The organism is Kitasatospora sp. NPDC002040, from assembly GCF_040296785.1.
Taxonomy (GTDB): Bacteria; Actinomycetota; Actinomycetes; order Streptomycetales; family Streptomycetaceae; genus Kitasatospora.
The window spans coordinates 55,646-110,851 of record NZ_JBEOXV010000014.1; the positions used below are offsets into that span (position 1 = coordinate 55,646).

A 55,206-nucleotide genomic window follows, 5' to 3' on the forward strand; every position below is an offset into this window, starting at 1 on the left:
TCAGGCCGTGGCTGGCCGCCCGGCACGGCCGCCAGCCGGTGCGCTACCCGCACCCCGACCTCATCCCCGCCTTGTCCCCGACGCTCGGGGTGCTCGTGTTCAACGAACAGGTCGCGAAGGTCATCTCGGTGCTGACCCGGACCGATCTGGCGATGGGGGAGGAGGCCCGCCGAGCGCTCAGCCGCCCCGAGCGCCTGCCCGCCCTGGAGACGTGGTTCCGCACCCGCGCCGGCGTGGCCGGCTACGACCAGCAGGTCATCGACACGACGTTTGACCAGCTCAGAGGCATGGGAGCCTACGGATTCCCCGCCTCGCACAGTGCAGCCTTCGCCGTCATCACCCTCCAGAGCGCCTGGCTGAAGGCCCACTTCGGACCCGCTTTCTACGCCGGGATCATGGAAGCCGAGCCCGGCATGTACCCGCTGCGCCTGCTGCTGGCCGACGCCCGCCGCCACGGCGTGCCGGTGCTGCCGGTATGCGTCGAGACCTCCGAGGCCGGCTACCGGGTCGAGACCGGACCGGACGGCCGCGAGGGCCTGCGGATCGCCCTCGCCGCAGTGAAGGGCATCACCGCCGAGGAGATCAGCCGGATCACCGCCGCCCGCCCGTTCACCTCGGTCCCGGACCTGTGGGAGCGGGCCCGCCCTTCGCTGCCCACCGCCCAGAACCTGGCCAGGATCGGCGCCCTGGCCGCCGTGCCCGGCGGCAGCCGACCGCGCCGGGACCTGCTGCTGCTCCTGGACGAGCTCCACCACGGCCGCCGCACGACCGCCGTGCCGGACCAGCTCGCCCTGCCCGCCCCGGCCGAGTCCTCCGCACCGACCGGCCTGCCCGCCATGACCGCCCGTCAGGAACTGGACGCCGAGCTGGAGGTCATCGGCCTGGACGCCAGCAAGCACCTGATGGCCGAGCACCACGCGCTGCTGGCCGAACTCGGCGTCACCCCCTCCACCGCGCTGCGCGACGTCCAAGCGGGGGAGGTGGTGCTGGTCGCCGGGGCGAAAGTGGCGATCCAGACCCCGCCGCAGAAGAACAACCGGCGCACGATCTTCGTCACGCTGGACGACGGAGCGGGCGGCCTCCCGGTCGACCTCGCGTTCTTTTCCGGGCCCGACGCCGAGGCGAGCGCGCACACCCTCTTCCACTCCTGGCTGCTGGTAACGCGAGGACAGCTCCAGCACCGCGGACGCTCCCTCTCGGTGGTCGGGCACCGGGCCTGGGACCTCGCCGAGCTCGCCCGGGTCCGCGCCGAGGGCGGCACGGCGGCCGTCCGCGCCCTCCTCGCCACCCCCGGACCAGCCGCACCCGAGCAGCACCATGACGACGGCCGCGAGAACCCGCGCCCCGGCAGGCCGGGCGGCGCCGGCCGGATGTGGCACGCTTCGCAAGGTGCGGCGGGATGACCGGCACCTCCACCGCCGTGACGGTCCTTCACCTGCGCTGCCACCAGCCGACCTTCGACGTCTACCGGCAGCTCTTCGGGGTCCTCGCCGACATCACCCCCGTCGTCCAAGCCCTCCCGCCCGACAGCGCCATCCTCCAACTCGCAGGCGCGGTCAAGTACTTCGGCCAGAGTCCGGCCGAGCTGGCCGATCTACTGCAGACCCGGATCGCCGCCCGCTTCGGCCTGGTCACCACCGGCGGCCTCGGCAACAGCCGGCTCATGGCCGCCCTCGCCGCCTACACCGCCCGCCCCGGCACCGTCCAGCTCCTGCCCGACGACCCGGCCACCGCCCTGGCCTTCCTCCACACCCAGGACATCCGGCTGCTCCCCGGTGTCGGCCCCGCCCTGGAGAAGAAGGTCCGTCGGTACGGAATCGACACCATCGGCGAACTCGCCGCCATCCCGGTGGCCACCGTGCAACGCATCGCCGGGGCCAGCATCGGCCGTCTGCTCGCCGAGCGGGCCAACGGCACCGACCGCCGCACCGTCACCCCGGCCGGCCCGCCGGCCACCATCAGCTCTAGCCGCCGCTTCGACCGCGACGTCCTCGACCCCGCCGAGATCCGCCGCGCCCTCCTGGACCTCGCCCTCGACCTCGGCACCCGGCTGCGCGCCGCCGGGCAGAGCGCCCGCGCCGTCGAGCTGCAGGTCACCTATGCGGACCGTTCCTCCACTACCAGGTCCAGGACGCTGCCGGAGGCAACCGGCCACAGCCCGGCCCTGCGCGAAGCGCTCTACTCGCTCTTCGGTGTGCTGGGCCTGGAGCGGGCCCGGATCCGCGCGGTCACCGCCCGGGCCGGCGGCTTGGCCACCGTGACAGCTGCCCACGGGGTGCAGCTGACCTTCGACGCCGCCGCCGAGGCCGCGCGCACGCTGGAGCCGGTCCTGGACAAGGCCGCCGCCCGCTACGGCACCGGCGCCGTAGCGCCCGCTGCTCTGGCCGCCGTTCAAGCCACACTGAGCGGTTGCTCAGTGTGTCGTATTACATCCGTCAAGGTGAGACGTAGTCACCCCACCTGAAGGTTGCGATGTAGGTCCGTCGGGCGGCGTTGGCCACCCACTACTGGGCTCACCAGCCCACCACCCTGTCGGCGTGCCGTGGGAGAGCGCCGTCTGAGCTGGCTGCGTCGGGCATCAAGAGGATGGCGTAGGCCGCCTGCAGAAGGATGAAGAGCACGATCGGTGCGGAGCCGGCGACAAGGAGCAGCGCCGGGAGGGCGTTGATCAGTACCGCCACGACCACCTGCACGCTCTTGCCCGTGGCGGCTCGGCGGGACATCAGGAGGAGGACCACGAGCACAGGACCTGCGGTCCAGAGTATGAAGACGCCAGGCAGCTCCAGTGCACCGAAGTGGTCCGGACCGAAGAGCGGGGCCCCCTGGAGCAGCAGGAGCAGCGGCGTGGAGCAGACGGCGAGGTACCGTGTCGCGGCCTGCGCGAACCAGCGCATCTCCCGCCTGAAGGCGGCCGCCCGGTGGAAGTCCGCACCTCGGACGACCAGAACGAGTAGCACCGGAATGCTGATCACGAGAAGAGCGGGACCGATCTCGTGGAGGTGCCGGGCGAGCGGGCCGGGAACCCCGCGCTGCGCAACCGCCCCTTCCTCGCCGTCACCGTGCTGAACGGGCTGCTGGGGCTCCAGTTCTCGATGCTGGAGGTGGGCGTCCCGCTCTGGGTGGTGGAGCACACCGAGGCGCCCCGGGTGCTGGTCGCGGTCTCACTGATCGTCAACACCGTGCTGGTGGTGGCGCTCCAGGTGCGCGCCACCCGGGGCACCGAGGAACCGGCCGCCGCCGCCCGGATCTTCCGCCGGGGCGGCCTGATGATCGCCGCCGCCTGCCTGCTGATCGGCCTGGCCCACGGCCTGCCCGGCTGGCTGGCCGCCGTGCTGCTGGTGGCGGGGGTGGCGTGCCAGACGCTCAGCGAGATCTCCTGCCAGGCGGCCGGCTGGGCGCTCAGCTACGACCTGGCGGGAGAGGGCCACCACGGCTCGTACCAGGGGGTGTTCAACTCCGGCATGGCGGCGGCCCTGATGCTCGGGCCGGTCCTGGTCACCACGGTGGTGATCACCAACGGCCTGGCCGGGTGGATCCTGCTCGGCGCGGTGATGCTGGCCGCCGCCGTCGCGATGCCGCCCACCGTCCGCTGGGCCCAGCGCACCAGGCCGGCCGCCCCGGTCACCACGGTCACCCCGTGACGACCGGGAGCTCCCGGCAGTACGGCCGGTCCGTCGGGCGGAGCTCGGTGAGCGGACCGGCCGCCCGGAGCACCACGTCCAGCACCGCGTCCGGCTCGCAGGCGTAACCGCCACTGGCCCAGGCCGGGTTGGCCTCCACCACGGCCCAGCGGCCGTCCGCGAGCAGGCCGACGTCGACCACCACCGCGCTCGGCAGCCCGGCCGCGCAGGCCGTCAGCACCTCGGCGGCGAACGCGGCCACCTCCCGGTGCAGCGGGTCCCGGTCGAGCGGTGCCACGTCGAGGTCGCCGTCCAGCGCGTACCGGCTGCCGGTCCGCACCCGGCCGTCGAGCACGAACAGTCGGTACTCCCGACGGAACGTCACCACCTCGCTGACCAGCACCGCCGTGTCGTCCGGCAGGGCGTCGGGGCCGGGCAGGCCGGAGCCGTCCGGGTACACCCGGGCCGCGAACAGCTTGTCCGAGGGCGGCTTGCAGAAGGCCGGGCGGCGCAGGCCCCGGGCCTCGGCCAGGGTGAGCAGCTCGATCGAACGGCGGGTCAGCTCGGGCGGCAGCCCGGCCAGCCAGCCGGGCAGCTCCTCCAGTGCGGCCAGGCCCAGCTCCCGCCCGACCGCGTCGGCGAACAGCGGCCCGCCGTACAGGTGCACCAGCGGAGGTGCGTCGGCCGGTGCCCGCCAGGCAGTCGCGGTGCGGGCGGACAGGCCGCGGGAACGGGCGGCGGTGAGCAGTTGCAGCCCGGTCTCGTTGATCCGGGGTGCGAGCAGGAGGAGTCGGTCGGTGGACATGGGCCCCGATGCTGCCGCACCCGCCCGGGCCCGGCCAACCGGATTCCCGGCCGACGGGTGGTGGGGCGGGCCTCTGGCCGGGAGGCGGGTGGGCATGTCAGAGTCCTGTCCGGACGGTCCCACCGGACCGGTCCGACCCACCCTCAGCCGGAAAGCAGGAGCAGCGCGATGACCCGCGAGGTACCTTTCGTCCGCGTCAGCACCGTCGATGCCGTGACCACCCTGGAGCTGGACTCCCCGCACAACCGGAACGCCCTGTCGACCCGGCTGATGGCCGAGTTGACGCGGGGTCTGGCCGAGGCGGCGGCCGACCCCGCCGTGCGGGCGGTGGTGCTCGGGCACACCGGGAAGGTGTTCTGCGCCGGGGCCGACCTCTCCGAGGCGACCGGGGCCGACCCGACCGTGGGCCCGCGCGGGCTGGTCGACCTCCAGCGGGCGATCGTGGACTGCCCGAAGCCGGTGGTCGCGCTGGTGAACGGCCACGTCCGGGCCGGCGGGCTGGGCCTGCTGGGCGCCGCCGACCTGGTGGTGGCCGGGCCGCTCTCCACCTTCGCGTTCACCGAGGTCAGGCTCGGTCTGGCGCCCGCCGTGATCTCGCTGCCGCTGCGCCCCAAGCTGGACCCGCGCGCGGCCTCCCGGTACTACCTCACCGGCGAGACCTTCGACGCCGCCGAGGCGGCCAGGATCGGTCTGGTCACCGAGGCCGCCGACGACCCGTCAGCCGCCGCGAAGCTGCTGCTGGACGCGATCCGGCTGGGCTCGCCGCAGGGCCTGGCCGAGTCGAAGAAGCTGGCCAACGCCGAGGTGGTGGCCAGTTTCGAGCGGGACGCGGACGAGCGGGTGGCCCAGTCCGCCCGGCTGTTCGGCTCGGCCGAGGCCCAGCAGGGCATGCGGGCGTTCCTGGAGCGCCGACCGGCCCCCTGGGCGGAGTAGTACGGTTGCGAGCATGATCGACAAGGGGCTGGACCAGCAGGGTTTCATCGCGCGCGAGGGCTCCCTCGACCGCGTACCAGCGCTGTTCGGCCCCTTGGTCGAGGCGGCTCGGCAGGGCATCGCCGACACCTTCGGCCCGGACCGGCTGCACAGCGCGTACCTGTACGGGAGCATCCCGCGCGGCACCGCCCGCCCCGGCCGCTCCGACCTCGACCTGTTGCTCGCCCTGCACCGTCCGCCGACCCCGGCGGACCGCGCCGACGCGGACGCCCTCGAGGCCGCCCTGGACGCCGCGCACCCGGTGGTCGACGGGGGCGGCATCCTGCTCGCCGACACCGCCACCCTGCTCGGCGAGCTCGAACGGTACGACCTGGGCTGGTTCACGGCCTGCCTGTGCACGCCGCTGCTCGGCCCTGACCTGGCCGAGCGGCTGCCCCGGTACCGGCCGACCTCGCTGCTGGCCCGGGAGACCAACGGCGACCTGGCACTGGCGCTGCCCCGCTGGCGCGCCAGCACCGCCGACCCCCGGGCGCTGAACCGGGGGATCTCCCGACGGCTCGTCAGGACCGCGTTCACCCTGGTGATGCCCCGGTGGGGCGGGTGGACCAGCGACCTGACCGCCTCCGCCGAGATCGCCGGGGGCTACTACCCCGAGCGGGCCGGGCAGCTGCGCACCGCCGCGCGGGTCGCGCTCGACCCGACCGGCGATCCGGAGCTGCGGCGGATGTTCACGGAGGACCTCGGCCCCTGGCTGGCGGCCGAGTACACCGCCGTGCACGGGGTGAAGGCACCCCGGCCCTGACCCTTGGTTTCCTGACCCCTGCCTCCGGCCGGCCCGGGCGGGTGTGACCTTGCTCCCGTCCGGTGTTACCGGCCGGTCGGTACCGCTAGCGTGGGGGACATGCCGAACGCCAGTACCCTGCTCGCCGCCGTCCGCGCCCGAGGCCGCAGGGCCGCCGGTCGGCTGGTGCACCGGGGCTGGGCCTGGGTGCAGCAGGCCGGAGCGGTGTCGAACCAGAACCCGGGGCCGTACCGGTTCCGCGAGTTGGGCGACGGCACCAAGCTGGCCTTCCCGCTCGGCGCGGTCTTCAACGAGCAGTGGATCACCATCGGCCCGTTCTCCATCATCGGCGAGCGGGTCACCATCTCGGCCGGCTTCGTGCCCGGGCTGGACCTGGGGGACGAGCCGATCGTGCGGATCGGCGGCGGCTGCGTGCTCGGCCGGGGGACGCACATCGTCGGCCACCAGTCGATCACGCTCGCGGACGACGTCTGGACCGGGCCGTACGTCTACATCACCGACACCGCGCACTCGTACCACGACACCGGGCTGCCGATCGGCAAGCAGTGGCCGCGCAACGAACCGGTGGAGATCGGCGCGGGCAGCTGGATCGGCACCGGTGCGGTGATCCTCCCCGGCGCCCGGCTGGGGCGGAACGTGGTGGTCGCGGCCGGGTCGGTGGTGCGCGGCGAGGTGCCGGACCACAGCGTGGTCGCGGGCGCCCCGGCGAAGGTGGTGCGCAGCTGGTCCGAACCCGAGGGCTGGCAACCGCCGTTCCGGCACGAGCCGCCGACCGCGCTGCCGGGCGACCTGACCGCCGATCAGCTCCGCGCGCTGATCGGCTGGGACCTGCGGCTGCCGGGCGAGGGCGAGTAGCTCAGACCGGCCGGCGGGCCTCGATCAGGACGCGGGCGGAGTGGGCCACGAACGGCCCCTCGGCCCGGATCAGCGCGTCCAGCTCGCGCAGCCGGTCGCGGTACTGCTCGACGGTGAAGCCGGGGACCATCCAGATCACCTTGCGGAGGAAGTAGACCACCGCGCCGATGTCGAGGAACTCCGTCCGCAGCCGCTCGTGCCGGAGGTCCACGATCTCCAGCCCGGCCGCCTCGGCCTCCCTGCACTCGTCCTCCGGGTGCCGGCCCCGGTGCACCTCGGCGGGCAGCGGGCCGAGGAAGTACTCCACCAGCTCGAACACGCTGGCCGGGCCGACGTGTTGGGCCAGGTAGCTGCCGCCGGGCCGGAGCACCCGGTGGATCTCGGTCCAGTACGGCCGCACCGGGTGACGACTGGTCACCAGGTCGAAGGCGGCGTCCGCGAACGGCAGCGGCGGCTCGTCCGGGGCCGCCACCACCACCGCGCCGAGCGGGTGCAGCAGCGCGGTCGCCTTCGCCACGTTCGGCGGCCAGGACTCGGTCGCGGCCATCACGGGCGGGAACGCCCCGGCCCCGGCGAGGACTTCACCACCGCCGGTCTGGATGTCCAGTGCGGCGGAGACCCCGGCCAGCCGGGCACCCACGGTGCGCTGGTACCCCCAGGAGGGGCGCTGCTCGGTGGCCCGGCCGTCCAGCCAGGAGAAGTCCCAGCCGTCGACGGAGACGGATTCGGCCTCGGCGACGAGGTCCTCGAAGGTGCGCGACATAACGGCATCATCGCGGCAGAACGGTCAGCGGGCAAACAGTTTCCCCGCAGGTCGCGCTCCCCGGTGCGGGCCGTGACCGCACCGGGGAGCAGCGGGCGCTAGAGCCGGCGCCAGAGTGCAGGCACGTTCGGCGGCTCCCAGCCGGTCATGGCGGTGTGGGCCTGGAGGCACTGGTACGAAGCGCCGCCGTAGGTGACTCGGTCACCGGCCCGGTAGGCGGTGCCGGCCGCCCAGGTGCCGCCGGTGGGGGTGGGCGTCGGGGTGGGCGTCGCGGTGGGGCTGGCGGTCGGGCTGGCGGTGGGGGACGGGCTCGGGTTCGGGGTCTGGGGGACGTTCAGGACGAAGTCGAAGCTGCCCTCCTTGCCGGTGCCGATCTGCCGCACGTCCATCAGCAGCCGGGCGTCGAAGATGGTGTCGGTGTTGTTGCGGGGCTCGTTCGGGAAGTAGAGCTGGGTGGTGAGCACCGGCCGGTTGGGGGCCTGGACCTTCACGTGGATGTGCCGGGTGCGCCCCGGGTAGAGGCCGGGCACGATCGTGCTCAGGGTGAACGCGCCCTGGGCGTTGGTGAACTGGTGGCCCCGGAAGGCGAAGCCGGTGTTGTCGTAGGAGCCGTTGGTGTCGGCCTGCCAGAAGTCCAGCAGCACGTTGGCGATCGGCAGGCAGGCCGAGCCGAAGACGTACCCGCTGACGGTGAGCCGGGTGCCCGGGGTGCTCGCCGTCACCAGCGAGGTGCGCAGCGGGGAGTTGGGCTTGAAGTACGGGCCCTCGGTCTGCGGGACGGTGGGCTCGTCGCCGTCGTCGCAGTCCGGGGTGAGCTCGGGGGCCAGGCCGGTGCCCTGCCGGTCGCGGGCGAGCGCGGTGCCGGCGCCGATCAGCAGCGGCGCGGCGCCGGCCGCGGCGACCGCCTTCAGCAGGGTCTTGCGGCTCAACAGGCGCTCGGGAGCCTGGGGTTCGTCCTGTGCGGACATGGGCGTCTCCTGGGGACGGGTGACGGGCATGGCCACCGTGGGGGAATGGCCATGACGGGGTCATGAGGGGCTCATGACAGCGGCTCGCCTGCAGTGACGCGGCGGCCAGCTGTGAACCTACGGGCCGTCCGGGAGCCCGGCGATGGACTCCAGCCGGGGATCGTGGTGATTTCCTCCGGTGCCGTCGCGGAACTCCCCCGGCGTCATGCCGGTCTCCCGCCGGAAGAAGCGGGAGAAGTAGGCCGGGTCACCGAACCCGGCCTCCCGGGCGATCTGGCGCACCGTCAGATCCGTTCTGGCCAGCAGGAGTTTGGCCGTCATGGTCTGCTGCTGCCGGATCAGATGGCCGGGCGTGCGGCCGGTGGCCTGCTTGACCAGGGTGTGCAGATGGCCGGGCGAGACGCCGAGCTGCCGGGCGCAGTCCGCCACCGAGCGGCCCGGTACGGCGATCAACTTCCGGAACGCGGCCGCCAGTTCCTCCGCCCGGCCGGGGGCGGCGGCATCGGCACCGGGGGCCGAGGCGCGCAGCGCCCGGACGATCAGGATGTGCAGGTACGAACGGAGCACCCCCGGGTACCCGGGGGCCAGCGACCGGTACTCCCGGTCCAACTCGCCCAGCAGCTCGGGCAGCTCCCGGTCCGCACCGCCCAGCCGCAGCCAGGGACGGCTCGCCAGCGTGCGCAGCGCGGCGCCGTCCTCGGCGGGGGAGAGCAGGAAGTCCTCGTTGAAGATCAGCACCTGCCCGGTGAGGCCGTCCACCTCGTCCCAGTAGTGCACCTGCCCCGGCGCGATCACGCACAGGTGCGGCGGATCCAGCGGCCAATGCTCCAGATCCAGCACGTGCGTACCGCGCCCGCCGGTCACGTGCACGATCTCGAAGAACGAGTGCCGGTGCGGGAATCCGGCCCGGGACATCTCGCCGATGGTGTCGAACGACCCGATCGCGAACGGCAGCAGGTGCGGCTCGGGCACCATCAGCCGGTGTACGGGAAAGTCGATGCTCACGGCAGCAGTCTGCGACCGCACCCCCGGAAAGGTCCAGACCATGTCGGGCGCGGGCGGACCGCCCGGTGACGGCCGCAGCGCCCGGGCGGGCTCAGGCCTGCTGCTGGATCGTCACCACCGCCGCGACGCCGTCCACCCGGAGCAGGTCCGTGGCCGGGCCGGTCAGCAGGGCGGCGTCGTAGCGGTCCAACCGCACGTCCGCCAGGTCGAGTTCGGCGCTGCCCGCGAGGCAGACCAGCAGCACCACCGCATCCGGCGGGACGGTGACGGTGCGTTGGAAGTCGGCGACCTCGACCACGGCGGCGGCCCGGCCCCGGCGGGTCATCACGTTGAAGTCCACCACCGGGCCGCCGAGCAGCTCGCAGCCGGTCTCGGCGTCACCGGGGAAGGCGAACGGGCGGTACGGCGCGTCCAGCCGGTGCTCGGCCCCGGCCACGGTGAGGGCCATCCCGGCGCCCTCGACCACGGTGATCACCCGGTCGACGCCCTCGAAGCGGGAGAACGGGCCGCCCTGGGCCACGTCCGCCAGGCTGACCCGCCAGTGGAAGTCCGCCAGCCCCGCCCCGGCCGGGTGCCCGGCGACCTCGCGGGTGATGCCGCCGCCGTTCAGCCAGGGGGTGGCGGCCCGCCGGTCGGCGCGGAGTACCTGAACCGTCGTCATCTGCTCGCCTCGCTGGTCGGACCGGCTCCGAGAGCCTGGGATCGGTGGTCCCAGGGTAAGCGCTGCTCTCCCGGCCGGCTCCGAGCGGCGGCAGAGTCGTCCCCGTCGAACAGATCACCCCCGACCCGAGGAGCCCACCATGCCCGTCGTCCCCGTCGCCGACGCCCAGGTCCACTACGACATCGCCGGTAGCGGCCCCGCCCTGGTGCTGGTGCACGGCACCGGCTCCGGCGGCGCCGCCGTCAACTGGGGCTCGACCGTGCCGCACTTCACCGGCGCCCACACCGTGATCACCCCCGACCTGTCCGGCGCCGGCCGCACCACCGACAGCGGCGCCCCGCTGACCGTCGAGGGCCTGGCCGCCCAGGTGATCGCCGTGATCGAGCACGCCGGACGCGGCCCGGTCGACCTGCTCGGCTTCTCGATGGGCGCGCCGGTCGCCGCCGCCGTCGCCGCCCTGCGCCCCGACCTGGTGCAGCGGCTGATCCTGGTGGCGGGCTGGGCGCACACCGGCGGCGACGAGTACCTGCGGAACCTTTTCACGCTCTGGCAGACCCTCGGCGGCCACGACTCCGACGCCTTCGGTCGACACGTGACCATGACCGGCTTCAGCCGCGGCTTCCTGAACGGCATCGGCCGCGAGCAGGTCGAGCTGCTGATCCCCAACCTGCCCGCCACCCCGGGCACGCTGCGCCACGTCGACCTGGACACCCGGATCGACATCCGCGCGCTGCTGCCCCGGATCACCGCCCCGACCCTGGTGATCGGCTGCACCCAGGACGCCACCGTCCCGGTCGAGCACAGCCGGGCCCTGCACGCGGCCCTGGCCGGCAGCAGCTACGCCGAACTCGACGCCGGGCACGTGGCGTTCTTCGAGCGGGAGGCCGAGTTCGTCGGGCTGGTCCGGGACTTCGTCCTGGTCTCCTGACCGCAATTCCCGCGCACCGGGCGGCCCGATCCGGCAGCATGACGGTCCGTTGGGCAGGACCGTCATCGTGGGCAGGGCCAGAAACGGAGACCACCGTGTTCGAGACCGACCGGCTGATCGTGCGGCTGTGGGAGCAGGCCGACCAGGAGCGCGCGTTCGACATCTACTCCCGCTGGGAGGTGGCCCGCTGGCTGGGCAGCACGCCCCGGGCGCTGGAGACGCCGGACGAGGCGGCGGCGCTGGTGGAGCGCTGCCGGGCCCGCTCGGCCGATCCCCGGTACGGGGTGTGGGCGGCGCAGCGGCGGGACACCGGCACGGTGGTGGGCTCCGTCCTGCTGATGCCGCTGCCGGACGGGGACGGCGAGGTGGAGGTCGGCTGGCACCTGCACCCGGACAGCTGGGGCCACGGCTTCGCCACCGAGGCGGCCCGGGGTGCGCTGGCCAAGGGGTTCGGCGACGGGCTGGCGCAGGTCCTCGCCGTGGTCCGGCCGGACAACGAACCGTCGCTGGCGGTCTGCCGACGGCTCGGGATGACCGCCACGGGCCGGACCGACCGCTGGTACGGCACCGAGATGGAGTCCTTCCGGATCGACCGGAGCTGACCGGCGGTCAGCTCACGCGGCGGCGGGCCGGGGCCGGACGGCCAGCGAGAGCAGGGCGGACAGGGCGGCCGCGGCCGCCACCGTGGTGAGGGCGAGCGGGAGCGTGGTGGCGTCGGCCAGGAAGCCGATCACCGGGGGACCGACCAGCATGCCCGCGTAGCCGAGGGTGGAGGCGGTGGCGACGCCGCGCGGGCCGCCCGCCGTGCCCGCGGCGGCGATGGCGAGCGGGAAGATGTTGGCCAGGCCGAGGCCGACCAGGACGAAGCCGAACAGCACCAGCGGCACGGCCGGGGAGAGCGCGGCGACCAGCATCCCGGCGCAGGCGGTCATCCCGCCGAAGAACATCACCCTGGTCTGCCCGGCCCGGACGGAGAGCCAGGTGCCGCCGAGCCGGCCGGCCGTCATCGCGAAGGCGTACGCGGCGTAGCCGGTGGCGGCCAGACCGGCACTCGCGTGCACGTCGTCGGTCAGGTGCAGGGTGGCCCAGTCGGCCAGCGCGCCCTCGCCGTAAGCGTCGCAGAGGGCGACCAGGCCGAGCAGCACCACCAGCAGGCCCGCGTGCCGGGCGGGGCGGCGGGCGGCGGGCCGCTCGGCGGCGGCCGGGGCGGCCGGGGCGGTGGCGGCGGCGGGTGCCCGGAGCAGGGCGGTGCCCGCGACCGCGGTGACCAGCAGGCCGAGCGCGCCGCTCAGGGTGAGCGCCCAGGCCGTGGTCAGGGTGCCCGCGAGCAGGCCGCCGACGGCGGCGCCGAGCAGCCCGCCGAGGCTGTAACCTGCGTGGAAGCTGGACATGACCGGGCGCCGGAGCTCGACCACCAGGTCCACGGCGGCACTGTTCATACTGACGTTGGCGGCGCCGTAGCCCGCGCCGAAGAGCAGCAGGGCGGCGCCCAGGGTGGGCACCGAGGCGGTGTGCGCGGGCAGCAGGACGGCGAGGCTGAGCGCGGCCAGTGAGCAGACGGTGACCGGGCGGCTGCCGTACCTGACGCAGAGCCGGCCGATCACCGGCATGGTGGCCACCGCTCCGGCCGAGAGGCAGAGCAGGGCCAGGCCGAGCGCGCTGTGCGAGGCCCCGACCTGGGCCCGGATGTCGGGGATGCGGACCACCCAGGCGGCGAACAGGAAGCCGTCGACGGCGAAGAAGGCGGTCAGGGCGATCCGGGCGGCGGTCCAGACGGGCGCGGGCCCGGGGACGGCCGGGGTCTTGTGGGCTGCTGAACGGACACTGGTTTTGTTTAGTAGCGGCACAAAAGCAGAATAGGGGAGTGCCGCACACACCTTCAAGTCCGCATCAGCCCGGCGAGGACCGCCGCCGCGCCGAATCCGCGCTCTCGGCCGCACTCCCGCGGCTGACCTCCCCCGACGGCAACGGCGCCCACGCCCGCCGCGCCGCGCCCGACCGGGGACGCACCCTGCTCGGCCCGGCGCTCGCGCTGGTGCACACCGGACAGGCCCCGACCCGGTCCGCGCTCACCAGCGCGCTGGAGGTGACCAGGGCCACAGCCGGCGCGGTCAGTGCCGAGCTGGAGGCGCTGGGGCTGATCACCGTGGACTCCAGCCCGGCCGGGGGCGGCCGCGGCCGCCCCTCGCACCGGCTGGCCGTCAACCCCGCGGGCCCGGTGGTGATCGCGGCCCAGATCCACGCGGACGGACTGAGCGTCGCGCTGGCCGGGCTCGGCGGCCAGCTCGAACCGCCGGTCCACCTGCCGCTGCCCGACGTCACCGGCCCGGTCCGGATGCTGCGCGCCGTGGCCGAGGCCGGGGCCGAACTCGCCCGCGCCAGCGCCCGGGTCTGCCTGGGCACCGCGCTCGCCCTGCCCAACCCGGTCACCGAGCCGGACGGCACCGCGCTGGTGGCGCTGCACTTCGCCTGGCCGAGCGGTACGCCGGTGGCCGACCTGTTCGCCGAGGAGGTCCGCAAGGCCGACCAGGGCCCCCGGGCCTGGTACCCCTTCCCGAGCGCGGTCGCCAACGACGCCAACCTGGCCGCGCTGGCCGAGCACCGGCACGGCGCGGGCCGGGGCGCCCGGCAGGTCCTGCTGGTCACCTCGGGCCACCGGGGCGTCGGCGGGGCACTGGTGATCGACGGCCGGCTGCACACCGGCAGTGCCGGACTCGCGCTGGAGGTCGGCCATCTGACGGTCGATCCGCAGGGCCGGCCGTGCCTGTGCGGCAACCGGGGCTGCCTCAACTCCGAGACCGACCCGGACGCCCTGTTCGCCGCCGCCGGCCGTACCCCCGACTCGGGCCGCCCGCTGCTGGTCCAGGCCCGCGAACTGGCCCGGTCCGCCGCCACCGACCCGGTGGCCCGGGCCGCGGTCGACCACCTGGTGGACCGCCTCGGCCTCGGCCTGGCCGGGATGGTCAACATCCTCAACCCCGACCGGATCGTGCTCAGCGGCCTGCACCGCTACCTGCTCGACGCCGCGCCGGACCGGCTGGCCTCGGTGGTCGCCGAGCGCTGTCTCTGGGGCCGCAGCGGCCGGGTGCCGATCGTGCCCGCCGGGGTGACCCACGGCGGGCTGGCCGGCGCGGCGGAGCTGGCCTGGGCGCCGTACCTGAACGACCCCCAGTCGGTGCTGCTGCCCGGCTGAGTCCTAGGGCCTGTCGTCCTGGTCCCGGGCGTCCTGCGGATACCAGCGCAGCTCGATCACGTTGCCGTCCGGGTCCTGGACGTAGACCGACTGGGCGCTGCCCCGGGCGCCGTACCGGCCGACCGGGCCCTCCAGCACGGTGAGGGCGCCGGAGTCGATCACCTGCTGCCAGTCCAGCGGGTCGACGACCAGGCAGAAGTGGTCGACGTTGGACTCGCCGCGCTCGCGGGCGAGCAGGTCGATGATGCTGTTCGCGTTGATCCGGACCGAGGGGAACGGGACCTTCCCGGCCCGCCACTCCTCGACCCGGACCGGTTCCAGGCCGAGCGGGCCGCAGTAGAACTCCAGGGCGCGCTCGACGTCCCGCACGTTCAGCACCAGGTGATCGAAGTCCTTGACGCGCACGGTGCGGCTCCCCGGATGTGATGACCGTCAGTCAGGTCGAGCCTAGGGCCTGTGCGGCGGGAACGGCGACCAGGACGGGGTAGTCGTTGTACCCGGCCTCGCCGCCGACGTACATCAGGGCGCCGTCCTGCACCTGGTTGACCGGGGCGCCGGTGCGCAGGCGCTCGACCAGGTCGGGGTTGGCCAGGAAGGGGCGACCGAGCGCGATTAGGTCGGCCCCGGCGGCCAGCAGCTGCTCGCCCTTGAGCCGGCCGCCGTCGGCGGGCAGCGGATCGCCCCAGCCCAGCGCCGGGTTGGCGACCAGGGCGGTCGGCCAGAGCTCGCGGATTCGCCGGAACAGCGGCTGCTCCGGGTCGGCGAAGACCAGGTGCAGGTAGGCCGGGGCGAGCTCGGCCAGTGCGGTGACCAGGGGCGGGTAGAGCTGCTCGGTGTCGCTCTCCTCGATGCCGTTGAACCTGGCGCCGGGGGCGATCCGCACCCCCACCCGCTCGGGGCCGATCGCCTCGGCGACCGCCCGGACCACCTCCACCGCGAACCGGATCCGGTGCTCGACCGGGCCGCCGTAGGCGTCGGTGCGGCGGTTGGTGTTCTGCGCCAGGAACTGGTGCAGCAGGTGGCCGTTGCCCGCGTGCACCTCCACCCCGGCGAAGCCCGCCTCCACCGCGTTGCGGGCGGCGGCGGCGAAGTCGGCCACGGTGGACCGGATCTCCTCGACCGTCAGCTCGCGCGGCACCACGGCGGGCTGGTGGCCGGTGGGCGTGAAGACGGTCTCGGGCAGGGCGACGGGCGAGGGCGCGACCGGTGTCAGCCCGCTGGTGTCCGGGTGGCCGACCCGGCCGCCGTGCTGGAGCTGCAGGAACATCCGGCCGCCCGCCGCGTGCACCGCCTCGGTCACCCGGCGCCAGCCGGCCACCTGGTCCCGGCTGTGGATCGCGGTGATGTTCGGGTAGGTCTGCCCCACCCGGTTCGGGGTGGCGGCCTCGGCGATGATCAGGCCGGCCGAGGCGCGCTGCGCGTAGTGGGTGACCATCATCGGCAGCGGTACGCCGTCAGCAGAGGCGCGGTTGCGGGTCATCGGCGCCATCACCAGCCGGTTGGGCAGGTCCAGAGTGCCGAGGCGGGCGGTTTCGAAGAGGCGGGACTCCGCCCGGGTGTTCGTCATGCCGGTACGGTAGGAGTTGACATCAGTGTCAGGTTCAAGTCCTTCGGAGACGATCGGGGTTGAGGCATGCGGATCGGTGAACTGGCGCGCGACACCGGAGTCAGCGAACGGTCGCTGCGCTACTACGAGACCCAGGGGCTGCTCCGGTCCGAACGCACCCCCGGCGGCCAACGCACCTACGGCGACTGGGCGGTGGACCGGGTGATCCGGATCCAGGCCCTCTACGCCGCCGGGCTGAACAGTCGCAAGATCGGCGAACTGCTGCCCTGCATGCGGGACGCGGACGGCGGCCCGAACGAACGGGCCACCCCGCAGCTGGTCGACGAACTCAGCGCCGAACGGGACCGGATCGACCGCATGATCACCGACCTGGTCCGCTCCCGGGACGTCCTCGACGAGGTGATCGGCACCGCCTCGGGGCGCCTGGTCGAGTAGACCGGCCCTGTGCGGAGCGGCCTGCGCCAGGGCGAGGATCATCAGCCCGGGGCGGTTAGATTGTCCGGATGCTCCCGTTCGTCCATCGCGTCACCAAGTACGACCCGGCCGACCGGGACGGGTCCGGCCACTACACCGGCACCGAGGACACCGACTGCGACGACGGCCCGGTGCTGGCCGCGTACCTGGCGGCGGTGCGGGCCTTCGCCGTCGAGGCCGGGGTCGAGCGGTTGGCGATCCGGGAGCCCGGGCTCGGCTCGCCGGACACCCGGCTGCCCGACGGGGTGACGGCGTACCACGACGGTGCGGAGGTGACGCTCGACCAGGCGATCGCGCTGCTCCGGGGGATGCTGCGCGGCGACGAGCTGTTCTGTCGCCTGGAGGCCGAGGGGCACTTCTTCGTGCACGTCGGCTGGGACCAGTACGTCTACGTCGGCAGTGCCGTGCCCTGCCCGGAGGCCGTCCGGCGGACCGCCGGCCTCGGCCTGTTCGCCGAGCGGCTCGACTGCTCCCCCTGCGAGCCGGAGCCGGAACCCGGCGAGCAGTGCCCGGCCGACGACCGGTTCTGGGCCCGGCTGGCGGCGGCGGTGGCGGACGGGCGGGTCGGCCTGCTGGAGGAGGCGTACGTCCAGAACCAGACCCGCTGGCACCGGCTGACCGTCCCCGGGCTGGACGCGGTCCGGGACGGGCTCGCGCCGCGGGCGCAGCTCAGTGCCTGGCCGGGGCCGGGCGAGGACGTGGCGGCGGTGCTCGGCAGCCTGTCGGCGGAGGAGTCGGCGGAGCTGGTCTGGGAGGACCGGGACGGGCGGCTGCACAGCCTCCTGGTCTGGGACGAGGAGGAGCTCGCGGAGCTGCCGGCCATCGCGGAACGGGCCCGGGCCGCGACCGTGCTGTCGCTGAACGCGGACGAGCGGAAGCCGCTGCTGAGCGCCGTACTGCCCGACCCCGACGGGGTGCTGCGGGCCCGCTGGCGGACCGAGCCGGGGACGCTCGACCGGTAGGAGGGCAGGTCAGGCCGGCCGGCGGAGGGTGCGGCGTCGGCGGATCGGGCGGAGCGGGCGGTGTTCGTGGCGGGGGAGGGTGGCCAGCCGGTCGGCCTCGTGCTCGGAGACGCGGTCGGGGGCGCCGGAGCCGTTGTCGGTCACGGTGTAGAGACCGGCGAGTGCGGTGGCGAGGTGGGCAAAGTCGCTCATGTGGGGCTTCCTCTCGGTGAGTTGCGGTGCCCTCAGCCTGACCGGTCGTCATGACGGGGGATTTGCCGCCAGGTCTCGTGCCGGTGCCGAGCGGGAGCGGGCGGGTTAAACCCTGGTGACCTGGACGGCCCGGGTGTTTCCGGGAATAGGCGGCCGGGCGGCGGCGTTGCGGCCGGACATGATCAACAACGCGCCCGAGGTGCTCCGGTACGCCGCCTTCACCACCGACCCGGCCGGTGGCAACCCTGCGGGGGTGGTGCTCGACGCCACCGGGCTGGACGCCGCCGCCCAGCTCGCGATCGCGGCTGGGCTCGGCTACTCCGAGACCGCCTTCCTCACCCCGGGCCCGACCGAACGCAGCTTCGCGGTGCGCTACTTCAGCCCGCTGGCGGAGGTCCCGTTCTGCGGGCACGCCACCGTGGCCACCGCCGTCGCGCTGGCGGACCGGATCGGCCCCGGTGAGCTGCTGTTCCAGACCGGGGCCGGCCCCGTCCCGGTCTCCGTCACCGCCGGGCCGGACGCGCTGGAGGCGACCCTCACCAGCGTCGAACCGCACGTGCTGCCGATTCCGCAGGCGGACGTGGCGGAGGCGCTCACCCTGCTCGGCTGGGCCGCCGCCGACCTGGACCCGTCCCTGCCGGCCCGGATCGCGTACGCCGGGGCCCGGCACCTGGTGCTCGCCGCCGCCACCCGCGAGCGGCTGGCCGACCTCGCCTACGACTTCGACGGCCTGGCCCGCTTCATGACGGACCGTGACCTGACCACCCTCCAGCTGGTCTGGCGCGAGTCCGTCGGCGTCTTCCACGTCCGCAACCCCTTCCCGGTCGGCGGCGTGGTCGAGGACCCGGCCACCGGCGCGGCGGCCGCCGCCTTCGGCGCCTACCTCCGCACCCTCGGCGAGACCACCCCCGACGCCGTGCTGACCCTGCACCAGGGCCACGACCTCGGCCGCCCGGGCCGCCTGCGGGTCGAGCTCCGCGCGGGCGACGCCCGCGTCCGGGTCACCGGCGCGGCCGTGGCGATCCCCGCCGACGTCGCCTGAGGTCCGTACCGGTACCGGTATGCCCCCTAGGCCCCGGGTTGCCGGTGCGCGCGGTCGAGGACCGGCCGGAGCAGGTCGAGGACGTGGGTCCAGCCGTAGCCGTCCGCTGCGCTCGCCCCGGGGACGTGGTCGCCGATCAGCACACCCATCGAGCGGAGCCGGGCCAGGCTCTCGGGGTAGGCCGGGTGGGCGGCCTGGGCGGAGTTGAGGCACGGCTGGACGGCGGTGGGGATGCCGAGCCCGTACGCCTCGCAGAGGATGCCGAGGGCGAGCGTGTCCGAGATGCCGGCGGCCCACTTGTTGATGGTGTTGAAGGTGGCCGGTGCGACCGCGATCGCATCGGCGGGCGGTAGCGGATTCGGGGTGCCGGGCGTGCGCCAGGCGGAGCGGATCGGGTAGCCGGTGGCGGCCTCGACCGCCTCCCGGTCGATGAAGCCGAGCGCCTGCGGGGTGGCCACCACGCCGACCTGCCAGCCCTCGTGCTGGGCGGCGGTGATGAGTCGGCCCACGTCGCCCGCGACCCCCGAGGCGCAGACGACGACGTAGAGGAAGGGCGCGCGCGGACCGGTCAAAGCTGGGCTCCCCGGAGAGTCGCCGTCCGGTGACCGGAGCAGCGTGATGGACATCCGCCGTGCAAAATACCTCGGGCAGCTCCGAACTGCTGTGCCTGATCGAGGAGCGACCGGCCCCCTTCCGCGCCCGACGGCTCCTGACGGCACGTCACCGGCCCGGCCGCACCCGTCAGGCGGCGCGGCGGTAGTCGGTCAGGGGTTCGGCGGTGCGGGCCAGGCGGCGTTCGACCGCTGCGGCGGCGTTCAGGAGCGGCAGTCGGGCCAGCGCGTTGCGCAGGACCCGGCCGCCCTCGGTCCTCGGGACCATGAGCCGGACGTTCGGGCCGATCTGCTGCCTGCGGGTGACCAGCGAGCGGTGGGCGGCCTCGTACCGGGCGAAGGCGGTCCGGTGGTCGCCGCCGGCTGCGGCCAGTTCCCCGGCCAGTCGGTAGGCGCCGACCAGGGCCAGTTCGGCACCCGCGCCCGAGGCCGGGGAGGCGCACCAGGCCGCGTCGCCGACCAGGGCGGTGCGTCCGTTCGACCAGGAGTCCATTCGGACCTGGCCGAGGGCGTCGAAGTAGAAGTCGGGGTCGGCCAGCGCCGCTGTCAGCAGGCCGCGGCCGGGCCGCCACGGCTGGTCGGCGAACGCCTCGGCGACCAGCCGCTTGTGCGCTGCGACATCGCGGCGGTCGTAACCCAGCGGCCCGGAGCGGAAGATGAAGTACGCCTTGGCCTCGGCGTGGTTGCCGGACCGGTACAAGCCGGCCATCCGGCCCGGTGTGTTGAACATCGTCACCCAGCGGTCCTCGCCCAGCCGGGCGTCGGCGTCGGCGAAGGCGAAGTAGTGGCCCAGGTGCCGGAGGTACCGCTCCTCGGGGCCGAAGGCGAGCCGCCGCAGGTCGGAGTGCACTCCGTCGGCGCCGACCACCAGGTCGAACCGGCGGTCGGCGGCGTGCGCGAAGCCGACCGTCACGCCGTGGTCGTCCTGCTCCAGGGTCCGGACCGAGTCCCCGAACCGGATCTCCACCTGGTCGGCCGACTCGCGCAGCAGCGCGACCAGGTCGCCCCGCATGATCTCGACCGAGGCGGCGTCGCGGGTGGCGATCCGGGCGACGGCGCGGTCGGCGGCGTCGACGAACTTGATGCCGTTCACGTCGGTGGCCAGGTCGCGGATGCGCTCCAGCAGGCCCATCCGGTCGGCCACGGTGATCGCGTCGCCGCGCAGGTCCACCCCGTTGCCGCCGGCGCGCAGGCCGGGGGCGCGCTCGACCACGGTGGGCCGTGCGCCGTGCCGGGCCAGCCAGTGGGCCAGGGCGAGTCCGGCGATTCCGGCTCCGGTGATCAGGATCCGCTCGTTCATGGGGGCTCTTCCCGTTAGAGTGAAGTGAAACGTGCGTTCCAGTTGAGTATGTGGAAGGGGCATTCCAGTTGTCAACGTCCCCGGGGCCCCAGGGCCCGCCGAAACGCCGCGCCGATGCCGTGCGCAACCGGGAGCTCGCCCTGGCCGCCGCCGTGGCGCTGATGTCCGAGCGTGGCGCGTCCCTGACCGTCGAGACCATCGCCAGGCGCGCCGGGCTGGGGGCGGCCACCGTCGTACGCGCCTTCGGCGGCAAGGACGCCCTGCTGGACGCCGCGGTCGCCCAACTGCTGGAGCCCGTCGTGCAACGGGCCCGCGATCTGCTCGCCGAAACCGCGCCCTACCTGGCGCTGCGGACGTTCCTGGGTGAACTGATCGCCTTTCAGGCCGCCCACCACGCCGTCAACGAGCAGCTCACCGGCCTCGACCTGCCCGCCACCACCGCACTGCGGGCCGGCCTGGTCGGCGCCGTGGAGGAGATGATCGGCGGCGCGCGCCGCGACGGCGAGGTCCGCGCGGACCTCGACCCCGCGGTCATCTCCGCCCTCATCGGCGCCACCGCCCTGGCCGTCGCCCGGGCCGAGCCGTCCTCGCCCGACCTCGTCCACGCCTACCTCACCGTCCTGTTGGACGGCCTCAGGCCGCATCTGGCGGCCTGAAAGTGTGATGATCGCGGCATGGACACAGGGGAGGGCTGGGCCGCGACGCGGTCCTGGGTGGAGCGGGGGCTGTCCGGGTCGGAGCGGATCGACGAGGTGGTCCGGCTGCGCGGGGGCTGGACCTCGGACATGCGCCGGCTGGGAGTCTCCGGGCCGGGAGGCGAGCGCGGGCTGGTGCTGCGGTCGTTCGTCAAGGCGTTCTTCGTCGAGCACGCCGAGGGGCTGCTGACCCGCGAGGCGGACGTGCTGCGGCTGCTCGAAGGCACGGATGTGCCCGCCGCCCGGCTGGTGGCGGTCGATGCCGGGGCGGAGCACTGCGACCACCCGTCGCTGCTGATGACCCTGCTGCCGGGAGCGATCCGGCTGGCCGACCAGGGGGGCGGACCTGCTGGCCCGTCAGCTGCTGCGGATCCACCGGGTGCAAGTGGATGCGGAGACCCGGCCGCGGGCCTACCAGGCCTGGACCGGCCCGGAGCGGGTGGACGTTCCGGCGGCCACCGGGCGCCCGGAGCTGTGGGAGCGCGCCGTGGACGTCATCCGGCGCGATCCGCCGGACCATCAACCCTGCTTCCTGCACCGGGACTTCCACCCCGGCAACGTCCTGTTCGAGGGGGCGGACGACGACGGCCTGCGGATCAGCGGCGTGGTCGACTGGGTGGAGACCTCCTGGGGGCCGGCCGACCTGGACGTGGCGCACTGCTCCACCGCCCTGGCGCTGCTGCACGGGGTCGAGGCGGGCATGGGCTTCGCCGACCGCTACGTCCGGGCGGGCGGCTCGCTGGCCGGGGAGCCCGGCGCCCACCTGTACTGGCGCCTGCTGGACGCCCTGGCCTTCGCCCCGGACGCCGAGAAGGTCGCCGCCCCCTGGCGGGAGTCGGGCCGAACCGACCTGACCCCCGGTGTGCTGGCCGGCCGCCTGGAGGACTACCTCCAGGCCCTGCTGACCCGCTACCCGGCCCGGTAGGCGCGGAGGAAGGCGGCCACGCCGCCGGAGACCAGGTGGTCGGTGGTCTCCGGTGGGAGGGGGAGGACGCCGTAGTGGGAGAGCTGGACGATGGCGTGCGAGGTCAGCGCCATGAAGTGGGAGCCGGCCAGGGCCGGGTCGCCGTGCAGGTCGAGCAGGCCGGCCCGGGCCAGGCCTGACATGGCGTCGGCGAGGGCGCGGCGGACCGGCTCCGGGCCGGCCGCCTGCCAGGCCGCCAGGACCTCGCCCGGTACGTGGTCGGCCTCGGCGTGGATGTGCCGGACCAGGGCGAAGTGGTCCGGGAACTCGGCCATCTGACTCACGAAGGCGTGCGCGAGGGCGGTGAGGTCGCGCTCCAGATCGGCGGGGCGGGGCGGCCGCTCGGGGTCCAACAGGGCGGTGATGCGGCCGATCTGGGCGTCCCGGACCTCGGCCGAGGTCCAGTCGACCACGGTGCGGAAGAGCTGCGCCTTGCCGTCCGGGAAGTGGTTGTAGAGGGTGCGGGTCGAGACGCCGGCCGCGGCGGCGAGTGCGTCCACCGAGGCGCGGGCGTAGCCCTCGCGGCCGAAGACGGTGCAGGAGGCCCCCGCGATGGCGATCTGCTTCGCCAGTCTGCGGGGCGGGACCTCGCGCCGGGCCTGTTCCAGCCTGGCCTCGTTGGTGTCGGACACACGCACCTCCCAAGAATTACAACGACCGTTGCACTTTCGACAACGTTCGTTGTAGTTTACCGGAGGGGAGGCCGCAGCGGGCGGTCGCCCCGTCGAGGAGGGGGCACCACCATGAGCACCGAACTCACCCACCAGGACGCACCGTTGCGCGTCGCGGTCATCGTCGCCAGCGTCCGCGAGGGCCGTCGGGGGCCCGCCGTCGCCGACTGGTTCCTCCGCACCGCCGGCAGCCACGGCGGCCTGGAGCTGGACCTGATCGACCTTGCGGACGTCTCGCTGCCGCTGGAGATGCCCGGCTGGGGCAGCGCACCGAGCCCGGCCGCCGCCGCCGCACTGGCGGACGTCTCGCCCCGGCTGGCCGCCGCCGACGCCTTCGTGGTGGTCACCCCCGAGTACAACCACAGCTTCCCGGCCGCGCTGAAGAACCTGATCGACTGGCACGGCGCCGAGTGGCGGGCCAAGCCGGTCGGCTTCGTCTCGTACGGCGGCCTCGGCGGCGGGCTGCGCGCCGTGGAGCAGCTGCGGCAGGTCTTCGCCGAGACGCACACCGTGAGCGTCCGCGACTCGGTCAGCCTGCACGGGCCGTGGTCGGGGCTGACCGAGGAGGGCGAGCCGCGCGACGTCGCCGTCAGCGAGGGCGCGGCCAAGGGCATGATCGGCCAACTGCAGTGGTGGGGCCGGGCGCTGCGGACCGCCCGGGCGACCGCACCCTACGCGGGCTGAGCGGCGGGGGAGGGGACGGGGCGATAAGCGGAAGCTGGGGGTGGCAGAAAAGTTACTTATCGTAGTTACTTGTTACACTCGGTACTGCTCACGGGAGTTGACCCACCGATACCGAGGAGACCGGCACCATGGCCAGCGAGATCACGGACGTCGACCGCACCGACCCGGTGTACCGTGCCTGGCTCAAGGAGGCGGTCCGCAAGGTCCAGGCCGACGCGAACCGGTCCGCCGACACCCACCTGCTGCGGTTCCCGCTCCCGGAGGAGTGGGGGATCGACCTCTACCTGAAGGACGAGTCGACCCACCCGACCGGGAGCCTGAAGCACCGGCTGGCCCGCTCGCTGTTCCTGTACGCGCTGTGCAACGGCTGGATCCGGCCCGGCAAGCCGGTGATCGAGGCGTCGAGCGGGTCGACGGCGGTGTCGGAGGCGTACTTCGCCAAGCTGATCGGGGTGCCGTTCGTCGCGGTGATGGCCAAGACGACCAGTCAGGCCAAGATCGACCTGATCGAGTTCCACGGCGGCGAGTGCCACCTGGTCGACAACGCCTGCGAGGTCTACGAGGCTTCGGCGCAGCTGGCCGAGTCGTCCGGCGGGCACTACATGGACCAGTTCACCTACGCGGAGCGGGCCACCGACTGGCGCGGGAACAACAACATCGCCGAGTCGATCTTCGCCCAGCTGCGCCTGGAGCCGCACCCGGAGCCGGCCTGGATCGTCGCCACCGCCGGGACGGGCGGTACCTCCGCCACCATCGCCCGGTACGTGCACTACCTGCAGCACGACACCCGGATCTGCGTGGCCGACCCGGAGAACTCCTGCTTCTTCCAGGGCTGGGTCGACCACGACCCGGACGCCACCTGCGACCGGGGCTCGCGGATCGAGGGCATCGGGCGGCCCCGGATGGAGCCGAGCTTCGTCCCGGGCGCGATCGACCGGATGATGAAGGTGCCGGACGCCGCGTCGATCGCCGCGATGCGGGTGCTGGAGCAGGTGCTCGGCAAGAAGGCCGGGGCCTCGACCGGGACGGGGCTGTGGAGCGCGCTGCGGATCGTCGCCGAGATGCGCGCCGCCGGGGAGCGGGGCAGCGTGGTCACGCTGATCTGCGACCCGGGCGACCGCTACCTGGACAAGTACTACTCCGACGAGTGGCTGGCGGGCGAGGGCATCGAGATCGCCCCGTTCCAGCAGGAGTTGGAGCGCTTCCTCCGCGGTGAGGGCGGGCTGGACCGGTAAAACGGCTGGCGGCGGGCCCGGCGGGAGTGATAGTCAGTGCGGCATGAATGATCTTCAGACCGAACGCCTGGTCCTGCACCCCTTCACCCCGGCGGAGGCAGGCCGGGTGGCCGCCGGCGAGCCCGGCCCCGAGGACGTCTGGGCGCCCGGCTACCCCGCCGAGGGGGAGCGGACCGGCGCCCGGATGTTCCTGAAGGGCTGTCAGGACGGCAACGACCCGCACCCGTTCGGCAACTTCGAGATCCGCCGCCGCTCGGACGGCGCCGCGATCGGCGGCATCGGCTTCCACGGCGGCCCGGACGACGACGGCGGGGTCGAGGTCGGCTACGGCCTGGCCGAGGCCGTCCGCGGCCAGGGGTACGCCACCGAGGCGGTGCTCGGCGTGCTGGCGCACGCCCGGGCCGCCGGTGCCCGGCTGTTCCGGGCCGAGACCAGTACCGACAACCCGGCCTCCCAGGGCGTGCTCCGCAAGGCGGGCCTGACCCTGGTCCGGCAGGACGGCGAGGCGCTGTTCTACGAGCTTCCGCTGTAGTTCCGGCGGGCCGGTCAGTCCGCGATCAGCAGGGCGCGCAGGTGCTCGCGCGCGCCGGCGGCGTCCTGGGCCGCGATGCCCGGGTCGGTGACCCAGGTGTCGACGGCGTCCAGCGGCGCGATGGTGGAGAGGCCGATCACGCCCCACTTGGTGTGGTCGGCGACCACCACGGTGCGGCGGGCCGACTCGATCAGGGTGCGGTTGGTCTCGGCCTCGGCCAGGTTGGGCGTGCTGAGACCGGCCTCGGCGGAGAGGCCGTGGGCGCCGAGGAAGAGCAGGTCGAACCGGAGCGAGCGGATCGAGCGGTCGGCGACCGGGCCGACCAGGGCGTCGGACGGAGTGCGGACGCCGCCGGTGAGCACCACGGTGGTCCCCGCGCCGTTGCCCTGGCGGCGGGCCCGCTCGAACACCTCGGAGACCGGCACCGAGTTGGTCACCACGGTCAACTGCTCGATCTCCAGCAGCTGCTGGGCCAGCGCGTAGGTGGTGGTGCCGCCGGAGAGGGCGATCGCGCTGCCGGGGGTGACCAGCGCGGCCGCGGCCCGGGCGATCTGCTCCTTGGCGGAGGGTTCGAGCGAGGACTTGGCCTCGAAGCCGGGCTCGTGGGCCAGCGCTGCCCCGGCCGCGACCGCGCCGCCGTGCACCTTCTCCACCGCCCCGGCCCGGGCCAGCGCGTCCAGGTCCCGACGGATCGTCATGTCGGAGACGTTCAGCCGCTGGGTCAGCTCGTTGACCCGGACACCGCCGCGCCGCCGGACCTCGTCGAGGATGAGCGCCCGGCGCTGCTCCGCCAGCAGGTTGCTGGTGTCGGACATCTGGTCGGCCCTTCGTTCACTGGATTCCCTCCGCCATCCTGTCAGATGGTCATACCGGAACGGGGCAGGGTGACGGGGAGATCGTCCGGAACCAGCAGTTGGAGCTCCTCGGTGGACGGGTCCGCCAGTTGGGCCACCCGCATCGCGTGCCGCTCCACCATGGTCTCGAAGACCTGCCGGGCGGTCCGGCCGTTGCCGAAGCCGGGGCCGCGCTCCAACCCGGCGAAGTGCTCCAGCAGCGCGCCCTCGGTCGGCTCGGCCAGGGCGTACTCGTGCTCGGCGCACTGCGAGCGGGCGATCTCCAGCAGCTCGGCGGCCGAGTAGTCCGGGAAGGTGACGGTGCGGGAGAAGCGCGAGGAGACCCCGGGGTTGGCGCCCAGGAAGCGCTCCATCTCGGCGGTGTACCCGGCGACGATCACCACCACCTCGTCCCGGTGGTCCTCCATCAGCTTGACCAGGGTGTCGATTGCCTCCCGGCCGAAGTCCCTGGCACCGTCCTCGGGCGCCAGCGCGTACGCCTCGTCGATGAAGAGCACCCCGCCCCTGGCCTTGTCGAAGGCGGCCTGAGTGCGGATCGCGGTGGAGCCGATGTGCTCGCCGACCAGGTCGACCCGGGCCACCTCGACCAGGTGGCCCTGCTGGAGCACGCCGAGCGAGGCGAGGATCTCGCCGTAGAGCCGGGCCACCGTGGTCTTGCCGGTGCCGGGGGAGCCGGTGAAGACCAGGTGGCGGCGGAGCGAGGGCGCCTTCAGGCCGGCCTCCTTGCGGCGGCGGCCGACCGAGATCAGGTCGATCAGGGTGCGCACCTCCTGCTTCACGGTGGCCAGGCCGATCAGCGACTCCAGCTCGGCCAGTGCCTCGTCGGCCGGGCGCCAGTCCGGGATCGGGGCGATCGGGGTCGCCACCGGGGCTGCGGCGGTGGTGAGTTGGGCCGTCCGGGGGGCGGGCAGCTCGGCCGCGGCCGGGGCCACGTCGTCGGAGATGCAGCCGTCGGTGACCGGGCCGGGCTCGGAGAACTCGAAGCCCGCCTGCTCGTTCTGCTCGGCCCGGCACCGGGTCAGCGCCGTCCGGCAGCCGTCCAGTACGTAGAAGCCGAAGCCCTTGCCGTGCGAGACCCGGCAGTCGGTGAAACTGCCCCGGCCCTGGGCGAAGACGTAGACGGCGGCCTCGGCGGCGCCGCGCACCGTGCAGTCGGCCAGCTCCGGGTCGGCACCCTTGGTGACGATCACCCCGGTGCTCACCTCGGAGATCTCGCAGCCGGTCAGCCGCCCGCCGCTGCCGTGGTCGCGGAACCAGAGCCCGGTGCCGGCCTCCTGGATCCGGCAGTCGGCCAGCGCCACGGTCGCGCCGCCGCTGACCGAGACGGCCGAGCTGCCGATCCGGCTGAACGAGCAGTCGGTGGCGGTCACCCGGGAGCCCTGGTCCAGCACCGAGAGGGCGTCCCGCAGGTCGTGCAGCGAGCAGTCGGTGAGGGTGAGTTCGGCCCCGGCGCAGACCCAGACGGCGGGGAAGTCGCTGCTGCTGGTGTGGATCTCGCTGGCCACCGCCTCGGCCCGGGTGCCCGGCTCCCAGACCGAGAGCGCGCCCCGGCCGAAGTCCTGCAGGATGCTCTTCTCCAGGCTGAGCCGCGAACCCCGGCGCAGGTCGGCGGCGTTCTCCGGCAGGTCGTGCACCCGGCAGCCGGTCAGGGTCAGCTCGGCACCGGTGTCCAGGGTGAGGCCGTTGCCGGTGACCCGGTGGATCTCGCAGTCGGTCAGCCGCCCGGCCGCCTGGGACTCGGCCTGCACGCCGCTGCCGCGGATCTCGTAGATCTCACAGCCGGTCAGCTCGGCCGTGCTGCCCTGGTCGGTCAGCAGCACCCCGGCGCCGCCTGCGTGGTGCACCCGGCAGTTGGTCAGCCGGGCGCTCGCGCCGTCCAGCACGGCCAGCCCGGCCTGGGCGGAGGAGGCCAGCTCGGTGTCCTCGGCGAGCAGGGCGGCGCCCGAGCGCAGCCGGATGCCCAGGCCGCTCGGGTTGAGCACGGTGCAGCCGCGCAGCACGGCCCCGGCCCGGTCGGTCGCCTCGACGCCGACCGCGGCCCGGGTCTCCACCCGGCAGCCGGTCAGCTCGGCGGCCGCCTCCGGGCCGGTGATCAGCACGGCGGGGACGGAGCTGTCGCCGCCCTCGATCACCAGGCCGTGCACGGCGGCGGCGGCCGTGACGGTCAGCGGGACCCCGCTCGGCGGGTCGATCCGGACGCTGCCGGGACCGTCGGCGGGCCGCAGCACGACCGCCTTGTCGAGCAGGACGTTCTCCCGGAACGTGCCGGCCCGCAGGGTCAGGGTGTCCCCCGGCTCGGCGGCGGCCAGCGCCTCGGCCAGGGTCTCGTACTCGCCCGCCCGGCGGCGCCAGCGCGAGGCGCTGTCCTGCGTGACCCTGACCCTGTGCTCACCCATGACGACCCGCCATCCCCACCTCGGTCAACTGTCAACGGCCTGCCTGCCCGGGCGCCGCTCGGTGGCCACACCCGGTACAACGAGCGAGCAGGTTTTCGGTTCCGACGCGCCTGTGCCCCGGGGGCACCGGTCAGGCGTGCTCCAGGACGGTCAGCTCGTCGCCCAGGTGCAGGGTGCCGAGCGGGCCGGTGAAGCCTTCGGGGCGTTCGGGGATCAGGTTCTGCCCGAAGATCAGCTTCTGGCCGATCCGGTGGTGCCGGCCGAGGGCGCGCAGCGGTTCGGGGCCCCGGCGGACGCCGGTCTCCTGGTCAGTGGTGGTGACCACGCAGCGGCCGCAGGGCTTGACCACCCGGAAGGTGAGCTCGCCGATCCTGACCCGGCGCCAGTCGTCCTCGGCCCAGGCGTCGGTGCCGTCGACCACCAGGTTGGGGCGGAACCGCTCCATCGGGAGGGCGGCCGCCTTCCGCTCGTCGTCCGGGTGGTCCTCGGCGATCCGGGCGTTCAGCTCGGCCAGCGAGCCGGTGGTGGCAAGCAGCAGCGGGTAGCCGTCCGCCATCGTCACGGTGTCGCCCGGGCCCGCGTGCGCGGGGTCGACGGCGCGGCTCAGCGGGTCGTCCAGGTGCACCAGCCGGACGCCCGGGAAGCGGCCCGCGAACCAGGCGTTGGCCTCGGCGGAGACCAGGGCGGTGGTGAAGAAGGAGCCGAAGACCTCGGCCTTGACCTCGGGGTCGCCGGCGGCGGTGGACGGTGCGGCCACCTCGATCCGGTCGCCGTCGGGCGCGGTGACGGTCAGCGAGCCGTCCGGGGCGGGCAGCACCCGGATCTGGCCGAGCGCGGGCTCCTCCCGCTGGGTGACCGCCCGCCCGGTCTCGTCGACCAGCATCCAGCGCCGGTCGCCGGTCAGGCCCCAGGGCTCCACCTGCGCGCTCGCCGGGCTCAGCCGGTAGGCGGACTTGATGGGGTAGATGTGCAGACCTGTCAGCTGTGCCATGGGCCCATCCTGCCAGTTGCCGCGGGCGCTCCGTACGCGGGCCGCCGGTTGGGGCCGGGTACGCGCGAGGGCCGCCCGGACCGTGGTGCGAAGTGGTCCGGGCGGCCCTCGGGACGACCGTGGTGCCCTGCTCCGTCCGGCTCCCCCCTGGGGCCGGGCAGGTGGTGCGCGGCTGGGGTCAGTAGGCGTTCCCCTGGAAGCCGGGCTGCGGGTACTGGCCCTGCTCGGCGTACTGGGGGCGCTGCTGCTGGACCGGGCGGACCGGAGCCACCGGTGCGGCCGGGCGGAGCTGGTTGCCGCCGAAGCTCTGGTCCTGGAAGCCCTGGGCCGCCTGGCCGTTGAAGGCCTGCGGGGCACCCTGCTGGCCGCCCTGGGCACCGAAGTTCGGGGCCGTGGCGTAACCCTGCGCACCGAAGGCCTGACCGGCCTGCTGGTACTGCTGGAAACCGGGGCCGGGTGCGGCCGGGCGCTGCGGCGGCAGGTACGGCTGCTGCTGCCCGCCGTAGCCGGGGACCGGCGGCTGCGGGGCGGCGGCGTACAGGCCGGCCGGCTGGGCCGGGATGTACTGGGTGGCGGGGCCGCTGCTGCTCGGGCCCGGGCCCAGCGCGAGCCGGGCCGGCGGCAGTGCGGGCAGGTTGCTCACGGGGTTGTCGAACCCCGGATTCCCGTACCCGGAACCGTAGTTGGTGCCGTAGCCGTATCCGGCGGAGACCGGGGGGAGCGCGGCGGGCACATTGATGGGGGCGATCTGCGGGACACCGCGTTCTGCGACCAGGCTGTCGTAGATGGGCGTGCCGGAGCTGAAGGACGGAGAGGGGTAGCCGACTCCGTCGTAGGAGCGGGGCGAGGTCATGGGGCATACCGTAAGCCCACAATGTGCCTGCTGAGGAGAGTGGGAGGCGTAGGAGTTCCAGTGTTTACGTACTCTTCGCCAGAACAAGTCGGTCGAAAGTGTGATGATCGGACATTTTGCCGTCGCTTTCCGGCCACGGCCACGGCACGGCGCGGGCCTGACGGAGGGTCGAACAGTCGGCGAACGGTCCGTGTCCGGGCGAGGCCGTGAACCCCGGGACGGGCCGAGGGCGCGTGTCGGACGCCGTGAGCCCCCGCGGCGGGTCGCCCGGCAGGTGGCGGGGCACGGCACGGCCCGGCAGTACGGGACTGCCGGGCCGGGGGCTGCCGGTGCGGGTCAGCGGGAGGCGAGCGCCTGGGCCGGGAAGCCGGGCCGGCCGGCCAGCTCCGAGGTGCAGTGCGAGCAGCGCACGGCGGCGGCCGGAATCGAGCTCAGGCAGTCCGGGCAGTCGGTCTTGGCGACCGGGACGTCCTTGATCGGCTCGAACCGGGCCTGCAGCCGCCCGACCGGGACCACCACGGCGAAGTAGATCACCGCGCTGATCAGCACGAAGCTGATCAGCGCGTTCAGGAACGCACCGTAGGGGAAGCTGGTGCCGCCGATGTCGAAGGCGCGCTTGCTGTAGTCGCCGACGGCACCGGTCGCGACACCGAGCAGCGGGGTGAGGAAGGCCGTGACGAAGCCGGTGACGACCGCGGTGAAGGCCGCGCCGATCACGATACCGACCGCGAGGTCGACGACGTTTCCGCGCAGCAGGAAGCTGCGGAATCCCTTGAACACCGGGAACTCCAAACCGTACAGAGGCCGGAGGACCGGCCGGGGGAGGGTGGGGCCAGCAGGCCCAGCGGGTCATTCTGCCCACCCAACCCCCGTGTGGTCCAAGCGAGTTCACCCTATCCGCCTAATCGCCGCACCCCCGTGCGAGGCCCGAAAGGGCTTGCCGCCCGGCAGCCGGAGCGCCGGGCGGCAAGCCGCCCGGTTCAGAGCCCGGCGGCGAGCAGGCGCTCCGCATACGGCTGGATCCGGGCCACCGCGTCGGCGGTCCGCCGCACGGTCGCGGCGTCCATCTGGGTCCACAGCGGGACGGTCAGCACGGCGGCGGCCAGCCGGTCGGTGACCGGCAGCGCCTCGGCCTGGCCGAGGTGGGCGTACGCCTGCTGGCGCTGCACCGGCGGGTGGAAGTAGCGCCGGGTGTCGATGCCCTCCGCCTTGAGCGCGCGGGCCAGCTGGTCCGCCGTCAGACCGAAGGCCTCGGCGTCCAGGATCAGGGTGAGGTCCTTGAAGGTCGAGACGTCGCCCTCCTCCGGCAGCGCCAGCCGCAGGCCGGGCACCCCGGCCGTGGCCCGGGCGAACTCGGCCACCAGCGCGCCCCGGTGGGCCACCCGCTCGGGCAGCCCGGCCAGCCAGGTCAGCCCGACCGCCGCGTGCAGCTCGCTCATCCGGGCGTTCAGCCCGGGGAAGAGCGTGTTGTAGTCCCCGGGGTTGCCGTAGTCCCGGCCGTGCCGGATGGTCTGCGCGAGCGCCGCGTCCCGGGTGGCCACCAGACCGCCCTCGCCCGCCACCGCGACCTTGGTCGGGCTCATGCTGAACACCTCGGCCAGGCCGAAGTTGCCCACCGGCACGCCCTTGCGGCTGGAGCCGAAGCCGTGCGCGGAGTCGTAGACCAGCGGCAGCCCGGCCGCGTCCGCGATCCGCTGCAGCTCCTCGGTCTGGCAGGGGGTGCCGTAGACGTGGGTGGCCATCAGCGCGGCCGGGTTGTCGGCGGCCTTCAGCCGGGCCTCGGCGTCGGCCGGGTCGAGCGTGATGTCCACCTCCCGGGCCTCGGCGAACAGCGGCGAGCCGCCCGCCCAGTGCGCGGCGTGCGCGGTGGCGGAGAAGGTGAAGCCGGGCATCAGCACCGGGCGGCCCCCGCCCACCCCGGCGGCCTGCAGCACCAGCATCAGCCCGGCGGTGCAGTTGGAGACCGCCACCACGTGCGGTACGTCCAGCAGTTCGGCGGCCCGCTGCTCCAGCTCGGCCACCGTCCGCCCGTTGGTCAGCTGGCCGCTGTCCAGCACGGCGCCGAGCCGCTCCAGCAGGCCGGCCCGGTCCGGTACCTGGACCCGGGTCAGCGGCAGGCCGTCGGGGAAGGCGGGCGTGCCGCCGAGGAAGGCGGGTGCGGCGGTGTCGTGGAACGGTGTGTCGCCGAACGACGTGTCAGTGGTCGTCATGGTCGGGTCGATCCCCCCTGGGACGAGGTGGTGGCTGGGACTGGCCGTCCGGACCGCCCACGCGGGCCGGACGGAGAACGGGGACGGCCTCCTGCGAACCCCACTGCCCGGGCTGCACCCGCCACACCGGCGGGCGCGACCGCCGGCGGACGGCCGAGCGGCCGCCGTCCGGAGTGCTGCCCTCGGGGCGGGGCACGGCCAGCAGCACCAGCACCAGCGGCAGCACCTGGACCCGTTCGCGGGACAGGATGCCGAGGTTGTTGATGGTCGAGAAGGCCCAGCAGAACAGCAGCGTGTACACCAGCGCGAAGGCGATGAACGAGCGCCGCAGGAACAGCCGGGGGAGCTGGCGCATCCTCGGCCAGCCCCGGATGAACATCACCAGCAGGGCGAAGCACTCCACCGACTGGAACAGGCTCTGGATGTTGGACGCCTCGAACGGGAACGGCCGGAACAGCACGCTGACCACCGCCATCGGCAGCCCGGCCGGATTGAGGCTGAAGGCGGGCGCCGCGTCCTCGGCCGGGGCCTGGTTGATCACCGAATTGCCCTGCGAGGTACGGCGGGAGGTCTCCGAGAGCACCTGGTTGACCGAGTCGCCCCCGCCGCCGGTGGTGCCGAAGAAGGTGTTGACCTGTTGCAGCATCAGCATCACCATCGCGCCCAGCACCACCACGGTCACCACCATCCGCAGCGGCCCCAGCGCACTCACCTGCTTGGGCCGCTTGCGCAGCACGTACGCCACCGTGAGCCCGGCCCCGGCCAGCACGGTGACGTGCGGGCGCACCATCGCGGTGCCCAGCGAGCCGATCGCGATGAAGACGAACGCGCCGAACCGGCGGTCCAGCAGCCGGGCCACCCCGTAGGTGGTCAGGCCCAGACAGAACATCATCCAGGCGTCCTTGCCGATGCTGGACGGCCAGAACAGCAGCGAGGGCAGGAAGAAGACCAGCTTGGCGTAGCGCCGGGTGTCCGCCTCCGGGAAGGCGATCTGGAGCGCCCGCCAGAACAGCAGCAGCCCCCAGAAGCCGAGCCAGGAGAACACCAGGAAGCCGCCGACCAGGGACGGGCCGGTGATCGTGTAGATCACACCGGTGATGATGATGACGAAGCCGGTGCCGGCCACCTTCATGCCCAGGTCGTAGTGGATCCCGGCGGAGAGGTCGGCGTTGGTCAGGAAGAGCGCCAGCTCGCCGCCCTTCTGGTGGTACATCTTGGCGTCCGCTGCGCCGCCGTAGAGCACGAAGGCCATCAGGTAGCGCGGGAAGGCGCAGAGCAGTTTGAGCGCCATCGCCAGCATCAGCAGCTTGAAGATGTCCCGCTCGGGGTTGGCGGCCGCCACCCGGGCCAGGATCGGGGTGCCGATCGCCATCAGGGCCGGCAGCACCAGCAGCGCGCCCCAGGTGTCGTAGCTGGTGTGCACCATGGCCAGTACGAAGACGGTGACGTAGCCCAGCACCAGGGTGCCGGCCACCGCGGACGGCCAGGGCACCGTCCGCAGGACCTGTCGGACCATCAGAAGACCTCCAGGTCACCGAGGGTGAACCGGTAGGCCCCGGGTTCGGGGGGCGGGGAGCCGTCCGGGGTCCGCGCCGCCAGCCGCAGGCCGGTGCGCGGGGCCCGGAGGTAGCCGACCCGCAGCGCCGCCCCGGCCGCCTCGGTGCCCGGTGCCAGATGGGTGGCCACGTGGTCGCCGCCGGCCCGGGCCGCCGCCCGGAGCAGCCGGGCCGCCGACCCGCCGTCCCCGGGGCGGACGATCACGTCGGCGAGGGTGAACTCCACCAGCGGCCCGCGCCGCCGGGGCCGGCCGAACGCCACCCCGGACAGCTCGTTGCCCCGGTGACAGGTGATCACCCGGTAGTCCAGGCCCGGCGCGTCGCCGTACCGCCAGCGCAGGAACTCCTCGGTCCGCAGCACCGCGAGCCGGTGGTCCGGCGCGTCCGCGGCCGCCCGCTCGGCCAGCAGCCCGGCCAGCGGCTCGGTGCCGAACCAGTCGGCGGCGGTGGGTAGTTCGCACCGCACCGGCCCGGCCGCGGCCCGGCGCCGGGTGAGCGCGGCCCGGGCGCCCCGGGCGAACGAGAGCGGCCGGGCCACCCGGAGCGTGACCGGGATCTGCCCCAGGTCCCGCCAGCCCATCCTGAGATAGCCGGGCAGGCTGTTGCCGTTCGGCGTGTTGAAGACCAACTCGGCCTCGGGGGAGACCTGTTCGAGCAGCTGGGTGGTGAGCCGGCGGAAGATGCCCCGGCCCTGGAAGTCCGGATGGGTGGCGGTGTCCACCGGCCGGACGGCCCGCACCACCTGCCCGTCCCGCTGCCACTCCCAGCGCAGGAACAGCCGGACGCCGACGATCCGCCCCGCCGGGGTGACCGCCACCAGCCCGGGGCTGGAGCCGAACGGGTTGCGGCGGTGCTTCCAGTCGAAGAACTCGGCGCTGCGGGTGCCGGTCGGGCCGCCCGCCAGCGAGGCGGTCAGCAGGTCCAGCACCGCGGGGCGGTCGGCCGGGACCAGCGGACGGCAGAGCAGCTCGGCCGCTTCGGCCCGCACTTGCTCGGGGCTCGCGCTCACGATGGTGTCTTCCTGTCGGAGGGGCGGGGCGGGCGGGGCCGGTCGGGCGGGACCGGTCAGCTCCGCAGCACCTGCTCGTACACCTGCTCGACGGACCGCTGGGCCCCGGCCACGTCGAACCGCTCGGACCGCAGCCGGGCCGCCGCACCGAGCCGCTCGCGCAGCTCCGGGTCCGCGGCCAGCCGCTCGAAGGCGGCCGCCAGCGCGGCCGGGTCGCCCGGCTCGACCAGGAAGCCCTGCCCGCCGTCGTCCAGCACCTCGGGCATGCCGCCGACCCTGGTCACCACCGAGGGGAGGCCGCTGGTCATCGCCTCCATCAGCGCCACCGGCAGCCCCTCCTGACGGGAGCTCAGGGTGAACACGTCGAAGCCCGGCAGCAGTTCGGGCACGTCGGAGCGGGAGCCCGCGAACACCACGCCCTCGCCCGCCGCCGCCCGCAGCTCCGGCTCCAGCGGACCGGAGCCGATCAGCACCAGCCGGGCCCCCGGGTGCTCGCGCCGGAGCAGCCCGAACGCGGTCAGCAGGGTGGCCTGGTCCTTCTTCGGGGTGAAGTTGGCGACCGTCCCGATCACCAGCGCGTCCGGCGGCAGGGCGAGTTCGGCCCGCGCCCGGGCCCGGGCCGCCGGGCCGGCGGCCGCACCGCCGAGGTCCGGGCCGTGGTGCACCACGTGCACGAAGTCGCCGACCCGGCGGCGGGCCGCCGGGATCGCCGCGGCCACCGCGTGCGAGACCGCGATCACGGCCCGGTTCCGCCGGTAGGTCAGCGAGTTGGCCCACCGGGTGGCGGTCCGGTAGCGCTCCCAGACGTTGTGCTCGGTGTGCACCAGCACCGGTCGGGACCGGCCCAGCGTGAGCAGCCGGGCCGCCGCGGCCGGGACCGGCATGTGCGAGTGCACCAGGTCGTACCGCCGCCGGGCCAGCAGCCGGGCCAGCCGCCACGGCCAGAGCCGCCCGGGCGCCCGGCCCAGGCAGTGCACCTTGATGCCCGCCGCCTCCAGCGCCGGGACCAGCGCGTCCTTCCACGGCAGCACGTACGCGACCTCGATCTCGTACCGCTCCCGGTCGGCGTGGCGGGCGCAGTTGACCAGCAACTGCTCGGCGCCGCCCCGGCCCAGACCCTTGGTCAGCCAGAGCACCTTCACCCGGCCGGCGGTCACCGGAGCTCGCCCTCGTGGCCGCCGGCCGCCGACTCGGCGGCCGGGCCCTGGCCGCGTCGGGCCCAGGTCGGGGAGGCCCGGTGCACCGGCTCCTCGGCGGGCAGCTGCCGGAGCGCGGGCCCGGCGGGCTGGGACGGAACGGCACCCGGCCGGTCGGCCCCGGCGTGCAGGTTGTCCCGGTTCCGGCGGCCGGACGTGCCGAGCGTGCCGAGCAGTGCGACCCCGGCCACCGGCACACCGGTGCGGGAGAGCAACTCGCTGACCCGGTCCGCCTGTTCGGGCGTCACATTGCCGGCCCGGACGGTGACCAGCACCGCGTCCGCGTGCCGGACCAGGTCGTAGGCGTCATTGGCGTGCAGCAGCGGGGAGCTGTCGATCAGCACCACGTCGGCGTGCCGCCTGGCCCGCCGCAGCACCTCGCCCGCGCGCAGCACCAGTGCGGCCGGGTAGGCGGTGGCGTTGCCGCCGGTGATCAGGTGGACGCCGTCCACGTTGGTCCGCCGGATCAGGTCGTCCAGCTCGGGCAGCTGCTCACCGCTGAGCAGCTCGGCCATCCCCGGGCCGCCGCCCACCCCGAAGTGCTCGTGCGCCTGCGGGTGGCGGAAGTCGCAGTCCAGCACCAGGACTTCGCGGCCGGTCTCGGCCAGCGCGGCGGCCAGGTTGGCCACCGTGGTGGTGCGCCCGTCGCCGCTGCGGCCGGACATCACCAGGATCACCGGCGCGGGCTGCGCCAGCCGCCGGGAGACCAGCTCGGCCGGGTTGAGGTTGCCCTCGGCCAGCTGTGCGGCCAGCGAGGGCGGGCCGGTCAGCAGCAGGGTGGAGCGGAGCGAGCGGAACGCCTCGGCTCCCGGGTCGGAGGGCCGGGCCACCACCAGCGGGTCGCGCAGCCGGCGGTGGCGCCGGGACAGCTGCGGGATCTCGCCGATCACCGGGAGGTTGAACGCCTCCTCGGTGCCGTTGCGGGTCCGCACCCGGGTGTCCATCCGACTGAGCATCAACGCGGCCACCACACCGAGCGCGAGGCCGAGCACCACCGCGAGGGCCAGCCGGACCCCGCGGTTCGGCGAGCTGAGCAGGTTGCCGCTGACCTCCTTGGCGTCGATCGAGCCCCACTGCTGGATGGCGTCGGTCTGGCTGACGTTCTGCAGGTCGCTGATCGCGGTCAGGGTCTTGGTGAGCGAGGCCAGTGCGGCGGTCAACTGCGGCTGCAGCTTTGGCTGGTCGGCCGGCCTGGCGGCGGAGTACTGCTGCTGGAACTTGTTGACCTGCTCCTGCTGGGTGGCCGCCTGGGCCTCCAGCCGCTTGATCGACTCGCTCGCGCTCTTCGCCGACTCCTGGCTGTAGCCGTTGATGATCGCCTCGGCGAAGGCGGCGGCGGTCTCGGCGCAGTTGTGCTGGGTCGGGCCGATCACGGAGACGGTGAGCATCTGGGTGCTGGCGGCGGCCACCGTCCGCCGGGCCGCCAGCGCGGCCACGTCGGTGACGCCGAGCTTCTTGGCGGCGGCGGTGGTGACGTCCGAACCGCCGGCGTACGAGAGCACCTGGTCGGCCCGGACGGCCTCGCCCGAACCCGCCACCGGCGTGATCGCCACCTTGCACTGCCACTTGCCGTTGTCGACGGTGTCGCCGGTCGGCGTGAGCAGCAGACCGATCAGCAGGGCCGCGACGGTACAGCCGGCCAGCAGCCGCCAGTAGCGGCGCAGGACCAGGAAGTGGTTAGCCGGTTCCACCGGTTGGTTCCCCTCGCGTTCGTGGTGCATGCGCTGTGCGGACCGGTCGGGCCGGGTGCAGGATCAGCTCCGCACGGTGTGGTGACGGCTCGCAGCGGCGCGACGCCCCCCGACGTCCCCCGGCCGCTCCGCAACCCCCCGCGCCTGATGCTTGCGGCACCTGACGTGCGGCGCAAGCGCTTTGGCCAATCTCATGCCCGGCGCAGTGATCTTTCGTAGAACTCGACCATCCGGCCGGTGACGTGATGGAGGGTGAAACTGGTCAGGAACCTGGCCCGGGCGGCCTTCACCCGCAGCTCGGCGGCCGACCGGTCGCCGAGCGTCTCCAGCAGGGCGGCGGCCAGCTCGGCCGGCCGCTCCGGCGGCACCAGCCGGGCGTAGTCCTCCGAGCCGACCGTCTCGCGCAGTGCCGCCACATCGGCGCAGACCAGCGGGACGCCGACGCCCATCGCCTCCATCGCCGCGCTGCCCAGGCCCTCCCAGCGGGACGGGACGGCGAACGCGTCCGAGGCCGCCATCAGGTCGAACACATCCGAACGCGGGCCGAGGAAGCGGACGTTGCCCGCCCGGTCGGCCAGCTTCTGCAGCCCCGGGGTCTCCGCGCCCGGGCTGCCCGCGAGCAGCAGCACCGCGTCCGGCAGCCCGGCCCGGACGGCGGGCCACGCCTCCAGCAGCACGTCCAGACCCTTCTGGTACTGCTGCCGGGCGGCGGCCAGCACCACGGGGGTGTCGTCGGCCAGCTCCAGCCCGGCCCGGACGGCGGCCCGCCGCTCGGGCGTCACCGAGCCGAGCAGCTCCGGGTCGCGGCCGCGGGGCACCACGTCGATCCGGTCCGGCGAGACGTGCAGCCGCTGGGCCATCACCTCGGCCACGTGCCGGGTCAGCGCGTGGAACCGGCGGGTGCCCTGGGCGGTCGCCGCGTCCACCGCCTGGGCGGCCCGCACCTTCCACGGGTTGAGGCCGCGGGCGTGCAGGTGCTCCGGCCCGTACGCCGAGTTCACCAGGCTGGAGACCACCGGCGTGCCGCTGGCCAGCGCGGCGGCCCGGCCGAGCACGTCCGACTCGTACAGCGTGGTGTGCACCAGGTCGGGGCGGCGCTTGCGGATCAGCCGGCGCAGCGCCGCGAGCTCGCCGGCCCGGTTCGCCGCGTGGACGCCGAAGACGTTCGCGCCCGCCGCCGTCAGCTCCGGCTGGAAGCCGCCGGGGGAGATGCGCAGGTACGCCACGTCCAGCCGGACGCCCGAGCGGACCAGCTGTGGGGCCATCGCGACCAGGCCCTGTTCGGCACCGCCGATCCGGCTCACGCTGTCGATCACATAGAGCACGTGCACAGCGGCAACCCCCAGCGAGACCCCCGGCGCCGACCCCCCGGTCGCAGCGGCGCCCTGACTGACGATCAGCATCCCAGGCCGGAAGGGGGCTCCGCCAGGGAATGGGCAGATACCGAGGGGAGCGCCTCGGTGCGAGACGGGTCCGGCCCCGGCGTTGCCGATCCCGCTGCGAAGAGGCGGACCGGTGTGCAAGGTTGACCGCATGGCTGACGGACCCCGTGTGCTGCACCTGATCACCGACCCCCGGGGCCGGGGCGCGCAGAATCTCGCGCGTGACCTGCACGCCGAACTGTTGCGCCGGGGCGCGCCCTCCGTGCTCCGTGCGCTGCAGCCGCACGCCGACGCACCCCCGGACCACGACGCCCCGGTCCTCGGCCCGTCCCGGCACCACCCCGCCACCCTCCGGGCGCTGCGGGCGGCGGCGCGCGGGGCGGACGTGGTGGTGGCGCACGGTTCCAGCACGCTCCAGGCGTGCGCCGTCGGCCTGCTGGGCACCGGCGTGCCCTTCGTGTACGTCAACATCGGCGACCCCAGGCACTGGACGGCGAGCCTCTCCCGCCGCCTGCGGGTGGGTGCCTTCCTGCACCGGGCCGCCGCCGTCTCGGCGATCTCGGACGGGGCCAGGGAGGTGCTGCTGCAGCGCTTCCGGCTGCCGGCCGGGAAGGTCCGCACCATCCCGAACGGCCGGGCCGCCGACCGCTACCGGCCCGCCGCTGACCCGGCCGAGCGGCAGGCCGCCCGGGAGCGGCTCGGCCTGCCCCGGCAGGGCCTGGTGGTGGCCTGGATCGGCGCGCTCGCCCCGGAGAAGCGGCTCGACCTGGCGCTGGCCGCGCTCGACCGGCTGCCCGACGTCCAGCTCGCCGTCGCGGGCGACGGCCCGCTCCGGGACAGCTACCCGCCCACCGACCGGGCGCACTTCCTCGGCCGGCTGGCCGACCCGGGCGACCTGTACCGGGCCGCCGACGCGCTGCTGCTGAGCAGCGACAGCGAGGGCGTGCCCGGCGTGCTGATCGAGGCCGCGCTGGCCGGACTCCCCACCGTCGCCACCGACGTGGGCTGGGTCGGCGACGTGGTGCTGGACGGCCGCACCGGTGCACTGGTCCGGCCCGGCGACCCGGCCGCGCTGGCCGAGGCGCTCGGCCGGGTGCTGGCGGGCGACCGGGCCGCCCTCGGGGCCGCCGCCCGGGCGCACGCGCTGGACCGGTTCGACCTGGGCGTGGTCACCGACTCCTGGCAGCAGCTGCTGCGGCAGGTCACCGGGGGCCGCTGACGGCCGGTCAGGACCCTGGCCCCGCCGTCGGGGCGCGCGCATACTGTGCCCCTCGGCCTGCCGTCATCGGCGGCCACGGGGGAGGTGCGGAAGTGCTCTGGACGATTCTCGCGGGGTTCGGCGCGGTGGCCGTGTTCTGGCTGGCGGCCGGTCTCCGGGTGGTGCAGCAGTACGAGCGCGGGGTGGTGTTCCGGCTCGGCCGGGTGACGACGGAGCCCCGGCAGCCCGGGCCGTTGCTGCTGGTCCCGTTCGTGGACCGGCTCAGCAAGGTCAACATGCAGGTGGTCACCATGCCGGTGCCGGCCCAGGAGGGCATCACCAAGGACAACGTCTCGGTCCGGGTGGACGCGGTGGTGTACTTCCGGGTGATCGACCCGGTCCGGGCCACCGTCGACGTGCAGAACTACAACTTCGCGATGTCCCAGGTGGCGCAGACCTCGCTCCGCTCGATCATCGGCAAGAGCGAGCTGGACGACCTGCTCTCGGGCCGGGAGAACCTGCACCGGGGCCTGGAACTGCTGCTGGAGAGCCCGGCGGTGGGCTGGGGCGTGCACATCGACCGGGTGGAGATCAAGGACGTCGCCCTGCCCGACTCGATGAAGCGCTCGATGGCCCGGCAGGCCGAGGCGGACCGGGAGCGGCGGGCCCGGATCATCACCGCGGACGGCGAGTTCCAGGCCTCCGCCAAGCTGGCCGAGGCGGCCCGGCAGATGGCCGACACCCCGGCCGCGATGCAGCTGCGCCTGCTGCAGACCGTGGTGGAGGTGGCGGCGGAGAAGAACTCCACCCTGGTGCTGCCCTTCCCGGTCGAGCTGCTCCGGTTCTTCGACAGCGCCGCCCAGCAGGCCGACCGGCAGGCCCGGGCCCAGGCCGAGGTCGAGGTCGAACCGGTCGACGGGGCCGTCCCGGCGCAGCCGGAGCCGCAGCCGGAGAGCTGAGCCCTTGGGCCGTCCGGGGGAAGATCCGGCCCGGACGGCCCGTCAGCTGGCCCCGCGGGCGGCGCTGCTGGCAGCATCACCGCCCGTGAAGCCGCTCCTGCGTACCGCCGTACTGGCCGCCGTCGCCAGTGGACTGCTCGTCACCCCGGCCGCCGCCGCACCCGAGGTCCCGCACGACGGGGGGCTGGTGGGCCGGATCGACCACCCGGGCCCGGTCCGGGCGGTGAAGCAGGAGGCGGTCGAGTTCTTCTGGTACGACTGCGGCCACTCCCAGGAGCTGGAGCTCCCGCTGGAGCGCTGGGCGGAGAAGCACCGGGCCGACGTGACGCTCCGTCGGGTCCCCGCCGTCTGGGTCGGCAGCCCGGAGGAGCAGGTCCAGCGCGGCCACGCCCGGCTGTTCTACACGCTGGAGCAGCTCGGCCAGGTGGACCGGCTCCAGCTCGCGGTGTTCCGCGCGGTGCGCGAGCGGGAGACCGACGTCACCACCGAGGAGACCGCCACCGCCTGGGCGCTGACGGCCGGTCTGGACCCGGACGCGTTCCGGGCGGCGTACCGGTCCCACGCGGTCGAGCAGGCCACCGAGGCGGCCGGCGGCCTGATGACCCGGTACCGGGTCGACGAGCTGCCGACCGTGCTGGTGCAGGGCGAGCGGGTCCGGCCCAGCCGGGACGGCGGCGTCGCGGGGATGCCCGCCGCACTGGACCGCCTGGTCGACTGACCCGGCGGCAGGGCTGAGCAGCCCGAGTTCTTCACCGAACCAGCCCCTTGCTCCCACACTCTGTGCCAGAGTGGTCGCCGCGGCCGAACTGCCTGAGCAGCGGCCCGGATTCGAGGCTCGTACCTCGGACGTCACCGAAACACTCGGCACCGGAGAAGGCGGGGTTCCGTGGGGGGACAACGCGCGCAGGTCTTGGATCAGCGCGACAACCAGACCGAGGCGCGGCGGGCGGGGGCCGACGGTCCGCCTCCAGAACTCATCTTCAAACGCAGGCTCCGGCCCACCCAGGTGGCCCGGGAGCTGCTCGGCGCACGCGAGTTGGTGCGTGCGCTGGCCGAGCGCGACCTGCGGGCCAGGTACAAGCAGGCGGTGCTCGGCTTCGCCTGGGCGGTGCTCACGCCGCTCGCGCTGTGCGCCATCTTCACCCTGGTGTTCCAGCGCGCGGTCAAGATCGACACCGGCGGGGTGGCCTACCCGCTGTTCGCCTACGTCGGCCTGATCGTGTGGCAGTTCTTCAGCAACACGATGAACCAGGGCGCGCTCAGCCTGGCCAACAACCTCAGCCTGCTGAACAAGGTCTACTGCCCGCGCGAGGTCTTCCCGCTGGCCACCATGCTGGTCGCCAGTGTGGACATGCTGATCGGCATCGGCGTGCTGGGCCTGCTCTTCCTGGCCTTCTGGACGGCCCCGGCGGTCACCTTCTTCTGGGTGTTCCCGCTGCTGCTGATCCAGCTCGCCTTCACCTACGGCGTCGCCCTGGTGCTCTCGGTCGCGGTGGTCTACCTCCGCGACGTCCGGCACCTGCTGCCGATCATCACCCAGATGGGCGTCTTCGCCACCCCGGTCGCCTACCCGCTCTCGCAGATCCCGCTGGGGCTGCAGGAGGTCTACGTCGGGTTCAACCCGCTGGGCGCCGTGATCGAGGGCTACCGCCGGGCCCTGCTGTACGGCCAGGCCCCCGACCTCACCCTGACCGGGATCGCGGCCGCCAGTTCGGTGGTCTTCCTGGTCGGCGGCTACCTGCTGTTCAAGAAGCTGGAGACGGGGATCGCCGATGTCGCTTGAGCATCCGCTGGGCACGATCAGGACCGAGCAGGTCTGGAAGCGGTTCAAGGCCGACCAGCAGCGGATGCTGCTGCGGGACAAGGTCGAGCAGGTCACCCGCCGGCTGCGCGGCGGCCGGGGCGAGGACTGGCGCTGGGCGCTGCGGGACATCAACCTGCACATCGAGCCCGGCGACTCGGTCGGCCTGATCGGCTCCAACGGCTCCGGCAAGTCCACCCTGCTCAAGATGCTGACCCGGGTGATGTACCCCTACGGCGGGGTGATCGACGTGCGCGGCCGGATCGGCGCGCTGATTGAGATCCGGGCCGGTATCCACCCCGACCTGACGGGCCGGGAGAACATCTACCTGTTCGGCGCGCTGCTCGGCCTCAAGCGCCGCGAGGTGGCGTCCAGGTTCGACGCGATCGTGGAGTTCGCCCGGCTCGGCGGGGCGATCGACCGTCAGGTCAAGTACTACTCCTCGGGCATGCAGATGCGGCTCGGCTTCGCGGTGGCCGCCTACCTGGAGCCGCACGTGCTGCTGGTGGACGAGGTGCTGGCGGTCGGCGACGCGGTCTTCCAGCAGCGCTGCCTGGACCGGATGCGCGAGGTGGCCGAGCAGGGCACCACGATCGTCTTCGTCTCGCACGACCTGCCCGCGGTCGAGTCGATCTGCCGCCGGGGCGTCTGGCTGGAGCAGGGCTCGATCCGGGTGGACGCGGGCATCAAGGAGGCGATGTCCGGCTACCGCGACTCGATCGAGGCGCAGTCCGAGGCCGGCGGCCGGGTCGGCGAGCCGATCCAGCTGCTCAAGCACGAGATCCTCGGCGAGGGCCGGGAGAGCCTCACCACCGACGAGCCGATGACGGTCGAGCTCACCCTCGGCGGCGACTACCGGGGCGACGCCACCCTGCACCTGGGCGTCAGCGAGGGCACCTCCAGCCCGATCTTCCAGATCAGCCACGAGGTCAGGCTGAACGGCGAGGACCACCAGGTCGCCTGCATGATCCCCAACCTGCCGCTGCCGCGCGGCCGCTACACCCTCTGGGCCGGTGTCTACAGCATCGGCAGGACCGACGGCGGGACGCTGATGAGCTGGCACTCGGTCGGCCAGTTCGACGTCTTCGGGCCGATGCTCGACACCCCGCCCCGGGCCGTGGTGCTGGCCGCACCGGTCTTCGTACCGCACCGCTGGGAGGAGTGAACCGGTGAGCGGCCTCAGAGTCCTGGTCCACCTCAACAACCTGGCGCTGGGCGGCGCCCAGCTCAACGCGGTGGACATCGCCCGCACCCTGCGCGACCGGGGCCACCACCCGGTGCTGTTCGCGCAGGGGGTGGACGGGCCGGCCCCGCTGGTCGAACTCGCGGCCGGCCACGGCCTGGAGCTGGTGGTCGAGGGCGGTCCCGACACCCCGGCCCGGGTGGTCCGGCAGCGGCTCAACCGGGTGGCCGACCAGCACGGCAGCCAGGTCCTGCACGCCTGGGAGGTCCGGGCCGCCCGGAACTCCTTCTTCGGCCCGGGCCGGCTCGGCCGGATCCCGGTGGTCACCACCTTCTACGGCATCAGGATGCTGCGCGGGCTGCCCCGGCACCAGCCGCTGGTGCTCGGGCTCGGCGCGCTGATGGGGGACGGACGGGCCTTCGGCCACCGCGACGTCCGGCTGATCGAGCCGCCGGTGAACACCGTGACGGACGCTCCCGGCGTGGTCGACGGCTGTGTGTTCCGCCGTGAACACGGAATCGGCGAGCAGGAGTTGCTGCTCGCCATCGTCACCCGGATGGTGCCCGACCTGGAGAAGGACGCGGGCGCGCTGCTCACCGTCGAGGCGGTCCGCCGCCTGGCCGACCCCCGGGTCAGGCTGGCCGTGGTCGGCGCCGGGCCGAGCCTGGAGCGGGTCCGGGCCGCCGCCGCCGGGGTCAACGCCGAGCTCGGGCGCCGGGCCGTGCTGGTGCCGGGTCAGCTGGCCGACCCCAGGCCCGCCTACCAGGCGGCCGACGTGGTGCTCGGGATGGGCGGCTCCGCACTGCGCGGGCTGGCCTTCGGCAAGCCGGTGGTGGTGCACGGTGCCGACGGGTACACGGCGCTGCACGAGCCGGGTCCGCTGGTGGAGCCGCACGCCTCGCGCTGCATGTACGGCCTCGGGGACGGCGTCCGCTCGCCCGAGTCGCTGGCCGGCCAGCTCCGTCCGCTGCTCGACGACCCGGCCCGCCGGGCCGCGCTCGGCTCCTGGGGCCGGGACTGGGTGGTCGGCCGGTTCTCGCTGGAGAGCGTCACCACCGCGTTCGAGGAGCTCTACCGCGAGGTGGTCACCGCCCCGCCGGGCCGGGCCGGCTGGCTCCGCGACCTGGAGCAGATGACCAGGTTCGAGTTCAGCAAGCCGACCGCGGCCAGGCTGTTCGGCCGCTGACCGACCGGGCCCCGGCAGACCACCCTCGGGTGCGAGGACTGCCGGGGCCCTGGCATGCCGTCAGACGGCCCGGCGCAGCACCAGGGTGAGGAACCCCAGTGTGCCCCGGTAGCCGCCGAGCCAGCCGTCGCGGTGCTCGGCGGCGGTCGCGGCGGCCTCGGCACTGTCCGGGTGGTCCGGGTGGTCGAGCGCCCACTCGGCGAGCGAGCCGGTCCAGGCCCACTCGTACGCGTCCCACTCCGCCCGGGTGCTGCTGTGGCCGAGCACCGGTACCCAGCCCGCGTCGGTGATCCGCCGGACGGTGCCGGCCAGGTCGGCCCAGTCGTCCGGCGCGGCGCCGAGGCCGGCCAGCGCGGCCCGGTCCGGCTCGCGCTCCCAGTAGCAGTCGCCGAGCAGCACCCGTCCGCCCGGGGCCAGGTGCCGCCCGGCGGCGGCCAGCGTGGGCAGCAGCCCGCCGAAGGCGTGGGTGGAGCCGATCGAGAGCACCACGTCGAACGGCTCGCGGGAGCCGAAGTCCGCGGCGTCCTGGTGGTGCAGGCCGATCCGCCGGGCGACCCCGAGCGCCTCCGCCCGCTGCCGGGCCAGGGTCAGGCCGCTGTCGTCCAGGTCGACGCCGACCGCGTGCAGCTCCGGGTTCGCGGCCAGGGCCCGGAGCAGCCAGGTCCCCTCGCCGCAGCCGAGGTCGAGCATCCGCCCGGCCCCGCCCCGGGTGGCCCGTTCCAGCAGCCTGGCGACGTTCTGGTCGGAGACCGGCGCGGCGACCGGGTGGTCGGCATGGGTGATGCGGGCTCTGAGATGACGGTCCATCAGGTCAGTCTGGCGCAGGACCCGGGCCCGGCTCCAGTGCCTTCCCGTACGTCCGGCCCTTCCAGGCGGAGCCCCGGCCGCGCCAGTGCTGCACCGCCGAGTCCACCGTCATCAGCAGGTACAGCAGCGCCGTGAACGGCAGCAGCAGCGCGGCCGGCGCCGGCTGCCGGTAGTAGCGGAGCATCGGCGTGAAGGTCCCGGCCATCAGCGCCCAGGCGGCCCCGCCCGCGGCCGCCGCCCCCCAGGAGCCGGCCACCGCCCCGGCCACCAGCGCGACCGGCGGCACCAGGTAGACCAGCGCCAGCCCGAGCACCGTGCCGAGCAGCAGCAGCGGGGAGTGCCGCAGCTGCGCGTACGCGCTGCGCGAGACCATCCGCCACAGCTGCCCCAGCTCCGGGTACGGCCGGACGCTGCCCACCTGCTCGGCCAGCCCGAGCCAGGTCCGGCCGCCGGTGCGCTTGACCGCCCGGGCCAGGTTCACGTCGTCGATCACCGCGCCCCGGATCGCGGCGATGCCGCCCGCGCGTTCCAGTGCCGTCCGCCGCACCAGTGAGCAGCCGCCCGCCGCGGCGGCCGTCCGCGACCCCGGCCGGTTGCTCCACCGGAACGGGTACAGCTGGGCGAAGAAGTACACGAAGGCCGGCACGATCAGCCGCTCCCAGCGGGTCTCCACCCGGAGCCGGGCCATCTGCGAGACCAGGTCCAGCCGGTGGCCCTCGGCCGCCGCCACCAGGGCGGCCAGCGAATCGGGACCGTGCGCGATGTCGGCGTCGGTCAGCAGCAGGTACTCGGCCCGGCCCGCCCGTTCGACGCCGTGCCGCAGCGCCCAGAGCTTGCCGGTCCACCCGGGCGGCAGCGGCGGGGGAGTGGTCACGGTCAGCGCCAGACCGGCGCCACCGCCGGCCTGGCCGAGCCGGCGGGCCAAGTCGCCGGTCCCGTCCGTGCTGTGATCGTCCACCAGCACCACCCGGGCCCGGCCCGGGTACCGCTGCGCCAGCAGGCTCGGCAGGCTGACCGGCAGCACCTCGGCCTCGTCCCGGGCCGGCACCAGCACCACCACCTCCGGCCACCGGGCCACCGGCCGGGCGGCGGGCAGCCGCTGGTCGGTCCGCCAGAAGAAGCCCTGAGCCAGCGTCAGCCAGAGCCAGGCGAGCAGGGACACCACCGGCACCCACAGCAGTACGGTCACCTCCCGCAGTCTGCCACCGCCGGGCCGCTCCGACCGGGTGCGTTGAAGTAGAGTCGGGAACCGTGAAGATCGCACTGGTGGACTCCGGACTGGGACTGCTCGCGGCCGCTGCGGCGCTGCGCCGCAGCCGTCCGGACGCGGACCTGGTGCTCTCCTCCGACCCCGACGGGATGCCCTGGGGGCCGCGTACCTCCGAGGACATCGCCGCGCACGCGCTGGCCTGCGCCCTGGCCGCCGCCGAGCTGGAGCCCGACGCGCTGGTGATCGCCTGCAACACCGCCTCGGTGCACGCGCTGGACGTGGTCCGGGCCGCGCTGGAGCCCGGCCTGCCGGTGATCGGCACCGTGCCGGCGATCAAGCCGGCCTCGGCGGGCGGCGCCCGGGTGGCGATCTGGGCCACCCCGGCGACCACCGGCAGCCCCTACCAGCACGCCCTGATCCGGGAGTTCGGCGGCAGCGCGACCATCACCGAGGTGGCCTGCCCGGGGCTGGCCGACGCGGTGGAGCGGGCCGACCCGGACGCGATCGCCGCCGCCGTGGCCGACGCCGCCGCCCGCACCCCCGCCGGCATCGAGGAGATCGTGCTCGGCTGCACCCACTACGAGCTGCTGGAGGAGCAGATCCGCAGCGCGGTGGCCACCCCCGGAAGCCCGCCGCCGGTCTGCCACGGCTCGGCCGGGGCGGTCGCCGCCCAGGCCCTGCGCCGGGTCGGCACCGGCCGCCCCGAGGGCGGCGGCACCCTCACCGTCCTGCACAGCGGCCGGGTCAGCAGCCTGCCGCCCGCCGTCCTGCACTACCCCGAGGGCCGGCTGCTGCTGGGGGCCCGGGCCGCCGCGCGCTGAGCCTCACCAGTGCCCGGGCCGCTGCAGCCCGGACGGCAGCCGGGTGCCCGCGTCACCGCGGGCCGCGTTCAGCTGGGACTGGGTCAGGAAGAGCGCCCCGGTGAGGTCGGCGCCGCCCAGCCGGGCGTCGCGGAAGTCCACCCCGATCAGGTCGGCGTGGCGCAGGTCCGCCCCGGTCAGGTCGGCCGCGATCAGGTACGCCCCGCGCAGGTTGGCGCCGCGCAGGTCCGCCCCGGCCAGCCGGGCGCCCATCAGGTCGGCGCCCCGGTGGTTCCGCTTCCTGCCCGGCACCCCGGCCCGGACCAGTTCGCTGGTGCGCAGCAGCAGCTCGTTGATCTCCTGACGGACCGTCGGGACGTCCGCCGCGGCCAGCTCCGCCGCACTGCCCCGGGTCAGCGCGTCGACCCGCTCCAGCGCGGCCCGCAGCGGCCCGTGCACCGACTTGGCGGCCCGCAGGGTGAGCGCCTCGCTCAGGTACCGGAGCAGTTCGTGCAGCTGCCGCATCACCGGGAACACCTCGAACATCGCCCCGGCGGTCTCCGGCGCCTCCCGCCAGCTGTGCCCCCCGAAGGTGACCTGGGAGACCTTCTGCCCGGCCCCGAAGCACTCGAACACCGTGCAGCCGGAGAAACCCTGCTCCCGCAGCCCGGTGTGGATGCCGCAGCGGAAGTCGGTCCGGAGGTTCTTGCACGGGGTGCCCGCCGCCTTGGTCACCGCGAAGTCCGCGGAGCGCGCGAACGGCAGCGCGACACAGCAGAGCCCGAAGCAGTTCGCACAGTCGGACAGCAGATCGAGGTTCTCGGACACCGGGTACGTACTCCCACCGCTGGACGGGCGCCGCGCTTCGCCGGGCGCCCTGGACAGAACCCCCATTCTCCCCGAACCCCGAGGTGGACCGGCCCGTGCCGGAGATCGTTCGAGTGCGTTCGAACAACTGCTGGCCAGCGGGGACGGGTTACGTGTATACCAAGAGCACCGGTGACCGGTCGTCCATCGGTCCAAGCCCTGAACCGAAAGGCCCCCGGAGCCGATGTCCCCCCGCCTCTCCGTCGTCGTCCCGATCTACAACGTCGAGCGCTACCTGCAGGAATGCCTCGAATCGATAGCCGCCCAGACCTTCGGTGACTTCGAGTGCGTGCTCGTCGACGACGGCTCCACCGACGGCAGCGCGGCCATCGCCGACGCCTTCGCCGACCAGGACCCGCGCTTCCGCGTGGTCCGGCAGGAGAACAAGGGCCTCGGCGCCGCCCGCAACACCGGCCACCGGCACGTCGCCCCGGACGCCGAGTACCTCACCTTCGTGGACAGCGACGACACCCTCCCCGTCGGCGCGTACGAGCTGATGGTCCGGAGCCTGGACGAGACCGGCTCGGACTTCGCCGCGGGCAACGCGCTGCGGCTGCGGGTGGCCGGCCTGTTCCCCTCGCACGGCCACCGCAAGCCGTTCGCCGAGACCAGGCTGAAGACCCACGTCACCGAGATACCCAGCCTGGTCACCGACCGGACCGCCTGGAACAAGGTCTACCGCCGCTCCTTCTTCGACGCGGCGGGCGTGCTCTACCCCGAGGGCATCCTGTACGAGGACGCCCCGGTCAGCGTGCCGCTGCACTACCTGGCGAAGAGCGTCGACGTGTTCTCCGAGCCGATCTACCACTGGCGGGTCCGGGAGAACGGCGACCTGTCGATCACCCAGGTGAAGACCGACCCCCGGGGTGTGATCGACCGGGTCCGCTCGATCGAGCTGGTGCGCGAGTGGCTGCTGGCCCGTACCGAGCCCGAGTACCGCGAGTACCTGCGCTCCTACGACCACAACACCCTGGTCGAGGAGCTCCCGATGTTCTTCTGGTCGGTGCCGGACGGCGACCGGGCCTACCGGGCGGCGTACCAGCAGCACGTCAGCCGCCTGCTCCGGGCGATCGGCGTCGAGCGCCTGGAGGCGCTGCCCGCCCCGCTGCGCCTCAAGTACCGGCTGACCCTGGCCGGCCGGATGGACCGCTTCGTCGCCGTCCAGCGCCTGCACCGCAAGGTCCGCACCCTGCGCGCCCGCCTCGCCGCCTGACCCGGGGAGAGGCGGCCCCGGGCCGGGCGGCGGTGGTGACCGGCTGAAACACCGTCACTCGGTCTGGGCCGGGCCCTTGCGCCAGCGCTGCACGGCCGGCTCCAGGCCGGACAGGATGGTGTCGAAGCGGCGGGTGCCGGTGGTGCAGTCGACCTGGAGCCGGCTGATCCGGAGCGGGTGGACCGGCAGCCGCGGGCCGAGGCGGTGGTCGGAGAGGAAGCCGAGCCGGTAGCCGAGCTGGCGCAGCAGGGTGTCGGCGCGCGGGTCGTAGCCGCCGTTGGGGTAGGCGAAGGCGGTCGGCGGATCGCCGAGCCACTGGGTGAGGGCCTGGTGCGCCCCGGTGATCTCGGCCTGCACGGTCGAGTCGTCGCACTGGGCCAGGCAGGGGTGGCCGAGGGTGTGGTTGCCGATCGCGACCCCGCCGTCCTGGAGCGCGCGCAGGTCCTCGGGCGAGAGCTGGTCCTGGCCCGGCGGCCGGCGGCGGGCGCTGACCCGCAGCTCGTGCAGGCTGCGGCGGCGGTCCGGGTCGGGCAGGGCCTTGAGCCGGGCCAGCAGCTGGTCGGGGCGGACGTGGCTGCGCAGCGAGCGCGCCTGGCCGCCGTGCCGGGCCAGGAACGCCGCCTCGTGCCACCAGAACGGCCGGTCGGTGCCGATGAGTTCGGAGATCACGAAGGCGGCGGCCGGGATCTTCCGGGCCGTCAGTTCGGGCAGGGCATGGGTGAGCACCGAGCGGTCGGCGTCGTCGAAGGTGATCAGCACCGAGCGCGGCGGCAGCGGCCGCCCCTCGGCGATCGCGTGCTCGACGTCGTGCACCGAGACCGGGGTGGCGAGCCGCCGCAGCCGGTCGAGCTGGGCGCCGAAGGACCGCGGGTCGGTCACCCCGTGGTAGGCGAGCACGGCCAGCCGCTGGGCCGCCCGGGCCCGGAACAGCGGTTGGGCGGGCGAGAACCGCAGCCAGCTGCTGCGGTCGGACTCCGCGGGCTCGGCCGCGGGATCGGTAGCGGATGCGGTGGCGGTGCTGTTCGCCGGCAGGCTGCTGACGGTGCTGGTCATCATGGTGGCGTCGGACTGCGGCACTGGGCCCCCCTCGGTCGCCGGTGCGGCGTGGCGGTACCACCGGAGTGCCCTGACCGGCCTCCGGCTCCCGGGGCACGGCGGCGCCGCCCTCCGGTCGGCCGACCGCGGTAGGGACTCCCAACCCGTTCCGCGGACGGCCTGGATCACTGCTCTCAAGGTGTACTGATTCTGCTGGGCCGCACTGACAGCGGGCGGTGTGTGGGCACCGGCCCGATCGGCAGCAGGGCTCGATCCGGATCGCTCAATGTAGTGGAGACCACCGAGCGGGGCGGATGGTTGTACGGCGTTTCGGCGAGATTTCGCGGGGGCGCGCGGAGCTCCCGAGGGGGCGCGGTAGGGTGCGCCCGGCTCGGGCCCGCCACCGCCCCGCGGCGGACGGGCGCCGGGTATACCGTGGGTGCCATGGGTGAGACGCAACGTGATCATGGCAGCGGGCGGGCGGCGCGGCTCTGGGCCGAGGCGGCCCTGCACCGGCACCAGCTGCTGCTGGCGGCCGTGGGCACGGCCTGCATCGCGGCCGGCATCGTCACCGCCGTCGTGGTCCCGGAGAGCGACGGTCCGGCCTGGGCGATGGCCGTGGCCGGCTGCCTGGCCACCGGCGTGCTGCTGCTCGGCCGGATCGTGCTCGCCCTGCTTCGCCCGGACGGCCGCGCCGCGCACTGACGTGCGAGCCCCGCCCGGCATTCTCATGGAGGGCCCGCGCGGGCGTGTTCCGGGCAAGACGGCCGGTCAGATCCGGTCCGGGACGGCTACCGGCTGATCGGACCGGCCGATTTTCGGCCTATCTGCGCGCTTCTTTCACAACTTCCGGGCATCAGCCCCACACATCCCCCTAGTGTTGGTCCCGCTCGGCAGGCAACTGCCGCCGTGCGCATGGCCACTTGCGGTGCCGGGGAGGGTGCCGCAGAGGGGGGAACGATGGCGGGCAGTGCCGTGTCCGGAGACATCCGGGGCAGGGTCAAGCAGCAGTTGGCGCGGCTGGCGGGGGGTGTTCCCGGCGAAGGCGCCACGGTACTGATCTACCACCGGATCGGCGGCGGCTCCGCCGACGAACTCGACGTCACCACCGCCGACTTCACCGCCCAGGCGGACCTGCTCGCCGAGCTGCCGCCCGGCCGGGTGGTCGGCCTCGACGAGGCCACCGACCGGCTGGAGGCCGGCCGCCGCACCCCGAGCACCGTGCTCACCTTCGACGACGGCTTCGCCGACGTGTACGAGAACGCCTGGCCGCTGCTCAAGGAGCGCGGGCTGCCGTTCACGGTCTACCTGGCCAGTGGCCAGGTCGGCGGCGAGATGCGCTGGGAGGGCTCCACCGCCAAGGAGTCCGGCGCCCCGGGCCTGAGCTGGGAGCAGCTCCGCGAGATGGCCGCCTCCGGCCTCTGCACGGTGGCCAACCACACCCGCACCCACGCCCGCCCGGCCCTGCTCAGCACCGCCGAGCTGGACGCCTGCAACGACGACGTCGAGGAGCACCTGGGCACCCGCCCGCAGCACTTCGCGTACACCTGGGGCGTCCCCGTCCCGCACATGGACGCCGCACTGCGGGCCCGGTTCCGCACCTCCGCCACCGGGCAGGTCGGGCGGAACGACCCCGGCTTCGACCCGGTCCGGTTCTGCCGGGTGCCGGTCCGCCGGACCGACCCGATCGACTTCTTCCGGGCCAAGCTCTACGGCCGGCTGCTGCCCGAGCGGGCCTACGCCCGGATCGTGGCCACCGCGAAGGCGGTCGGCGCCCGTGCCTGAGACGCCGGCCCCCCGGCTGCGCGGTCCCGAGGGCCGTCCGCTCCGGGTCGCCCACCTGACCACCGTCGACATGAGCCTGCAGCTGCTGCTCGCCACCGAGCTCAAGGTCGACCTGGAGGCCGGCTTCGAGACCTACGGCATCAGCGCCCCGGGTCCGTACCTGCCCCAGCTCGACGCGATCGGCGTCCGGCACGAGCCGCTGGCCTCGCTCACCCGGGCCTGGCAGCCCGGCGCCGACCTGGCCGCCGCGCGCGAACTGCTCGCCGTGCTGCGCCGGATCAGGCCGGACGTGCTGCACACCCACAACCCCAAGACCGGCGTGCTCGGCCGCATCCTCGGCCGGCTGGCCGGGGTCCCGGTCGTGGTCAACACCTGCCACGGCCTGTGGGCCCAGGCCCACGACCCGTTCGCCAAGCGGCTGCTGGTGCTCGGGGCGGAGGCCGTCGCGGCCAGGTTCTCGCACGCCGAGCTGTACCAGAACGGCGAGGACCGCCGGGCGCTGGCCCGCTTCGTGCCGGCCCGCCGCTCCCGGGTGGTGGGCAACGGCGTCGACCTGTCCCGGTTCGGGCCCGACCCGGCCGCCCGGGCCCGGATCCGGGCCGAACTCGGAGTGTCCGACGACGAGTTGCTGGTGGCCGGAGTCGGCCGCCGGGTGGCCGAGAAGGGCATCGTCGAGTACGCGGCAGCGGCCCGGGCGCTGGCCGGCAAGGCCAGGTTCGTCTGGATCGGCCCGCAGGACGCCGACAAGCCCGACGCGCTGGCCGAGGAGGAGGCCGGGGTCGAGTTCCTCGGCAGCCGCTCCGACATGCCGGAGCTGTACGCGGCCCTCGACGTCTTCGTTCTTCCCTCCTACCGGGAGGGATTCTCCCGCTCCGCCATGGAGGCCGCCGCCAGCGGCCTGCCGATGGTGCTCAGTGACATCCGGGGCTGCCGCGAGATCGGCACCCACGGCGAGCACCTGCTGCTCGCACCACCCGGCGACGCCGGGACCCTCACCACCGCGCTCGGCCGGCTCCTCACCGAGCCCGCCCTGCGTGAGCAGCTGGGCGCGGCGGCCCGTCGCCGCGCCCTGGCCGAGTTCGACCAGCGCGGTGTCGCCGCGGTCTCCCTGGAGACCTACGCCGCCGTGGCCCGGGCCAAGCGGTTGGCCTGGTCGGTCGGCTGAGCTAACCTCACACCACACCCGCTGGGGGAGAAATGAAACGAGGGGGGGACCTCGTGGTCACCCTGCTGGCCGGAAGCATCGCGCTTCCGATCGGCCTGGTGATCGCGGCCCTGATCCGCTGCACCATGGGCGGACCGGTGATCTTCCGTCAGACCCGGACCGGCCGCGCCGGTGCGGAGTTCGAAATCCTCAAGTTCCGCACCATGCGGGACAAACGTTTCGCCGACGAACCCGACGCGCCCCGGATCACCCGGCTCGGCGCACTGCTCCGCAAGACCAGCCTGGACGAGCTGCCGCAGCTGTGGAACGTGGTGCGCGGCGAGATGGGCGTGATCGGGCCCCGGCCCACGCTGCCCGAGCAGGTCGTGCACTACTCCCCGCGCCAGCGCGGCCGGCT

56 protein-coding genes and 1 pseudogene (2 of these 57 only partly in view) are annotated in these 55,206 nt (G+C 74.1%); 29 read left to right on the plus strand and 28 right to left on the minus strand.

Annotated elements, in window-relative coordinates; all coding sequences use genetic code 11:
* Together dnaE and ABT118_RS25400 are read left to right on the plus strand one after the other, a co-directional pair.
* Nucleotides 1–1,403, plus strand: the 3' end of a protein-coding gene (dnaE, locus tag ABT118_RS25395) for a DNA polymerase III subunit alpha (RefSeq protein WP_350673118.1). It extends 2,011 nt beyond the left edge of the window; 1,403 of the gene's 3,414 nt are visible here — the last part of the coding sequence; its start codon lies beyond the left edge, outside the window; it ends in the stop codon at nt 1,401–1,403.
* On the plus strand, nt 1,400–2,464 hold the full coding sequence (locus tag ABT118_RS25400; RefSeq protein ID WP_350673119.1) for a DNA polymerase Y family protein: 1,065 nt from the start codon (nt 1,400–1,402) through the stop codon (nt 2,462–2,464). Before dnaE ends, ABT118_RS25400 begins: the two co-directional genes overlap by 4 nt.
* Before the next feature lie 49 nt (nt 2,465–2,513).
* Here ABT118_RS25400 and ABT118_RS25405 read toward each other — a convergent pair whose 3' ends face one another.
* Nucleotides 2,514–2,972, minus strand: coding sequence for a hypothetical protein (locus ABT118_RS25405; RefSeq protein WP_350673121.1), 459 nt, complete (start codon nt 2,970–2,972; stop codon nt 2,514–2,516).
* Between the two features lie 21 nt (nt 2,973–2,993).
* Between ABT118_RS25405 and ABT118_RS25410 the strand changes: the two genes are divergently transcribed.
* The gene (locus ABT118_RS25410; protein WP_350673123.1) at nt 2,994–3,641 is read left to right on the plus strand and encodes an MFS transporter; all 648 of its coding nucleotides are present in this window, start codon (nt 2,994–2,996) and stop codon (nt 3,639–3,641) included.
* Here ABT118_RS25410 and ABT118_RS25415 read toward each other — a convergent pair.
* Nucleotides 3,631–4,425 (minus strand): ATP-grasp domain-containing protein, encoded by a 795-nt coding sequence (locus tag ABT118_RS25415; RefSeq protein ID WP_350673124.1) that lies wholly within the window; start codon nt 4,423–4,425, stop codon nt 3,631–3,633. The genes ABT118_RS25410 and ABT118_RS25415 overlap by 11 nt on opposite strands.
* Before the next feature lie 168 nt (nt 4,426–4,593).
* Between ABT118_RS25415 and ABT118_RS25420 the strand changes: the two genes are divergently transcribed.
* The 3 genes from ABT118_RS25420 (at nt 4,594) to ABT118_RS25430 (ending at nt 7,015) form a co-directional block, all read left to right on the plus strand.
* Nucleotides 4,594–5,358 carry an enoyl-CoA hydratase family protein gene (locus ABT118_RS25420; RefSeq protein ID WP_350673126.1) on the plus strand — a complete coding sequence of 255 codons (765 nt, stop codon included), beginning with the start codon at nt 4,594–4,596 and terminating at the stop codon, nt 5,356–5,358.
* A gap of 13 nt (nt 5,359–5,371) precedes the next feature.
* On the plus strand, nt 5,372–6,160 hold the full coding sequence (locus ABT118_RS25425; RefSeq protein ID WP_350673128.1) for a nucleotidyltransferase domain-containing protein: 789 nt from the start codon (nt 5,372–5,374) through the stop codon (nt 6,158–6,160).
* A gap of 99 nt (nt 6,161–6,259) precedes the next feature.
* The gene (locus ABT118_RS25430) at nt 6,260–7,015 is read left to right on the plus strand and encodes an acyltransferase (protein ID WP_350673130.1); all 756 of its coding nucleotides are present in this window, start codon (nt 6,260–6,262) and stop codon (nt 7,013–7,015) included.
* A gap of 1 nt (nt 7,016) precedes the next feature.
* Here ABT118_RS25430 and ABT118_RS25435 read toward each other — a convergent pair whose 3' ends face one another.
* The 4 genes from ABT118_RS25435 to ABT118_RS25450 form a co-directional block, all read right to left on the minus strand.
* Nucleotides 7,017–7,778 (minus strand): class I SAM-dependent methyltransferase, encoded by a 762-nt coding sequence (locus tag ABT118_RS25435; RefSeq protein ID WP_350673131.1) that lies wholly within the window; start codon nt 7,776–7,778, stop codon nt 7,017–7,019.
* A gap of 98 nt (nt 7,779–7,876) precedes the next feature.
* Nucleotides 7,877–8,746, minus strand: a complete 870-nt coding sequence (locus tag ABT118_RS25440; RefSeq protein WP_350673135.1) for a dioxygenase family protein — start codon at nt 8,744–8,746, stop codon at nt 7,877–7,879.
* 117 nt (nt 8,747–8,863) lie between these two features.
* Nucleotides 8,864–9,793, minus strand: coding sequence for a helix-turn-helix transcriptional regulator (locus tag ABT118_RS25445; RefSeq protein WP_502884665.1), 930 nt, complete (start codon nt 9,791–9,793; stop codon nt 8,864–8,866).
* Between the two features lie 49 nt (nt 9,794–9,842).
* Nucleotides 9,843–10,412, minus strand: coding sequence for a HutD/Ves family protein (locus tag ABT118_RS25450; protein WP_350673141.1), 570 nt, complete (start codon nt 10,410–10,412; stop codon nt 9,843–9,845).
* 139 nt (nt 10,413–10,551) lie between these two features.
* On the opposite strand from ABT118_RS25450, the gene ABT118_RS25455 reads away from it, so the two are divergent.
* Complete coding sequence (locus ABT118_RS25455) at nt 10,552–11,340, plus strand: alpha/beta fold hydrolase (RefSeq protein WP_350673143.1); 789 nt, start codon at nt 10,552–10,554, stop codon at nt 11,338–11,340.
* Between the two features lie 95 nt (nt 11,341–11,435).
* The gene (locus ABT118_RS25460; RefSeq protein ID WP_350673145.1) at nt 11,436–11,942 is read left to right on the plus strand and encodes a GNAT family N-acetyltransferase; all 507 of its coding nucleotides are present in this window, start codon (nt 11,436–11,438) and stop codon (nt 11,940–11,942) included.
* A gap of 12 nt (nt 11,943–11,954) precedes the next feature.
* Here ABT118_RS25460 and ABT118_RS25465 read toward each other — a convergent pair whose 3' ends face one another.
* Entirely contained in the window at nt 11,955–13,187 is a 1,233-nt protein-coding gene (locus ABT118_RS25465; RefSeq protein ID WP_350673148.1) for an MFS transporter, read from the minus strand.
* A gap of 101 nt (nt 13,188–13,288) precedes the next feature.
* Between ABT118_RS25465 and ABT118_RS25470 the strand changes: the two genes are divergently transcribed.
* Nucleotides 13,289–14,533, plus strand: a complete 1,245-nt coding sequence (locus ABT118_RS25470) for an ROK family protein (protein ID WP_350673414.1) — start codon at nt 13,289–13,291, stop codon at nt 14,531–14,533.
* Nucleotides 14,534–14,536: 3 nt separating this feature from the next.
* On the opposite strand, the gene ABT118_RS25475 is transcribed toward ABT118_RS25470, so the two are convergent.
* Nucleotides 14,537–14,938 carry a VOC family protein gene (locus ABT118_RS25475; RefSeq protein ID WP_350673150.1) on the minus strand — a complete coding sequence of 134 codons (402 nt, stop codon included), beginning with the start codon at nt 14,936–14,938 and terminating at the stop codon, nt 14,537–14,539.
* Between the two features lie 31 nt (nt 14,939–14,969).
* Nucleotides 14,970–16,100, minus strand: coding sequence for an alkene reductase (locus tag ABT118_RS25480; RefSeq protein ID WP_350673153.1), 1,131 nt, complete (start codon nt 16,098–16,100; stop codon nt 14,970–14,972).
* Nucleotides 16,101–16,166: 66 nt separating this feature from the next.
* Between ABT118_RS25480 and ABT118_RS25485 the strand changes: the two genes are divergently transcribed.
* Together ABT118_RS25485 and ABT118_RS25490 are read left to right on the plus strand one after the other, a co-directional pair.
* The gene (locus tag ABT118_RS25485) at nt 16,167–16,535 is read left to right on the plus strand and encodes a MerR family transcriptional regulator (protein WP_350673155.1); all 369 of its coding nucleotides are present in this window, start codon (nt 16,167–16,169) and stop codon (nt 16,533–16,535) included.
* A 68-nt stretch (nt 16,536–16,603) separates the two neighbouring features.
* Nucleotides 16,604–17,536, plus strand: a complete 933-nt coding sequence (locus ABT118_RS25490) for an RNA-binding protein (RefSeq protein WP_350673156.1) — start codon at nt 16,604–16,606, stop codon at nt 17,534–17,536.
* A 9-nt stretch (nt 17,537–17,545) separates the two neighbouring features.
* Here ABT118_RS25490 and ABT118_RS25495 read toward each other — a convergent pair whose 3' ends face one another.
* Nucleotides 17,546–17,728: a hypothetical protein gene (locus tag ABT118_RS25495; RefSeq protein ID WP_350673157.1), complete on the minus strand. Its 183-nt coding sequence runs from the start codon at nt 17,726–17,728 to the stop codon at nt 17,546–17,548.
* A gap of 178 nt (nt 17,729–17,906) precedes the next feature.
* Between ABT118_RS25495 and ABT118_RS25500 the strand changes: the two genes are divergently transcribed.
* On the plus strand, nt 17,907–18,770 hold the full coding sequence (locus tag ABT118_RS25500) for a PhzF family phenazine biosynthesis protein (protein ID WP_350673159.1): 864 nt from the start codon (nt 17,907–17,909) through the stop codon (nt 18,768–18,770).
* 26 nt (nt 18,771–18,796) lie between these two features.
* Here ABT118_RS25500 and ABT118_RS25505 read toward each other — a convergent pair whose 3' ends face one another.
* The gene (locus ABT118_RS25505) at nt 18,797–19,342 is read right to left on the minus strand and encodes a flavoprotein (RefSeq protein WP_350673162.1); all 546 of its coding nucleotides are present in this window, start codon (nt 19,340–19,342) and stop codon (nt 18,797–18,799) included.
* A 169-nt stretch (nt 19,343–19,511) separates the two neighbouring features.
* Nucleotides 19,512–20,681, minus strand: a complete 1,170-nt coding sequence (locus ABT118_RS25510; RefSeq protein WP_350673164.1) for an FAD-dependent monooxygenase — start codon at nt 20,679–20,681, stop codon at nt 19,512–19,514.
* Nucleotides 20,682–20,749: 68 nt separating this feature from the next.
* On the opposite strand from ABT118_RS25510, the gene ABT118_RS25515 reads away from it, so the two are divergent.
* Both ABT118_RS25515 and ABT118_RS25520 read left to right on the plus strand, forming a co-directional pair.
* Entirely contained in the window at nt 20,750–21,337 is a 588-nt protein-coding gene (locus ABT118_RS25515; protein ID WP_350673166.1) for a TetR/AcrR family transcriptional regulator, read from the plus strand.
* 18 nt (nt 21,338–21,355) lie between these two features.
* A pseudogene (locus ABT118_RS25520) lies at nt 21,356–22,301 on the plus strand (phosphotransferase family protein).
* On the opposite strand, the gene ABT118_RS25525 reads toward ABT118_RS25520, so the two are convergent.
* Complete coding sequence (locus tag ABT118_RS25525) at nt 22,286–22,972, minus strand: TetR/AcrR family transcriptional regulator (RefSeq protein ID WP_350673168.1); 687 nt, start codon at nt 22,970–22,972, stop codon at nt 22,286–22,288. The pseudogene ABT118_RS25520 and the gene ABT118_RS25525 overlap by 16 nt on opposite strands.
* A gap of 111 nt (nt 22,973–23,083) precedes the next feature.
* On the opposite strand from ABT118_RS25525, the gene ABT118_RS25530 reads away from it, so the two are divergent.
* The 3 genes from ABT118_RS25530 to ABT118_RS25540 all read left to right on the plus strand — a co-directional run bounded on the left by ABT118_RS25530 (nt 23,084) and on the right by ABT118_RS25540 (nt 25,462).
* Nucleotides 23,084–23,695, plus strand: a complete 612-nt coding sequence (locus ABT118_RS25530) for an NADPH-dependent FMN reductase (protein ID WP_350673170.1) — start codon at nt 23,084–23,086, stop codon at nt 23,693–23,695.
* 128 nt (nt 23,696–23,823) lie between these two features.
* Nucleotides 23,824–24,930, plus strand: a complete 1,107-nt coding sequence (locus ABT118_RS25535) for a PLP-dependent cysteine synthase family protein (RefSeq protein WP_350673173.1) — start codon at nt 23,824–23,826, stop codon at nt 24,928–24,930.
* A gap of 43 nt (nt 24,931–24,973) precedes the next feature.
* The gene (locus tag ABT118_RS25540; protein ID WP_350673176.1) at nt 24,974–25,462 is read left to right on the plus strand and encodes a GNAT family N-acetyltransferase; all 489 of its coding nucleotides are present in this window, start codon (nt 24,974–24,976) and stop codon (nt 25,460–25,462) included.
* Nucleotides 25,463–25,476: 14 nt separating this feature from the next.
* On the opposite strand, the gene ABT118_RS25545 is transcribed toward ABT118_RS25540, so the two are convergent.
* From ABT118_RS25545 to ABT118_RS25595, 11 genes are all read right to left on the minus strand, one after another.
* Nucleotides 25,477–26,277, minus strand: coding sequence for a DeoR/GlpR family DNA-binding transcription regulator (locus tag ABT118_RS25545; protein ID WP_350673178.1), 801 nt, complete (start codon nt 26,275–26,277; stop codon nt 25,477–25,479).
* Between the two features lie 41 nt (nt 26,278–26,318).
* A complete protein-coding gene (locus ABT118_RS25550) occupies nt 26,319–28,712 on the minus strand; it encodes a right-handed parallel beta-helix repeat-containing protein (RefSeq protein ID WP_350673180.1) in 2,394 nt (797 codons plus the stop codon).
* A 130-nt stretch (nt 28,713–28,842) separates the two neighbouring features.
* Nucleotides 28,843–29,703: an MOSC domain-containing protein gene (locus ABT118_RS25555; protein ID WP_350673183.1), complete on the minus strand. Its 861-nt coding sequence runs from the start codon at nt 29,701–29,703 to the stop codon at nt 28,843–28,845.
* 178 nt (nt 29,704–29,881) lie between these two features.
* Nucleotides 29,882–30,556 (minus strand): DUF6643 family protein, encoded by a 675-nt coding sequence (locus ABT118_RS25560; RefSeq protein WP_350673185.1) that lies wholly within the window; start codon nt 30,554–30,556, stop codon nt 29,882–29,884.
* 336 nt (nt 30,557–30,892) lie between these two features.
* A complete protein-coding gene (gene mscL / locus ABT118_RS25565; protein ID WP_350673189.1) occupies nt 30,893–31,336 on the minus strand; it encodes a large conductance mechanosensitive channel protein MscL in 444 nt (147 codons plus the stop codon).
* Nucleotides 31,337–31,536: 200 nt separating this feature from the next.
* A complete protein-coding gene (locus ABT118_RS25570) occupies nt 31,537–32,766 on the minus strand; it encodes a DegT/DnrJ/EryC1/StrS family aminotransferase (RefSeq protein WP_350673193.1) in 1,230 nt (409 codons plus the stop codon).
* Nucleotides 32,753–34,282, minus strand: coding sequence for a hypothetical protein (locus tag ABT118_RS25575; protein WP_350673197.1), 1,530 nt, complete (start codon nt 34,280–34,282; stop codon nt 32,753–32,755). The genes ABT118_RS25570 and ABT118_RS25575 overlap by 14 nt, the downstream gene beginning before the upstream one ends.
* Nucleotides 34,282–35,331 carry a GNAT family N-acetyltransferase gene (locus ABT118_RS25580; protein ID WP_350673199.1) on the minus strand — a complete coding sequence of 350 codons (1,050 nt, stop codon included), beginning with the start codon at nt 35,329–35,331 and terminating at the stop codon, nt 34,282–34,284. The genes ABT118_RS25575 and ABT118_RS25580 overlap by 1 nt, the downstream gene beginning before the upstream one ends.
* Before the next feature lie 56 nt (nt 35,332–35,387).
* Nucleotides 35,388–36,488 (minus strand): glycosyltransferase, encoded by a 1,101-nt coding sequence (locus ABT118_RS25585; protein WP_350673202.1) that lies wholly within the window; start codon nt 36,486–36,488, stop codon nt 35,388–35,390.
* Nucleotides 36,485–38,218: a tyrosine-protein kinase family protein gene (locus tag ABT118_RS25590; RefSeq protein WP_350673206.1), complete on the minus strand. Its 1,734-nt coding sequence runs from the start codon at nt 38,216–38,218 to the stop codon at nt 36,485–36,487. The genes ABT118_RS25585 and ABT118_RS25590 overlap by 4 nt, the downstream gene beginning before the upstream one ends.
* 191 nt (nt 38,219–38,409) lie before the next feature.
* Nucleotides 38,410–39,549, minus strand: a complete 1,140-nt coding sequence (locus ABT118_RS25595; protein WP_350673209.1) for a glycosyltransferase family 4 protein — start codon at nt 39,547–39,549, stop codon at nt 38,410–38,412.
* A 202-nt stretch (nt 39,550–39,751) separates the two neighbouring features.
* Between ABT118_RS25595 and ABT118_RS25600 the strand changes: the two genes are divergently transcribed.
* The 6 genes from ABT118_RS25600 (at nt 39,752) to ABT118_RS25625 (ending at nt 45,927) form a co-directional block, all read left to right on the plus strand.
* The gene (locus ABT118_RS25600; RefSeq protein ID WP_350673212.1) at nt 39,752–40,819 is read left to right on the plus strand and encodes a glycosyltransferase; all 1,068 of its coding nucleotides are present in this window, start codon (nt 39,752–39,754) and stop codon (nt 40,817–40,819) included.
* Nucleotides 40,820–40,911: 92 nt separating this feature from the next.
* Nucleotides 40,912–41,757: a slipin family protein gene (locus ABT118_RS25605; protein ID WP_350673216.1), complete on the plus strand. Its 846-nt coding sequence runs from the start codon at nt 40,912–40,914 to the stop codon at nt 41,755–41,757.
* Nucleotides 41,758–41,842: 85 nt separating this feature from the next.
* Nucleotides 41,843–42,475, plus strand: a complete 633-nt coding sequence (locus ABT118_RS25610; RefSeq protein ID WP_350673219.1) for a thiol:disulfide interchange protein DsbA/DsbL — start codon at nt 41,843–41,845, stop codon at nt 42,473–42,475.
* Nucleotides 42,476–42,643: 168 nt separating this feature from the next.
* Nucleotides 42,644–43,540 carry an ABC transporter permease gene (locus ABT118_RS25615; protein WP_350673223.1) on the plus strand — a complete coding sequence of 299 codons (897 nt, stop codon included), beginning with the start codon at nt 42,644–42,646 and terminating at the stop codon, nt 43,538–43,540.
* On the plus strand, nt 43,530–44,723 hold the full coding sequence (locus ABT118_RS25620) for an ABC transporter ATP-binding protein (RefSeq protein ID WP_350673226.1): 1,194 nt from the start codon (nt 43,530–43,532) through the stop codon (nt 44,721–44,723). The genes ABT118_RS25615 and ABT118_RS25620 overlap by 11 nt, the downstream gene beginning before the upstream one ends.
* 4 nt (nt 44,724–44,727) lie before the next feature.
* Nucleotides 44,728–45,927 (plus strand): glycosyltransferase family 4 protein, encoded by a 1,200-nt coding sequence (locus ABT118_RS25625; RefSeq protein WP_350673230.1) that lies wholly within the window; start codon nt 44,728–44,730, stop codon nt 45,925–45,927.
* A 60-nt stretch (nt 45,928–45,987) separates the two neighbouring features.
* On the opposite strand, the gene ABT118_RS25630 is transcribed toward ABT118_RS25625, so the two are convergent.
* Complete coding sequence (locus tag ABT118_RS25630) at nt 45,988–46,734, minus strand: SAM-dependent methyltransferase (RefSeq protein WP_350673235.1); 747 nt, start codon at nt 46,732–46,734, stop codon at nt 45,988–45,990.
* 4 nt (nt 46,735–46,738) lie between these two features.
* Complete coding sequence (locus tag ABT118_RS25635) at nt 46,739–47,923, minus strand: glycosyltransferase (protein WP_350673238.1); 1,185 nt, start codon at nt 47,921–47,923, stop codon at nt 46,739–46,741.
* A gap of 62 nt (nt 47,924–47,985) precedes the next feature.
* On the opposite strand from ABT118_RS25635, the gene ABT118_RS25640 reads away from it, so the two are divergent.
* The gene (locus ABT118_RS25640) at nt 47,986–48,765 is read left to right on the plus strand and encodes a glutamate racemase (protein ID WP_350673241.1); all 780 of its coding nucleotides are present in this window, start codon (nt 47,986–47,988) and stop codon (nt 48,763–48,765) included.
* A gap of 3 nt (nt 48,766–48,768) precedes the next feature.
* On the opposite strand, the gene ABT118_RS25645 is transcribed toward ABT118_RS25640, so the two are convergent.
* Entirely contained in the window at nt 48,769–49,572 is an 804-nt protein-coding gene (locus ABT118_RS25645) for a pentapeptide repeat-containing protein (RefSeq protein ID WP_502884667.1), read from the minus strand.
* Nucleotides 49,573–49,795: 223 nt separating this feature from the next.
* Between ABT118_RS25645 and ABT118_RS25650 the strand changes: the two genes are divergently transcribed.
* Nucleotides 49,796–50,824, plus strand: coding sequence for a glycosyltransferase family 2 protein (locus ABT118_RS25650; RefSeq protein WP_350673248.1), 1,029 nt, complete (start codon nt 49,796–49,798; stop codon nt 50,822–50,824).
* Between the two features lie 54 nt (nt 50,825–50,878).
* Here ABT118_RS25650 and ABT118_RS25655 read toward each other — a convergent pair whose 3' ends face one another.
* A complete protein-coding gene (locus ABT118_RS25655; protein WP_350673251.1) occupies nt 50,879–51,901 on the minus strand; it encodes a polysaccharide deacetylase family protein in 1,023 nt (340 codons plus the stop codon).
* Between the two features lie 402 nt (nt 51,902–52,303).
* On the opposite strand from ABT118_RS25655, the gene ABT118_RS25660 reads away from it, so the two are divergent.
* From ABT118_RS25660 to ABT118_RS25675, 4 genes are all read left to right on the plus strand, one after another.
* On the plus strand, nt 52,304–52,564 hold the full coding sequence (locus ABT118_RS25660) for a hypothetical protein (protein WP_350673255.1): 261 nt from the start codon (nt 52,304–52,306) through the stop codon (nt 52,562–52,564).
* Between the two features lie 270 nt (nt 52,565–52,834).
* Nucleotides 52,835–53,644, plus strand: coding sequence for a polysaccharide deacetylase family protein (locus ABT118_RS25665; protein WP_350673257.1), 810 nt, complete (start codon nt 52,835–52,837; stop codon nt 53,642–53,644).
* Nucleotides 53,637–54,809 carry a glycosyltransferase family 4 protein gene (locus ABT118_RS25670; protein WP_350673261.1) on the plus strand — a complete coding sequence of 391 codons (1,173 nt, stop codon included), beginning with the start codon at nt 53,637–53,639 and terminating at the stop codon, nt 54,807–54,809. Before ABT118_RS25665 ends, ABT118_RS25670 begins: the two co-directional genes overlap by 8 nt.
* A gap of 32 nt (nt 54,810–54,841) precedes the next feature.
* On the plus strand, nt 54,842–55,206 hold the 5' portion of the coding sequence (locus ABT118_RS25675; RefSeq protein WP_350673264.1) for a sugar transferase. The gene runs 289 nt beyond the window's last position; the window shows 365 of its 654 coding nt (coding positions 1–365); its start codon is at nt 54,842–54,844; its stop codon lies beyond the right edge, outside the window.

Coding starts and splice junctions, on each gene's coding strand:
- ABT118_RS25500 (WP_350673159.1), top strand. CDS start 17,907: ATGATCAACAACGCGCCCGAGGTGCTCCGGTACGCCGCCTTCACCACC.
- ABT118_RS25420 (WP_350673126.1), top strand. CDS start 4,594: ATGACCCGCGAGGTACCTTTCGTCCGCGTCAGCACCGTCGATGCCGTG.
- ABT118_RS25630 (WP_350673235.1), bottom strand. CDS start 46,734: ATGGACCGTCATCTCAGAGCCCGCATCACCCATGCCGACCACCCGGTC.
- ABT118_RS25545 (WP_350673178.1), bottom strand. CDS start 26,277: ATGTCCGACACCAGCAACCTGCTGGCGGAGCAGCGCCGGGCGCTCATC.
- ABT118_RS25450 (WP_350673141.1), bottom strand. CDS start 10,412: ATGACGACGGTTCAGGTACTCCGCGCCGACCGGCGGGCCGCCACCCCC.
- ABT118_RS25485 (WP_350673155.1), top strand. CDS start 16,167: ATGCGGATCGGTGAACTGGCGCGCGACACCGGAGTCAGCGAACGGTCG.
- ABT118_RS25445 (WP_502884665.1), bottom strand. CDS start 9,793: ATGGTCTGGACCTTTCCGGGGGTGCGGTCGCAGACTGCTGCCGTGAGC.
- ABT118_RS25495 (WP_350673157.1), bottom strand. CDS start 17,728: ATGAGCGACTTTGCCCACCTCGCCACCGCACTCGCCGGTCTCTACACC.
- ABT118_RS25435 (WP_350673131.1), bottom strand. CDS start 7,778: ATGTCGCGCACCTTCGAGGACCTCGTCGCCGAGGCCGAATCCGTCTCC.
- ABT118_RS25550 (WP_350673180.1), bottom strand. CDS start 28,712: ATGGGTGAGCACAGGGTCAGGGTCACGCAGGACAGCGCCTCGCGCTGG.
- ABT118_RS25440 (WP_350673135.1), bottom strand. CDS start 8,746: ATGTCCGCACAGGACGAACCCCAGGCTCCCGAGCGCCTGTTGAGCCGC.
- ABT118_RS25555 (WP_350673183.1), bottom strand. CDS start 29,703: ATGGCACAGCTGACAGGTCTGCACATCTACCCCATCAAGTCCGCCTAC.
- ABT118_RS25400 (WP_350673119.1), top strand. CDS start 1,400: ATGACCGGCACCTCCACCGCCGTGACGGTCCTTCACCTGCGCTGCCAC.
- ABT118_RS25660 (WP_350673255.1), top strand. CDS start 52,304: ATGGGTGAGACGCAACGTGATCATGGCAGCGGGCGGGCGGCGCGGCTC.
- ABT118_RS25620 (WP_350673226.1), top strand. CDS start 43,530: ATGTCGCTTGAGCATCCGCTGGGCACGATCAGGACCGAGCAGGTCTGG.
- ABT118_RS25430 (WP_350673130.1), top strand. CDS start 6,260: ATGCCGAACGCCAGTACCCTGCTCGCCGCCGTCCGCGCCCGAGGCCGC.
- ABT118_RS25560 (WP_350673185.1), bottom strand. CDS start 30,556: ATGACCTCGCCCCGCTCCTACGACGGAGTCGGCTACCCCTCTCCGTCC.
- ABT118_RS25455 (WP_350673143.1), top strand. CDS start 10,552: ATGCCCGTCGTCCCCGTCGCCGACGCCCAGGTCCACTACGACATCGCC.
- ABT118_RS25540 (WP_350673176.1), top strand. CDS start 24,974: ATGAATGATCTTCAGACCGAACGCCTGGTCCTGCACCCCTTCACCCCG.
- ABT118_RS25575 (WP_350673197.1), bottom strand. CDS start 34,282: ATGGTCCGACAGGTCCTGCGGACGGTGCCCTGGCCGTCCGCGGTGGCC.
- ABT118_RS25600 (WP_350673212.1), top strand. CDS start 39,752: ATGGCTGACGGACCCCGTGTGCTGCACCTGATCACCGACCCCCGGGGC.
- ABT118_RS25530 (WP_350673170.1), top strand. CDS start 23,084: ATGAGCACCGAACTCACCCACCAGGACGCACCGTTGCGCGTCGCGGTC.
- ABT118_RS25415 (WP_350673124.1), bottom strand. CDS start 4,425: ATGTCCACCGACCGACTCCTCCTGCTCGCACCCCGGATCAACGAGACC.
- ABT118_RS25510 (WP_350673164.1), bottom strand. CDS start 20,681: ATGAACGAGCGGATCCTGATCACCGGAGCCGGAATCGCCGGACTCGCC.
- ABT118_RS25490 (WP_350673156.1), top strand. CDS start 16,604: ATGCTCCCGTTCGTCCATCGCGTCACCAAGTACGACCCGGCCGACCGG.
- ABT118_RS25570 (WP_350673193.1), bottom strand. CDS start 32,766: ATGACGACCACTGACACGTCGTTCGGCGACACACCGTTCCACGACACC.
- ABT118_RS25650 (WP_350673248.1), top strand. CDS start 49,796: ATGTCCCCCCGCCTCTCCGTCGTCGTCCCGATCTACAACGTCGAGCGC.
- ABT118_RS25535 (WP_350673173.1), top strand. CDS start 23,824: ATGGCCAGCGAGATCACGGACGTCGACCGCACCGACCCGGTGTACCGT.
- ABT118_RS25480 (WP_350673153.1), bottom strand. CDS start 16,100: ATGACGAACACCCGGGCGGAGTCCCGCCTCTTCGAAACCGCCCGCCTC.
- ABT118_RS25425 (WP_350673128.1), top strand. CDS start 5,372: ATGATCGACAAGGGGCTGGACCAGCAGGGTTTCATCGCGCGCGAGGGC.